Origin of the sequence: Streptomyces sp. NPDC093544 (assembly GCF_040683495.1) — a bacterium.
Classification (GTDB): domain Bacteria; phylum Actinomycetota; class Actinomycetes; order Streptomycetales; family Streptomycetaceae; genus Streptomyces.
This window is the reverse complement of record NZ_JBFBEA010000012.1, coordinates 1-57,671: the sequence shown is the minus strand read 5'-3', so window position 1 is coordinate 57,671 and position 57,671 is coordinate 1. Positions and strand designations below refer to the sequence as shown.

General features: G+C 70.1%; 48 protein-coding genes and 1 pseudogene (1 of these 49 running past the window's edge). 21 read left to right on the top strand and 28 right to left on the bottom strand.

The features are described 5' to 3' along the window. The 5 genes from AB0N66_RS19595 to AB0N66_RS19575 all read left to right on the top strand — a co-directional run. On the top strand, positions 1 to 2,117 hold the 3' portion of the coding sequence (locus tag AB0N66_RS19595; protein ID WP_365436231.1) for an AAA family ATPase. It extends 67 nt beyond the left edge of the window; only the last 2,117 of its 2,184 coding nucleotides appear in the window; its start codon lies beyond the left edge, outside the window; the stop codon is at positions 2,115 to 2,117. 199 nt (positions 2,118 to 2,316) lie between these two features. Next, positions 2,317 to 2,604, top strand: coding sequence for a hypothetical protein (locus AB0N66_RS19590; protein WP_365436228.1), 288 nt, complete (start codon positions 2,317 to 2,319; stop codon positions 2,602 to 2,604). A 40-nt stretch (positions 2,605 to 2,644) separates the two neighbouring features. Continuing rightward, the gene (locus AB0N66_RS19585; RefSeq protein WP_365436225.1) at positions 2,645 to 3,421 is read left to right on the top strand and encodes a hypothetical protein; all 777 of its coding nucleotides are present in this window, start codon (positions 2,645 to 2,647) and stop codon (positions 3,419 to 3,421) included. Beyond that, on the top strand, positions 3,411 to 3,713 hold the full coding sequence (locus tag AB0N66_RS19580; RefSeq protein WP_365436222.1) for a hypothetical protein: 303 nt from the start codon (positions 3,411 to 3,413) through the stop codon (positions 3,711 to 3,713). Before AB0N66_RS19585 ends, AB0N66_RS19580 begins: the two co-directional genes overlap by 11 nt. 166 nt (positions 3,714 to 3,879) lie before the next feature. Beyond that, entirely contained in the window at positions 3,880 to 4,869 is a 990-nt protein-coding gene (locus tag AB0N66_RS19575) for a methyltransferase domain-containing protein (RefSeq protein WP_365436219.1), read from the top strand. 39 nt (positions 4,870 to 4,908) lie between these two features. Here AB0N66_RS19575 and AB0N66_RS19570 read toward each other — a convergent pair whose 3' ends face one another. The 14 genes from AB0N66_RS19570 to AB0N66_RS19505 all read right to left on the bottom strand — a co-directional run bounded on the left by AB0N66_RS19570 (position 4,909) and on the right by AB0N66_RS19505 (position 24,120). Next, a complete protein-coding gene (locus tag AB0N66_RS19570; protein ID WP_365436216.1) occupies positions 4,909 to 6,228 on the bottom strand; it encodes an FHA domain-containing protein in 1,320 nt (439 codons plus the stop codon). Positions 6,229 to 6,302: 74 nt separating this feature from the next. Next, on the bottom strand, positions 6,303 to 7,649 hold the full coding sequence (locus AB0N66_RS19565) for a VWA domain-containing protein (protein WP_365436213.1): 1,347 nt from the start codon (positions 7,647 to 7,649) through the stop codon (positions 6,303 to 6,305). A 103-nt stretch (positions 7,650 to 7,752) separates the two neighbouring features. Beyond that, positions 7,753 to 9,105 carry a PP2C family serine/threonine-protein phosphatase gene (locus AB0N66_RS19560; protein WP_365436210.1) on the bottom strand — a complete coding sequence of 451 codons (1,353 nt, stop codon included), beginning with the start codon at positions 9,103 to 9,105 and terminating at the stop codon, positions 7,753 to 7,755. Further along, the gene (locus AB0N66_RS19555) at positions 9,106 to 11,595 is read right to left on the bottom strand and encodes a tetratricopeptide repeat protein (RefSeq protein ID WP_365436796.1); all 2,490 of its coding nucleotides are present in this window, start codon (positions 11,593 to 11,595) and stop codon (positions 9,106 to 9,108) included. Between the two features lie 71 nt (positions 11,596 to 11,666). Continuing rightward, positions 11,667 to 12,992, bottom strand: coding sequence for a hypothetical protein (locus AB0N66_RS19550; RefSeq protein ID WP_365436207.1), 1,326 nt, complete (start codon positions 12,990 to 12,992; stop codon positions 11,667 to 11,669). An 81-nt stretch (positions 12,993 to 13,073) separates the two neighbouring features. Then, a complete protein-coding gene (locus AB0N66_RS19545; protein WP_365436204.1) occupies positions 13,074 to 14,093 on the bottom strand; it encodes a glutamate ABC transporter substrate-binding protein in 1,020 nt (339 codons plus the stop codon). Between the two features lie 29 nt (positions 14,094 to 14,122). Next, a complete protein-coding gene (locus AB0N66_RS19540) occupies positions 14,123 to 15,553 on the bottom strand; it encodes a hypothetical protein (protein ID WP_365436201.1) in 1,431 nt (476 codons plus the stop codon). Between the two features lie 467 nt (positions 15,554 to 16,020). Next, positions 16,021 to 17,034 (bottom strand): BadF/BadG/BcrA/BcrD ATPase family protein, encoded by a 1,014-nt coding sequence (locus AB0N66_RS19535; RefSeq protein ID WP_365436198.1) that lies wholly within the window; start codon positions 17,032 to 17,034, stop codon positions 16,021 to 16,023. Further along, positions 17,031 to 18,296, bottom strand: a complete 1,266-nt coding sequence (locus AB0N66_RS19530) for a 6-phospho-beta-glucosidase (protein ID WP_365436195.1) — start codon at positions 18,294 to 18,296, stop codon at positions 17,031 to 17,033. The genes AB0N66_RS19535 and AB0N66_RS19530 overlap by 4 nt, the downstream gene beginning before the upstream one ends. A gap of 5 nt (positions 18,297 to 18,301) precedes the next feature. After that, positions 18,302 to 19,198, bottom strand: coding sequence for a carbohydrate ABC transporter permease (locus tag AB0N66_RS19525; RefSeq protein WP_365436192.1), 897 nt, complete (start codon positions 19,196 to 19,198; stop codon positions 18,302 to 18,304). A gap of 4 nt (positions 19,199 to 19,202) precedes the next feature. After that, the gene (locus AB0N66_RS19520; protein ID WP_365436189.1) at positions 19,203 to 20,147 is read right to left on the bottom strand and encodes a sugar ABC transporter permease; all 945 of its coding nucleotides are present in this window, start codon (positions 20,145 to 20,147) and stop codon (positions 19,203 to 19,205) included. Positions 20,148 to 20,154: 7 nt separating this feature from the next. Next, a complete protein-coding gene (locus tag AB0N66_RS19515) occupies positions 20,155 to 21,492 on the bottom strand; it encodes an ABC transporter substrate-binding protein (RefSeq protein ID WP_365436186.1) in 1,338 nt (445 codons plus the stop codon). A gap of 75 nt (positions 21,493 to 21,567) precedes the next feature. Further along, positions 21,568 to 22,779 (bottom strand): ROK family transcriptional regulator, encoded by a 1,212-nt coding sequence (locus tag AB0N66_RS19510; RefSeq protein ID WP_365436183.1) that lies wholly within the window; start codon positions 22,777 to 22,779, stop codon positions 21,568 to 21,570. Positions 22,780 to 23,031: 252 nt separating this feature from the next. After that, complete coding sequence (locus AB0N66_RS19505) at positions 23,032 to 24,120, bottom strand: mechanosensitive ion channel family protein (RefSeq protein WP_365436180.1); 1,089 nt, start codon at positions 24,118 to 24,120, stop codon at positions 23,032 to 23,034. A gap of 272 nt (positions 24,121 to 24,392) precedes the next feature. On the opposite strand from AB0N66_RS19505, the gene AB0N66_RS19500 reads away from it, so the two are divergent. Continuing rightward, complete coding sequence (locus tag AB0N66_RS19500; RefSeq protein WP_365436177.1) at positions 24,393 to 24,929, top strand: HNH endonuclease; 537 nt, start codon at positions 24,393 to 24,395, stop codon at positions 24,927 to 24,929. Positions 24,930 to 25,118: 189 nt separating this feature from the next. On the opposite strand, the gene AB0N66_RS19495 is transcribed toward AB0N66_RS19500, so the two are convergent. Genes AB0N66_RS19495 through AB0N66_RS19485 form a run of 3 tightly spaced genes read right to left on the bottom strand, consistent with a single transcriptional unit; the run spans position 25,119 to position 27,723 of the window. Further along, the gene (locus AB0N66_RS19495; protein ID WP_365436174.1) at positions 25,119 to 26,477 is read right to left on the bottom strand and encodes an FtsX-like permease family protein; all 1,359 of its coding nucleotides are present in this window, start codon (positions 26,475 to 26,477) and stop codon (positions 25,119 to 25,121) included. Then, the gene (locus AB0N66_RS19490; RefSeq protein ID WP_365436172.1) at positions 26,474 to 27,193 is read right to left on the bottom strand and encodes an ABC transporter ATP-binding protein; all 720 of its coding nucleotides are present in this window, start codon (positions 27,191 to 27,193) and stop codon (positions 26,474 to 26,476) included. Before AB0N66_RS19490 ends, AB0N66_RS19495 begins: the two co-directional genes overlap by 4 nt. Continuing rightward, positions 27,190 to 27,723, bottom strand: a complete 534-nt coding sequence (locus AB0N66_RS19485; protein WP_365436169.1) for a PadR family transcriptional regulator — start codon at positions 27,721 to 27,723, stop codon at positions 27,190 to 27,192. The genes AB0N66_RS19490 and AB0N66_RS19485 overlap by 4 nt, the downstream gene beginning before the upstream one ends. Positions 27,724 to 27,976: 253 nt before the next feature. Between AB0N66_RS19485 and AB0N66_RS19480 the strand changes: the two genes are divergently transcribed. From AB0N66_RS19480 to AB0N66_RS19470, 3 genes are read left to right on the top strand one after another with little or no spacing between them, the layout of a single operon-like run. Then, complete coding sequence (locus tag AB0N66_RS19480) at positions 27,977 to 28,234, top strand: hypothetical protein (protein WP_365436167.1); 258 nt, start codon at positions 27,977 to 27,979, stop codon at positions 28,232 to 28,234. Continuing rightward, on the top strand, positions 28,235 to 30,340 hold the full coding sequence (malQ, locus tag AB0N66_RS19475; RefSeq protein ID WP_365436165.1) for a 4-alpha-glucanotransferase: 2,106 nt from the start codon (positions 28,235 to 28,237) through the stop codon (positions 30,338 to 30,340). Positions 30,341 to 30,397: 57 nt separating this feature from the next. Beyond that, a complete protein-coding gene (locus AB0N66_RS19470; protein ID WP_365436163.1) occupies positions 30,398 to 30,643 on the top strand; it encodes a hypothetical protein in 246 nt (81 codons plus the stop codon). 151 nt (positions 30,644 to 30,794) lie between these two features. Here AB0N66_RS19470 and AB0N66_RS19465 read toward each other — a convergent pair whose 3' ends face one another. Then, positions 30,795 to 31,382 (bottom strand): TetR family transcriptional regulator, encoded by a 588-nt coding sequence (locus tag AB0N66_RS19465; protein ID WP_365436161.1) that lies wholly within the window; start codon positions 31,380 to 31,382, stop codon positions 30,795 to 30,797. Between the two features lie 113 nt (positions 31,383 to 31,495). On the opposite strand from AB0N66_RS19465, the gene AB0N66_RS19460 reads away from it, so the two are divergent. Then, entirely contained in the window at positions 31,496 to 33,025 is a 1,530-nt protein-coding gene (locus AB0N66_RS19460; RefSeq protein ID WP_365436159.1) for an FAD-dependent monooxygenase, read from the top strand. 223 nt (positions 33,026 to 33,248) lie between these two features. On the opposite strand, the gene AB0N66_RS19455 is transcribed toward AB0N66_RS19460, so the two are convergent. The 6 genes from AB0N66_RS19455 to AB0N66_RS19430 form a co-directional block, all read right to left on the bottom strand. Beyond that, positions 33,249 to 33,473, bottom strand: a complete 225-nt coding sequence (locus AB0N66_RS19455) for a ferredoxin (RefSeq protein ID WP_365436156.1) — start codon at positions 33,471 to 33,473, stop codon at positions 33,249 to 33,251. Further along, complete coding sequence (locus AB0N66_RS19450) at positions 33,470 to 35,704, bottom strand: MMPL family transporter (RefSeq protein ID WP_365436153.1); 2,235 nt, start codon at positions 35,702 to 35,704, stop codon at positions 33,470 to 33,472. Before AB0N66_RS19450 ends, AB0N66_RS19455 begins: the two co-directional genes overlap by 4 nt. A gap of 33 nt (positions 35,705 to 35,737) precedes the next feature. Next, entirely contained in the window at positions 35,738 to 36,634 is an 897-nt protein-coding gene (locus tag AB0N66_RS19445) for an SDR family NAD(P)-dependent oxidoreductase (RefSeq protein ID WP_365436151.1), read from the bottom strand. A gap of 49 nt (positions 36,635 to 36,683) precedes the next feature. Next, positions 36,684 to 37,667, bottom strand: coding sequence for an aldo/keto reductase (locus tag AB0N66_RS19440; RefSeq protein ID WP_365436148.1), 984 nt, complete (start codon positions 37,665 to 37,667; stop codon positions 36,684 to 36,686). A 135-nt stretch (positions 37,668 to 37,802) separates the two neighbouring features. After that, entirely contained in the window at positions 37,803 to 38,999 is a 1,197-nt protein-coding gene (locus tag AB0N66_RS19435) for an MFS transporter (RefSeq protein WP_365436145.1), read from the bottom strand. 24 nt (positions 39,000 to 39,023) lie between these two features. Continuing rightward, on the bottom strand, positions 39,024 to 40,274 hold the full coding sequence (locus AB0N66_RS19430) for a cytochrome P450 (protein WP_365436142.1): 1,251 nt from the start codon (positions 40,272 to 40,274) through the stop codon (positions 39,024 to 39,026). A 183-nt stretch (positions 40,275 to 40,457) separates the two neighbouring features. Here AB0N66_RS19430 and AB0N66_RS19425 point away from each other — a divergent pair. Beyond that, positions 40,458 to 40,730 (top strand): annotated as a pseudogene (locus AB0N66_RS19425) (helix-turn-helix transcriptional regulator); the annotation flags it as partial. A gap of 9 nt (positions 40,731 to 40,739) precedes the next feature. Continuing rightward, complete coding sequence (locus AB0N66_RS19420) at positions 40,740 to 41,387, top strand: hypothetical protein (protein WP_365436793.1); 648 nt, start codon at positions 40,740 to 40,742, stop codon at positions 41,385 to 41,387. 57 nt (positions 41,388 to 41,444) lie between these two features. Here the strand turns inward: AB0N66_RS19420 and AB0N66_RS19415 are convergent, their stop codons facing one another. Next, the gene (locus tag AB0N66_RS19415) at positions 41,445 to 42,308 is read right to left on the bottom strand and encodes an SDR family NAD(P)-dependent oxidoreductase (RefSeq protein ID WP_365436140.1); all 864 of its coding nucleotides are present in this window, start codon (positions 42,306 to 42,308) and stop codon (positions 41,445 to 41,447) included. A 259-nt stretch (positions 42,309 to 42,567) separates the two neighbouring features. On the opposite strand from AB0N66_RS19415, the gene AB0N66_RS19410 reads away from it, so the two are divergent. From AB0N66_RS19410 to AB0N66_RS19380, 7 genes are all read left to right on the top strand, one after another. Beyond that, complete coding sequence (locus AB0N66_RS19410; protein WP_365436137.1) at positions 42,568 to 43,533, top strand: phosphotriesterase-related protein; 966 nt, start codon at positions 42,568 to 42,570, stop codon at positions 43,531 to 43,533. Between the two features lie 20 nt (positions 43,534 to 43,553). Then, on the top strand, positions 43,554 to 43,913 hold the full coding sequence (locus tag AB0N66_RS19405) for a hypothetical protein (protein WP_365436134.1): 360 nt from the start codon (positions 43,554 to 43,556) through the stop codon (positions 43,911 to 43,913). Further along, positions 43,910 to 44,560, top strand: coding sequence for an HAD family phosphatase (locus AB0N66_RS19400; protein ID WP_365436131.1), 651 nt, complete (start codon positions 43,910 to 43,912; stop codon positions 44,558 to 44,560). Before AB0N66_RS19405 ends, AB0N66_RS19400 begins: the two co-directional genes overlap by 4 nt. Continuing rightward, the gene (locus AB0N66_RS19395) at positions 44,557 to 46,185 is read left to right on the top strand and encodes an FAD-dependent monooxygenase (protein ID WP_365436129.1); all 1,629 of its coding nucleotides are present in this window, start codon (positions 44,557 to 44,559) and stop codon (positions 46,183 to 46,185) included. Before AB0N66_RS19400 ends, AB0N66_RS19395 begins: the two co-directional genes overlap by 4 nt. Before the next feature lie 51 nt (positions 46,186 to 46,236). Beyond that, positions 46,237 to 47,244 carry an AfsA-related hotdog domain-containing protein gene (locus AB0N66_RS19390; protein ID WP_365436126.1) on the top strand — a complete coding sequence of 336 codons (1,008 nt, stop codon included), beginning with the start codon at positions 46,237 to 46,239 and terminating at the stop codon, positions 47,242 to 47,244. Then, positions 47,235 to 48,302, top strand: a complete 1,068-nt coding sequence (locus tag AB0N66_RS19385; protein ID WP_365436123.1) for an NAD-dependent epimerase/dehydratase family protein — start codon at positions 47,235 to 47,237, stop codon at positions 48,300 to 48,302. Before AB0N66_RS19390 ends, AB0N66_RS19385 begins: the two co-directional genes overlap by 10 nt. Before the next feature lie 102 nt (positions 48,303 to 48,404). Continuing rightward, positions 48,405 to 50,060 carry an FAD-binding protein gene (locus AB0N66_RS19380; RefSeq protein WP_365436120.1) on the top strand — a complete coding sequence of 552 codons (1,656 nt, stop codon included), beginning with the start codon at positions 48,405 to 48,407 and terminating at the stop codon, positions 50,058 to 50,060. Between the two features lie 6 nt (positions 50,061 to 50,066). Here the strand turns inward: AB0N66_RS19380 and AB0N66_RS19375 are convergent, their stop codons facing one another. Together AB0N66_RS19375 and AB0N66_RS19370 are read right to left on the bottom strand one after the other, a co-directional pair. Next, on the bottom strand, positions 50,067 to 51,221 hold the full coding sequence (locus AB0N66_RS19375; RefSeq protein ID WP_365436790.1) for a hypothetical protein: 1,155 nt from the start codon (positions 51,219 to 51,221) through the stop codon (positions 50,067 to 50,069). A gap of 92 nt (positions 51,222 to 51,313) precedes the next feature. After that, positions 51,314 to 52,516, bottom strand: coding sequence for a ThiF family adenylyltransferase (locus AB0N66_RS19370; RefSeq protein ID WP_365436787.1), 1,203 nt, complete (start codon positions 52,514 to 52,516; stop codon positions 51,314 to 51,316). Between the two features lie 448 nt (positions 52,517 to 52,964). Between AB0N66_RS19370 and AB0N66_RS19365 the strand changes: the two genes are divergently transcribed. Beyond that, positions 52,965 to 54,248 (top strand): M14 family zinc carboxypeptidase, encoded by a 1,284-nt coding sequence (locus tag AB0N66_RS19365; RefSeq protein WP_365436117.1) that lies wholly within the window; start codon positions 52,965 to 52,967, stop codon positions 54,246 to 54,248. 93 nt (positions 54,249 to 54,341) lie between these two features. On the opposite strand, the gene pepN is transcribed toward AB0N66_RS19365, so the two are convergent. Then, positions 54,342 to 56,915 (bottom strand): aminopeptidase N, encoded by a 2,574-nt coding sequence (pepN, locus tag AB0N66_RS19360; protein ID WP_365436114.1) that lies wholly within the window; start codon positions 56,913 to 56,915, stop codon positions 54,342 to 54,344. A 112-nt stretch (positions 56,916 to 57,027) separates the two neighbouring features. Between pepN and AB0N66_RS19355 the strand changes: the two genes are divergently transcribed. After that, positions 57,028 to 57,501: a DUF1203 domain-containing protein gene (locus AB0N66_RS19355; protein ID WP_365436111.1), complete on the top strand. Its 474-nt coding sequence runs from the start codon at positions 57,028 to 57,030 to the stop codon at positions 57,499 to 57,501. Positions 57,502 to 57,671: the final 170 nt, after the last annotated feature.

Sequence of the window (57,671 nt, the reverse complement as noted above, 5' to 3'; positions counted from 1 at the left end):
GGGCGGACGCGAGCCTGAACGGTCACCGGCCGAACGGCACCCCGGACGTCTTCTCGACACCCCGGCAGAACCAGGGCGGGGCGTTCGAGCGCGGCTGGATCGCAATGGCCGCCGCCGGGTACACCGGCATGACCCCGCTGCGGAAGTCGGACAAGCTCCCCGCCATGAAGGGGGTCACCGGGCGGCTCGGGGTACAGCTCCGGCCCGGGGAGTACGCGGGCAAGAAGTCGCTGGCCGAGTTCAAGCGGCACAACATCGGGTGGCGGCTGGAGGGCTACGTCGGTATCGACGTGGACCAGTACGGCAACAAACACGGGGCGGAGCAGATCGCGGCCCTGGAGGCGGAGCACGGACCACTGCCCGCCGGACCCAGCACCACGTCACGCGGGGACGGCCCCAGCCGCATCCGTCCCTTCCGGCTCCCGGACGGAGCCGACCCGAAGGAAGAGTTCCGGGACGGGCTCGGTCCGGACATCGACGTCATCCAGCGCCACCACAGGACCATCGTCGTGTGGCCGTCGGTGCACCCGAAGACGGGGGAGACGTACCGCTGGTACGACAAGCACGGCAACTTGATGCCGGAGGGACAGGTCCCGGCCCTGGACGACTTCCCCGTGCTGCCGGGGGCGTGGCTGGAGCTGCTGCGCAAGCCTCAACGGGAGCACCGCCCCGGCGCCGGGCTGAGGGTGAACGAGGCGATCGAGCGCTGGACTTCGGAGGCCGACCCCGACCTGATGGACCGTCTGCGGGAGAAGTTCACCACCCGGGACGGCAGCCGCCACGGCACCATGCTGGAGACCCTGGGGTGGGCTGCACGGATGGCCCAGAAGGGCAAGGTGAACATGGGGGCGAGCGTCGATGTCCTCGAAGACCTCTGGTATGAGGCATTCGACGTGCCGGGCTCGCGGGAGCCGAAGCCCGACGAGTTCAACGACCTGGTCGACAAGGCCGTGGGGGACGTCCCCCCGCCCGGAGCGGACGAGGATGCAGCCGAGGGCCAGGAGCAGGCGGACGAGGCCGCACGGAGCCGCCTGGACACCATGCGAGCCAAGCTCCTGGACCGCTCGGCCCTCAAGAAGCTCCCGCCGCCCGAGTACATGATCAAGGGCTGGCTCAACAAGCGGTCGTCGGCGCGGATGAACGGCGACCCCGGCTCGGGCAAGTCGCTACACCTGCTCGACATGGCCGGGTGTGTCGGCGCCGGGATCCCGTGGCACGGGTGCGAGACGAAACAGGGCCTGGTCGTCTACGTGATCGCCGAGGGCATCGAAGGCTTCACCAAGCGCGTGGCCGCATGGGAGAGGCAGTACGGCCGGGAGCTGGAGAACGTGATCTTCTACCCGGAGCCGGTCCAGATCCTGGAGAAGCTGTTCGGGGTGCTGGACGAGAGCGCGGAGTGGGGGGTCTTCCGGGAGCTGTGCAAGGAGCTGAACCCCTCTCTGGTCATCCTGGACACCCAGCGTCGGGTGACGCTCGCGGCTGAGGAGAACGGCAACAGTGACCTCCAGAAGGCGGTCGGCGCCCTGGACGCGCTGAAGCGCGACACCGGCTGCACGTGGCTGCTCGGTCACCACACCCCGAAGAACGGCAGTGGCGGGTCCGGGGGCGGGTCGATGTGGGGGTCGGTGGACACCGAGTGGGAGACGGCCAAGAAGGGGCGCGGGCTGGAGGCCCGGTTCCTGCTCACGGACACGAAGCAGAAGGACGGGGCCGACGGCATGAAGCTGGAGTTCCGGCTCGCCGTGCACGACGTCACAGCAGAGTTCCCCGGCATCGAGGGCGTCGACCCGTGGGCCGACCCGATCACGTCCGTGGCGCTGGTGCCGGACGAGCAGGAGGAGACCGACCGGTCGGCCGAGGTCGACCTGAGCCTTCCGGACGGGATCAACGCTCGGGAGAAGGTGCGCGTCCTCCTGCGCCGCACGTACGGGAACGGAGGTGTCTTCACAAGGGCCGAGGCCAAGGGACTCGTCGTCCGGGAGGCCAACGCCATGACCCCGGCGACGTTCTACAGCAAATGGACGGAGCTGCTGGAGGAGGACTTCATCAAGGCGGAGCTGTCCGAGAGCGGCCGGGAGCTGTCCCGCTTCAGGGTCGATACATCCTCCACCGGCTAGGGACGGACCCCGGATACACCCCCAAGGGTGTGTATCCGGGTGTATCCGCTTCCCGTGAATACAGACGGATACACCCCGGATACACCCCCTGACCTGCGAACGAATACAGACGAATACAACCGGATACAAGATCGAGAAGTGTATTCGCGGGTGTATCCGGACCAAGATCACGAATACACCTGAGAGGCCCCGAACGATCATGATCCACACCCCCAGCTCTGACGTCCTCACCGACGCCTGCGACGAGGCCCGGCGGAGGTTCGCCGCCCGGGTCCCTGAGCCCCGGCCGGAGGACTTCCCGTGCCGGTGGTGCCACGCTCCCGTCGGCCGTCCGTGCGTCATGCGCGTCTCCGGCCGTACGGGGCCTCACCGCCCCCGAGGCGACCGCTGGACCCGGGCGCACGATGCCTGGCACCTGGCCAGAGAACGGGCCTGCGACGACGCCGTGAACGTCCTGCACGACCTCGCCGACGTGCTTGCCTCATGAGCCCCATCCGTCCCACTGACCTGTTCACTGAGGAGTGATCATGGGAGCACCACCGCAGGCCCGCCGCCGCCGGGCCGCCACCGCCGAGCGTGACGAGAAGATCTTCCGGCTCAAGGTCCGTGGGCTGACAGAGCGGCAGATCGCCTCCGAGGTCGGCCTCAGCCAGTCCCGGGTCAACGCCATCATCGAGCAGCGCATCGCCGCCCACCTCGGCCCCGTGGTGGGCTCGATGGTCGCCGTTCGGGACGCAGAACTCTCTGACCTGTGGCTCAAGGCGCAGGCGCAATACGTCGCCGCCGACGACCCCGACACCAGGCTGAAGGCGATCAACACCCTCCGGGGGATCAACGAGTCACGCCGCCGTCTGCACGGGGCCGACGCCCCCGAGGCGATGACCGTCAGTCTGGAGCACCGCCTCAGCGAGGAGTCGGAGGAGGTGGTGGAGGCGATCCTGGCCGGGTTCGCGGCTGTCTCCCTGCCCGCTGACAGGCGGACGTACGGGCTGGAGGCCGCCGCAGCCCGGCTCAGAGCCCTGGAGGGCGGGCAGTTCACCCCTCCGGAGCCCCTGCCCCCGCTGGCCGTCGCTCCCACGCCGTACACCGAGGACGGAGTCATGTTCATCGACGGGCCCGACGGGCTGCGGTACCGCGTCGCGGCCGTGGAGCACCAGCCGCCGCCCACCGTGGCCCGGGCAGAGTTGATGCCGGGCACGTCCGCCGGGCGGCCTGCCGACGTGGACAGCGCGGATGAGGTGCTAGCTCAACTGCGGGATTTCGAGGATGAGTTCGGTTCCCTGGAGGACGACGATGAAGAGTGACCGGCGCCGGGAGATCAAGAGACGGCTGCGGGAGGTCAAGCGTGATCCGGCGTCGGCCGAGCCGGGTGAGGCGCAGCGCCTCACGGCCGAGTACCGGCGACTCCAGTCGGCCGACCGCGCCCCCGAGGCCGACGACCCCGAGCGCACCCTGTCCGACAGCCTGGTGACCGACGGCCTGTCCGAGGCGGACCGTGCCGCCGTGGAGACGTGGCCCCCGGAGCTGCGCGCCCGGCTCCACGACAGGGCCCTGACCCGGCAGATCCTGCCCTGGCGGGACGGCTACGGTTCGTAACCGGCTGCCGGACCCTTCCAAGCACCCACTCTGAGCTGGGGTTTCACCAGCTACAGGGAGTTGTTACAAACGACCCGTGCATTACCGAGGACTCAAGGCTTAGGACCGACTCCCGCCGCGGGACCCGGCGCTCGCCTCCCGGCTCCTCCGGCAGCACAGTGGACGTATGAGCGCGCACGCTCTCGACCAGGGAGACCAGGGACCCGACGACCTCGCCATGGCGGCGCGGGCGGCGCTGGTGCGTGAGATCGACAGAAGCGGGGCCTGGGACGCCGATCCGGTCTGGCGGGAGGCGTTCGAGGCGGTCCCGCGCCATCTCTTCGTGCCGTACTACTACGTCGGAGCCGTGGGCGGCTTCGAGCGCGTGTGGGGCGAGGATCCCGACCCGCGGAGCCGGGAGCGCTGGCTGCGTGGTGCGTACGCGGACGGCCCACTGGCCACCCGGGTGCGGGACGGTGAGCTGCTGTCGTCCAGCAGTCAGCCGTCGCTGATGGCGAAGATGCTGACCGAGCTGGAGGTGCGGGACGGGGACGCCGTTCTGGAGATCGGGGCCGGTACCGGGTACAACGCGGCTCTCCTCGCCCATCGCCTCGGCGACGCGCTGGTGACCACGGTCGACCTCGACCCGGAGATCACCGAGTCCGCGCGCCGCCACCTGGCCACCGCCGGTTACCACCCGACCGTCGTCACCGGTGACGGCGCCCGCGGAGTCCCCGAGCGCGCCCCCTTCGACCGGATCATCGCCACCTGCACGCTGACCACGGTCCCGCACGCCTGGCTGCCCCAGTGCACCCCCGGCGCCCGCATTCTCGCCCCGCTGGCCACGGGCCTGATCACGTTGCGGGTGCGGGACAGCGGGCACGCCGAGGGGCGTTTTCTGCACACGGCCGCCTACTTCGTGCCGTTGCGCGGCGGCAGTCGGCCCGAGCCGGAGCCGCCGCACCTGGGCGGGCTGCCGCCCCGGGCCAGGAGCGACGAGCTGTTCCGGTTCCTGCTGACCCTGACGGCGGGCAGCCTGGATCCGTACGAGGCGTACGCGCTGTGGGAACGTGCGGAGCGGCCTGTGCGTGAGCGGTACGGGGTCACGGTCAGCGGCGAGCGCGTGTGGGCGTGGCTGGACGACCCCGAGGGGCCGGACGCCTGGCCGCTGCCGTGACGCGCTTTGCCGGCCGTGCTGACGCCGGCCGTGCCGCTGTCAGCCTCGCCTGATGGTGATCGTCGTCCAGGCGCCCACGTGCACCCGGTCGCCGTCCTGGAGCGGTACCGGAACGAAGGGCTGGATGGGGTCCTCGCCGCCGTTGACCGTGGTCCCGTTCGTCGAGTTCTGGTCGACGACCGCCCAGCTGCCGTCCGGCTGCTGGACCAGGACCGCGTGCTGGTGCGAGACGCCCGGGTCCTCCGGGGGCACCGACAGGTCGATGTCGGGGGACTCGCCGGTGGAGTGCCGGCGGCGGCCGATCGTCAGCTGGTTGCCGGTGAGCGGGCGCTGCTGCTCCGGCGAGTACGCGGGCAGGTTCAGGCCCGCGGCCTCGGGGCCCGAGCGCTGCATCATCGCCATGAAGTACTCGCGGTCGGGGCCGATCGTCGCGGTCCAGGACAGCGGCTGCTGCTGTTGCTGGTAGGGCGGGCGGGTGCCGGGGCCGGGCGGTGCCTGGGTCGGGCCGGGCTGCGGGTAGCCGTAGCCGCCGCCCTGGGCCGGGGCGGGACCGTTCGGGCCGCCGGGGCCGGCCTGTGTGCCCGGTCCGCCGGGGCTGCCCGTCGACGGTGGGGAGATCACCCAGTCGTCGTCACCGCCGCCGAAGGGCGGGCCGGGGGGCCCGGGCTGGGTGGTCTGTGGGTACCCGGGCGCGGCCGGTTGCTGGGTGTAGGCCTGCCGGGCGTCCGGGGCGCCGGGCGTGGGCCCGGGGGGCGGCGGGACCGGACGTGACGGGTCGCCGAAGGGCGGGGGGCCGCCGCCGTACGGGGCGGGCGGACCCGACGGAATCGGTTCGGCGGGGCGGTTCACCTGCGAGGGCCGCGAGCCCTGGTACTCGTACGGGTCCTGACCGGGACCGGGACCGGCTCCGGTGGGCGGACCCTGCTGGAATCCCTGCTGGAACCTCTGTGCCGGATTCGGCCCGCCAGGGCCCCCGGGGCCTCCAGGCGGGCCTCCAGGCCCTCCAGGGCCGCCGGAACCGCCGGGAGCCCCGGGCAGGGGCGCCTGCGGGCGGGGCGCGGCAGGCGTGTACGAGGTCGCGGTGTTGGTGAGGAAGTTCCACCGGCACTGCTCGCAGAACGGCGCGGCGCCCTCACGGGGCGTACGGCACTGAGGGCAGAGCTCCGGAGCGGGGTCGGGCACGGCGGCGAGATGACCACGTCCGCCGGGGCCACCAGGGCCGGGCTGCGCCGGATAGCCGTAGCCGGCCGCGGGCGGCGGTGGCGGAGGGGGCGGGGGCACGGCACCGGCCATGCGGTGACCGCAGACCTCGCACCAGTCGTCGGAACCCGACTGGTGTCCGTTCGGGCAGGTCGGCATGTCGGCGCTTCCCCCTCTCCTTTTCCGGCCGGTGTGGCCGGGTTTGCTCCAGCTCCTGGGAGAGCCGGGCTCGCTTACTTCTTTACACGAACAGTCTTTGTGGACCGTGTCTCAAGGGTCATTTCGTCTGCTTCCTCGACCCTTGCCTTCAATCGCACAGTACCTGCAGCGGCATCGACCACGTCCACCACCTTCGCAAGCAGTTTCGCAGTATCGGCGTTGCCCGAAGCGCTCGCGAGCTGAACGGCACGTCCCAGCTTGGCCGTTGCTCCGTCGACATCTCCCACTTTGCGTGCGTCCAGGCCTTGTTGGATGACTTGTGCCAGTTCCGCCTGACCTGTGTAGTGCGCGACCTGTGGATTGATAGACGTGGAAGCCGCCATGTCGTCGGTCCACACGGCTCGTACGAGCCCCTGCGCGCCGAGGTTCTGCACGCTTCCGTCGCTCTGCGGGATCACCAGCGAGACCCGGGCCGCCAGCATCTCCTGGCCGATGCCGGCCGAGGGGACCTCCACGCACACGTGGTAGTCGCGGGACTCGTCGCCCCAAGAACCGGTCGGGTAGTCACCGGCTCGCGGGCCCGCCTCGGTGCGGCGGCCGGTCAGCTCCTCGACCGTCGGAGCGACCTGCTTGACGAACTTGATCTGCGTGCCTACGGGTGTCCACAGCCGCAGTGCGACGTCCGCGACCTCCTTGCCCATGGCCGTCTCCATCATGTACGTGAAGTCGGCGGCGAGGGCGGCCGGGTCGGCGACGATGTCCGAGGTGCCGAGCAGCGCCGAGGCTATGCCGGTGACCTCCTTGACCTCCCAGTCGGTACCGACACCGCGCGCGTCACAGGTGAAACGCCCGGCGCAGGAGTCGAGGGCGGCTTTGAGGTCCTGTGGCGACTCGTGTTCGTTGCGGCCGTCGGTGAGCAGGATGCCGTGGCGGATCGAGACGTCCGCCGAGGACAGCAGGCGGTCGGCGAGGCGCAGCCAGGTGCCGATCGCCGTACCGCCGCCGGCGGTCAGCTTGCGCAGCGCCTGCTTGGCCTGCTCGCGGGTCGCCGCGTCGGCGACCGCGAGCCGGCCGCCGCCCGGATAGACCTCCTTGGCGACGTGCGTGCCGCCGATCACCGCGAAGTGCACGCCGTCGCGCACGGTGTCGATCGCGGCGCCCGTCGCGTCCCGGGCATTGCGCATCTTGGTCGGCGGGTAGTCCATCGAGCCCGAACAGTCGACCATGATCGCCACGGCCGCGTCCGGGCCCTGCCCGGCGGTGTACAGGTGGGGCGCGGCGACCGCGCTTCCGATGGTGCCGCCGCCCGTCGAGCTCACCGTGACGATCGCGCTGACCTCGCGGGCGCCGTCGGGCAGGTATTCGTTCTGGTAGACGTCGACCGAGAACTGCGGCACGTTCGACTTCGAGAAATTGGCCATGCCTTCTTTGTCCCCCTCAAGGCCCCCGTAGTACGTACTACGGGGGTGATGACTGTGTTCGGACCGGTCCCCTCCGGTCCGAGGCCGCTCCCCGTTCGCGGCCTCAGGCCGATCCTGCCCCCTGCGCGGGGGCCGGGAACGGCAGGACCGCCACTGTTACGTTGTCGTGGCCCCCGCCGTCCAGGGCGTGGCCGACCAGGACCTGCGCGCTGTGCAGCGGACGCTCGGCGGCGTCGAGGGGTACGACCTCGGACAGGTGCTCGGCCGCCTCCGCGTAGTTCCACAGCCCGTCGGTGCACACCACCACTACACCTGGCCGGTCCGGCTTGAAGGAAGCGGTGTGCGGCTCCAGTTCGTACGCGTCCGCGCCGAGCCAGCCCGTGATGGCGTGGGCGCGCTCGTCGGCGTACGCCTCCGCCTCGTTCATCAGGCCCGCGGCGACCATCTGCGCGGCCCACGAGTCGTCCTCGGTGAGCCGGGCCGGGGGCGAGGCGCGGTCGACGGGGACCCAGTAGGCGCGGCTGTCGCCGACCCAGCCGATGATCAGCAGGGTGGGGGTGACGATGGCGCCGACGAGGGTGCAGGCGGGCGCGTTCACGTGCGGGGCGTGCTCGTCGTGCGAAGCGGGCGTGTCCGCGAGGGAGTTGACGGCCTCCGAGGCGGCGATGATCGCCTCGTGCATGGCCTGCTGCGGGTGCGTACCGAGCGGCAGGGCTGCCAGAAGCGCTTCGTTGGCCGCCCGGGACGCGGCGAGCGAGGCCTCGTCGGGGCGGGTCGCCGAGGAGACGCCGTCGCAGACGATCGCCACGACGGCGGGCGAGCCGTCGGGCAGCGCGGTCGAGGAGATCGCGAAGGCGTCCTCGTTGCGGTGGTGGCGCAGGCCCCGGTCACTGACCGCGGAGACCGCGCTCAACTCCTGCTCCATGTGGTCGCGTTCGCGTGGCTGTGCGTGTCCGCAGTTCTCGCAGTAGCCGTCGCTGTCGACACTGCCCGAGCGGCAGGCGACGCACAGCCTGGTGCCGCCCGCGGGGGGTGTCGCGAGGTCGGCGGTGCGCGGGTCGGCGAGGGGTACGGAGGGGGATTCGGCCGGCGGAGCCAAGGGGTACTCGTCAGGCTCCCGTGGCCTGTCGAACCGTACGCCCGCGGACTCGCCTGTCGGGTGCGGGAGTTCGGAGCCGCCGGAGTCGGTCCCCTGGATGTCCGCCGCCCGGTGCACCGGCGCCGGTGTGTTGGAGCTGTCCACCTCCGGCGCGATGGGCCAGTCCACGGACGGGACGGCCGAAGGAGGGTGTGGCGAGGTGCCGTTCATGGTGATCGTCGGCTCGTCCTGCGGCGGTGTGGGCACCGCTGACAGGTCGTACCCGCACGCACCGCAGAAGCGGTCACCCGTTTCCAGCGGCTCCTCGCAACTGGGGCACCGCGAAAGGGCCGTCGGCTGGGGCATCTGGGACATCAATCACACCCACGTCCGGGGGCGGTAACGGTTTGCACGTTCCACCAGATCGATCCTCTCCTCGCCGCCCTGAGCGAGGCGGGCCAGCGTGCGGTACGAGCGCTCCAGACCGAAGCGGAGGCCGCGCTCGTCCAGCTCGCTGCCGAGCAGCGCACGTCCGCCGCCGGAGGCCGGAGCGGACACCTGGCTACCGGAGAGTACCCAGTCCAGGGCGCAGCCCAGTACTTCTGTGGACAACTGCTCGCGTCGCACCGCGTCGAGACCGTATCCGTCCAGCGCCTCGACCTGCCCCGCGGCCGCCGTCAGGTCGTCGAGGATCGGCGCTGCGGGCGCCTCCTCGGCGAGTCGCTGCCGCAGCCGTGCCCGTACGGCCGCGACCCGTGCCGCCGTGTAGTGGATCGACGACTCCGGTACGGATTCCAGTGTGTGTACGGCGCCACGGCGGTCGCCCGAGGCGAGCTGCACGCGGGCCAGGCCGAACGCCGAACTCACATAGCTGGGGTCGGTCGTCCACACCAGGCGGTAGTACTCGGCCGCGTTGTCCAGCTGCCCGAGCACCTCCGCGCACACGCCGAGGGCCAGCTTGGGCGCCGGCTCGCCGGGGAACGCGTCGTAGATCGCGTCGAAGGACAGCGCCGCGGTCTCCTGCTCGCCGTTCGCGAGCGCCGCGACACCCCGGTACCAGACCACCCGCCAGTCGTCCGGGTGGTCCGCCTCCAGGGCCTCGAGTGCCGTGGCGGCGGCGGTCAGTTCGCCCATTTCCAGGCGGGCCCGCAGCTCGCGCAGGCGCAGCTCCAGGGAGCCGGTGGGCGCCGCGTGCAGTGCGGTGATCAGCTCCGCGGGCGCTGAGGCCATCAGTCCGGCGAGGAAACCGGCGTTGGGGTCCCCCGGGTCGACCCGGGGGACGGGCAGCGCGAGTGCGGTGGCGGCGGCCGGGACGGGCTTGACCAGATTGCCGGAGGTGGCAAGGGCCGTGGCGGCACCCGAAGTGATGGCGAGGCCGACGCCGTTGGCGGCGGGCAGCGCTCGCTGCCGGCGCCCCACCGGCACGACCCGCGCTCCAAGACGCGACACGTCACCGTCCAGCTTTCCGAACAACTCCGTGTCCGTGACCTTGAGCTCGGGCCCGAACAAGGTGGAGAGCGAGGGACGGGCGCGGCCGGTCTGGACGGAGACGACCTCGCGCAGCACGCCGGTCAGCTGTTCGGCCATCTCCTGCGCGGAGGCGAACCGGCGGGCCGGGTCGGGGTCGGTGGCCCGCACCAGGAGCCGGTAGAACGACTCGTACTGGCGGAAGACCTCGATGTTGTCCGGGTCGGGCAGGGAGTCCACGAACACGTTCGTGTAGCCCTGGAAGTCGAAGGTCATCACGGCCAGCGTGCGGGCCACCGTGTAAAGGTCGGAGGCGACCGACGGGCCGACCTCGGCCACCTCCGGCGCCTGGTAGCCCACCGTGCCGTAGATGGCCGACTCGTCGTCGTCCATCCTGCGCACCGCGCCCATGTCGATCAGCTTGAGCTGGTCCTCGGTCTGGATCGCGTTGTCGACCTTGAAGTCGCAGTACAGCAGGTTGCGGCTGTGCAGATGGCCGAGCGCCTCAAGCGCCTCGATGCCGTACGCGCACGCCTGCTCCACCGGCAGCGGGTCCCGCTTCCCGGCCGCCGTACGACGGTCGTTGGCGATCTCCTTCAGCGACTTGCCGCCGACGTACTCCATGACGATGTAGCCGTCGAGCGAGCCGGTGCGCTGGTCGAGGTGTTCGACGAAGTTGTAGATCCGCACGATGTTGGCGTGCTCGATCTCCGCGAGGAAGCGGCGCTCGGAGATCGCGGCCGCCATCGCGTCCTGGTCGCCCGTGTCGAGCAGGCCCTTGAGGACCACCCAGCGGTCGGACACCGCACGGTCGACGGCCAGATACACCCAGCCGAGCCCGCCGTGCGCCAGACAGCCCACGACCTCGTACTGGCCGTGCACGATGTCGCCCGTGCTCAGCTTCGGCACGAACGAGTACGGGTTGCCGCACTTGGTGCAGAAGCCCTCCGTTCGCCCGGCCACCTCACCGCGCGAACGCCCCACCGGCGCACCGCAGTCGGAGCGCGAGCAGAACCGCTTGCGCTCGGGCACCTCCGGGTTGTCCTGGACCATTCCGCGCGGGTCGGGCCGCGGCACGCCCGGTACCTCGACCAGGCCGACTCCGAGCCGGCCGCGCCCGGTGGAACCGGCGGCCGAACCGGAGCTGCGGACCGACACCGAGCGGCTCGCCGAGGTGCCGGACAGCGAGCGCGAGAGGCGCCCGGAGACCGAGCGCCGCGACTGCGAGGAGCGCGACGACGTACGCGAACTCGCCCGTGAACTGCGGCTGTTGGAACTGGCCGAGCCCCGCGAGCTCCTGCCGCCCGCCGTGATCCCGGTCGGCGGCGAACCCACCATGCCGCCCGCGGACACGACCGGCGCCAGACCGCAGGTGTCGCAGTACAGCTCACCGCCGCCCATGTCCTCGTACGACCCCGAGCAACCGGGCCGCTGGCACTTCTGCCGCTCACCCACAGGCTCAGACTGCTGACTCACGATTCCCCCCTCCGGTCCTGCGGCCCGTTGCCCGGCTCGGGCACCCGCGGGCTGAACAGGTCGGCCGCCGCGTGCTGGTAGCGCAGTACGGCGTCCTCAGCGACGCGCAGGTCGCAGGGCGCGCTCCACAGCATGCGGCGCGCCGCGTCGTAGCGCTCGATGAGGAACGGGTCCTCCGCGAGCCCGTGCCGGGCGACCTTCGCCTTGTAAGCGTCGAGGCGGCCGCGCAGCTCCGCGCGGACCGCCAGTGGCTGGGTGACCGCGGTCAACGACTCGCGGGCGCGCAGCAGTTCGTCCTCCGCCTTCTCCTCCAGCGCCTCCAGGAGCGGCGAGAGACGGTGCCACTGGGCGTGCCTGCGGTACTCCGCGGCCGTCTGCAACTGCTCCTGGAGCACGGTCGGCGGGCCGCTGACCGCGGGCACCTCGGACGCGGCGATCTTCGCGAGCACCTCACCGCGGGCGCTTCTGGCCTCGGCGAGGGTGCGGTCCGCGCGGCTGAGTACGTCCCGCAGCTTCACCAGGCGCGCCTCGGCGTCCTGCCGGACCGTGAGCACGGCGTCGATCTCCCGGCGCACGTCCTCCAGGGAGCGCGCCTCACGGTCGTACGTCGTCGTGTCCGGGCGTCCGCCGCCGGGCGCCGAACTCCCTTGCGTGGGAAGCCAGAAGGCCAGCGGGTCGGACACCACACGCTCGCGCAGCGTGGTGAGCGTTCGGGTGATCCGCTCCAGGTCGTCGCCCGAAGGGTGCTCACCGGGGCGTACGCCGACGGAGTGGGCGAGCCGGCGGGTGCGCTGGAGCTCCGCGGCCAGTAAATCGATCCGGGCGGGCAGCGCGGACCAGACCGCGTCCGAGGCGATGACCATGTCGAGCGAGGACGCGTACAGCTCGTTCATCCGCTCCACCAGCGCGACCAGCGAGAACCGCTCGCTGAGCTTGCCGGAGCCGGCGAGCGTCGGCGCGTTCGCCGTGGCCGTGGCGGAACCGGCGACCGTGATACTCGCGCCGCGCAGCAGCTCGGTCAGCTCCACCAGGTCCTCACGGCTGGACCAGCGTCTGCGGGAGCGGATCTCGCGGGCGGAACGCAACACGTCCGAGTAGGCGTCGAAATACGCCCACACCAAGGTGATCGACGCGTCGGCGGCCGACCAGCGTTCCTTGGTCGTACCGGTCAGCTCGGCGCCTTCGAGGAGTCTGCGGCCCGCGTGGTCCTGCAGGGCGAGGAGCGAGGACTCGATGGCCTCGTGCTCCGCGCCGAGCCGCGCCAGCGCACGGTCCACCTCGTCCCGGTCCATCACCGGCTCGGGGGGTCCCGTGACGCCCATCGATCACCTCTCGCTTTCGGTCGGTTCGGCTACTTGTACCGCTACCCGTACTGCCGTTGCTGCTGTACCGCTACTTGACCGCTACTTGTATTTCGGGGCGGGCGGATCCGAGGACGGGGAGTCCGCCCCGAGCGTCGGGGAGAGCCATTTGTCGTACGCCGTCCGCCAGCCGCTCTGGCGGTAGTTCGCCAGGACCTGGTTGACCCGGCGTACCAGATCGTCGGAGCCCTTCTTCATCGCCACGCCGTAGTACTCGGTGGTGAAGGCCTTGCCCTTGAGCTCGACCGTGGGGTCCTGCGCGGCCTGGCTCGCGGCCAGCGCGCCGTCCGTCACCACGGCGTCGACCTCGCCGAGCTGGAGCCTTACCAGGCAGTCGAGTTGGTTGGGAACCGTCGTCGAGATGTCGGCGGTGGAGACGAGCTTGCCCGCCTTCTTGTCGGCGTCCAGCTTCTCGTACGCCGTGGAGCCCGTCGCCGTGCAGATCTTCTGGTTCGCCAGCGACTTGTCGTACCCCGTGATGGTCGAGTCGATGGGGGCCAGGACCTGCTGGCCGGTTTCGAAGTAGGGCGCGGAGAAGGCGACATCCTCAAGCCGGGAGCAGGTGATCGTCATGGTGCGGACCACCATGTCGACCTCGCCGCTCTGGATGGCGGGGATGCGCTGGTTGGTGGGAATGGCGCGGAACTGCACGGCGGCCGGATCGCCCAGAATGTCACCGGCGATCGCGTGCACGAGGTCGATGTCGAAGCCTTCGAGGTCGCTGCCGCTCTCCGTGTTGTTCGGGTCGCGGTAGCCCCAGCGGAAGCTGTTCTGGTCGACTCCGACGATCAACCGCGGGTCCTTGCGGTTCTTGATGGCCTCGATCGTCGCGCCGCTCACGCCGGACGGCGTCAGGCTCTGGTCCTGCGGATCGGTGCACTCGTCGGCCTTCATCTGCTTGCCCTGGCCCACGCCTTGGCCGCCGATGCCGGTGCTGCCGTCACCGCGCGCGCTGCTCAGCGGCAACAACAGGGCGAACACCGCGGTGAGTGCGCAGGCGACGGCCATCGCACCCACGCCGCCCCAGCCCTTCAGGCTTGCCTTCAGACGTCGTGCGCTCATTGCCGCTGCCCCTCTCACCGCTCCTCCTCTCACCGGTACTCCGAAAGCCTGCGTCCGATGCCCAGCACCGCGCCCGCCGCGGCCAGCACCGCGAGGATCGCCGCACCCATCGGCAGACCGGTCATCGCGTCCAGGCCGTTGCCCGCCGACTGCTTGAACTCGTTCTCCTCGTGCGCCAGTGCCAGCTTCAGATTCGTGTCGACGCCGTCGAAGCACTCGCCCGTCGGCTTGTCGCTCTTGGAACCGATCACCTTGTCCAGCGCCGCCTGGTAGTTGCCGTTGTCGTCGGCCTCGCGGGCGTCCAGGTGGCGGAGCTTCCATTCCTTCATATTGCTGGTCGCCGCCGCTACGGGCTGCTCGCCCGTCTTGTCGTCCGCGAGGGCGGAGGCGGCGGCCAGCTTCTTGGTGAGGTCGTCCATCTCCTGCTGGAAGTCGTAGTCGAAGGCGTCCACGACCGTGCCGTCCTTCAACTCCTTGGTCTCCGCGCCCCGGCTGACCAGCGTCAGGTTCTCGTTGCCCCGCGCGTTCAGCGAGGCGAGCCGGGCGTCGTTCAGCACGTTCAGGGAGCGGACGCCGTGGTCGTAGGACTCGTTGAGTCCCGCCCGGGCCACGCTGTGCCCGACGACGAGCCAGAGCAGTACGACCGCGGAGGCGGCGGTGGCGGCGGCCATGCCCTGGTTCAACACCCGGTTCGTACGCCGGTAGTTGCGCCGTTGGGCCCAGGCGAGCCCGCCGAGCGCGAGCAGGCCGAGGCTGATCGCGGCCCACGGGTAGGGCGTGGCGTCGGCGTAGTCGGCCTCCAGGCGCTGGTTCTCCTTGGTGTAGAGATCCTTGGCCGCCGGGAGCATCTCGTCCTGCATCGTCGCGTTCGCGTACCGGAGGTAGGCGCCGCCCAGCGGGAAGCCCTGCCGGTTGTTGGCGCGGGCCCGCTCGATCAGGCCCTTGTACTCCGGCAGCAGTTTGTTGAGCTTGGCGATGGTGTCGGCCGAGGGGGAGCCCGGCTCCGAGTTCGACGCGGCCGTGACCAGCTTCTCAGCGGCCGTCTGGATGTCCGCCTCGTACCGGGTGCGGGACGCCTCGGTCTCCTGGCCACCCGCCAGGAAGCCGCTGGACGCCGCGGTGTTGGCGTCCGCGAGCGAGCGGTAGATGTCCGCCGCGCTGGCGCTCAGCGGCTGGCTGCTGTTCAGCACGTCGTCCGCGGCGGCCGAACGGTCCGTCATCTGCCAGGCGGTGACCGCGCCGAACGCGACGACCAGCAGGGCGAGTACGGCGCCGATGATCCGTAGACGGCCCGGTTCCGTCGTCGCCGCGGAGCGCAGGGCGTCCACGCCTTCCGCCCAGGCCGTGCGGCGTGGGGGAGCGGGTGGGGGCGTGTGCGCGGGCGTGTAGGGGGCGTTGGGCGTCGTGGGGCCGGCCGGCTGTGGTGCCGGAGGGCCGGATTGCGGTGGTAGGACCGGCATCGTGGGTGCGGCCGGGCGTGCCGGTGGGACCGGTGGCCCGGGTTGTCTCGGTGGCCCCGGTGGTGCTGCGCTGCCGTTCGGCGGGTGTGTCACTTGACCTCCCCCATGGTCATCCGTCGGGCACCTCTGTCCTGTGTGCGAGGAGCACGGACGAGGTGCACGGCCGCAAGTATCGTCGCAGGGACTGTCATCCGCACAGATCTTGACTCGATCTTGTTCGGATCACAGCGCAGCGCGAAGCTCCCCGCAACGCCCCCCTTCCCCTGAACACGCGCGCGGTATGTGTTCGGTTCCCGTTCGGGGTGGGTGGGGGCGAGGATGAGTTTTTTCGCCCCCTCCGCCCCTGCCCATTCCCGTCACTTGGGGGCTCCGCCCCCAAACCCCCGCTCCTCAAACGCCGGAGGGGCTAACCCCCGCGGAGCTCTCAGGAACGGGACGGGCAGGGGCGGCGGGGGCGAAGAAACCCCTCAGGCTCCCTCGTAGAACGCCCGCACGCGTGTGTGTGCCTCGGCCGGGGCCTGTACATGGTCCAGGCCCAGGAGGGCCGCGCCGAGGACCGGGCGGACCGTGACCACCTGGGGGACCGCCTTGGGGGCGCGGTCGGCCAGCAGGTCCCTTATGCGGGTGTCGAGTTGGGGGTGGCGGGCGGCGAGGATGCTGCCGCCGAGGAGGACCGGGGTGGGTTCCTCCAGGAGGGACAGGCGGGTCAGGGCGACCGTGGCCATGGCGACCACCTCTTCCGCGAGGCGGTCGATGATGGAGCGGGCGACCGGGTCGCCGTCGACCGCCGTGGCGAACAGGACCGGCGTCAGCTCATGGCGCCGCTCGTCCCCGAGATGTCCCAGATGGAGCGCCTCGATGAGGGCGTACATGGAGGGAAGCCCGAAGTGTGCGGGGAGGGTACGCGCGAGCGCGGTGGGACCGCCACGTCCGTCCTCGGCACGCGCCGCGTGCCACAGGGCCTCCTCGGCGAGCCCCCCACCACCGCCCCAGTCCCCGGAGATACGCCCGATCGCGGGGAAGCGGGCGGTGAGCCCGTCGGGCCGCATGCCGACGCAGTTGATACCCGCCCCGCACACCACCGCGACCCCGCGCGGCTCGGCGATCCCGGCCCGCAGGATCGCGAAGGTGTCGTTGCGCACCTCCACACTCGCCCCCCACGCGCGCGCGTGCAGCGCGGCCGCCAACCGCTCCTCCTCGACGGGGAGATCGGCGTTGGCGAGGCAGGCGGAGACATGGGCGACCGAGGTGACGCCCGCCTCGGCGAAGGCCCGGCCGACGGTCTCGGCCAGCGAGTTCACCGCCGTCTCCACGCCGACGACCGGCGGCCGGAAACCCCCGCCGCGGGCCGTCCCGGCCACCCGTCCGTCCGCGGCCAGCACGGCGGCGTCGGTCTTGCTGTTCCCCGCGTCGATGGCCAGGACCAGGGCCGCGGAGTCGGACCCGGCGGCCGTCCCGGCGCCGGATCCTGATGAGGTCATGCCCACGCGAGGTGCTCCCGGTTGTGCGCGATCAGTTGGTCGGTGAGGGCGTCGGCGTACGCGTGCTGGCCGATGAGGGGGTGGGCGAGGAGGGCGCGGAACACACGATCCCGGCCGCCGCGCAGGGCCGCTTCCAGGGCCAGGTCCTCGTACGCCGTGACGTTCGCCATCAGGCCCGCGTAGAGCGGGTCCACGGGCGGCACCGGCAGCGGTGTCGCTCCCTGGTGGCCGACCGCGGCCTGCACCTCGATCACGGCGTCGTCCGGCAGGAAGGGGAGCGTTCCGTTGTTGTACGTGTTCACCACCTGGTAGGGGCTGCCGCCGTCGCCCAGCAGCCCGGCCGCGAGGTCCACGGCGGCCTCCGAGTAGTAGGCGCCGCCGCGCTTGGCTAGCAGCTCCGGCTTCTCGTCCAGTGTCGGGTCGCCGTACATCTTCAGCAACTGCCGTTCCATCTCGGCCACTTCGGACGCCCGCGAGGGACTTTTCCGCAGTTCTCGTACGACCTCGTCGTGCGCGTAGTAGTAGCGCAGGTAGTACGACGGGACGACGCCGAGGCGGTCGACGACGGTGCGTGGCAGGTGCAGGTCGTCGGCGATGGTGTCGCCGTGTTCGGCGAGGAGCTTGGGGAGGACGTTTTCTCCCTCGGGGCCGCCCAGGCGCACACCGGTTTCCCAGCTGAGGTGGTTGAGCCCCACATGGTCCAGGTGCACCTCGGCGGGTGTGACCCCGAGCAGTGCGGCGAACTTCCGCTGGAAGCCGATCGCCACATTGCACAGTCCCACGGTCTTGTGGCCGGCCTGGAGCAGGGCACGGGTCACGATCCCGACCGGGTTCGTGAAGTCGATGATCCAGGCGTCCGGGTTCGTGCGGCGGACGCGTTCGGCGATGTCGAGGACCACGGGCACGGTGCGCAGCGCCTTGGCGAGGCCGCCCGCGCCCGTCGTCTCCTGCCCGACGCAGCCGCACTCCAGCGGCCAGGTCTCGTCCTCGTTGCGTGCCGCCTGCCCGCCGACGCGCAGTTGCAGCAGTACGGCGTCGGCGCCCTCGACACCCGCGTCCAGGTCGGCGGTCGTGACGATCTTGCCGGGGTGCCCCTGCCGCGCGAAGATCCGCCGGGCCAACCCGCCCACCAGCTCCAGGCGTTCCGCTGCCGGGTCGACGAGCACCAGCTCCTCGATGGGCAGGGTGTCCCTCAACCGGGCGAAGCCGTCGATGAGTTCGGGGGTGTAGGTCGACCCTCCCCCGACCACGGTGAGTTTCATACGTGTCAACCCTTCACTCCGGTGAGCGTGACACCCTCGACGAACGCCTTCTGCGCGAAGAAGAACACGAGGATCACGGGGGCCATGACCAGCACGGTCGCGGCCATGGTGAGGTTCCAGTCGGTGTGGTGCGCGCCCTTGAACGACTCCAGACCATAGGAAAGCGTCCAGGCGCCGGGGTTCTCCGAGGCGTAGATCTGGGGCCCGAAGTAGTCGTTCCACGCATAGAAGAACTGGAAGAGGGCGACCGCGGCAATACCCGGTTTGGCCATCGGTATGACGACCTTAAGGAGCACCCGCAGGTCTCCGCAGCCGTCGACCTTCGCCGCGTCCAGGTACTCGTTCGGGATCGTCATCAGGAACTGGCGCATCAGGAAGATCGAGAACGCGTCTCCGAACGCCATCGGGATGATCAGCGGCCACAGGGTGCCGGAGAGGTCCAGCTGCTTCGCCCAGAACAGATACATCGGGATGATGACGACCTGCGGCGGCAGCATCATCATCGAGATGACCAGCATCAGCGACAGATTCCGGCCACGGAAGCGGAACTTGGCGAGCGCGTAGGCGACCGGGATCGAGGAGACCACCGTCAGGACGGTGCCGGCACCGGCGTACAGAAGTGTGTTCTTCCACCAGGTCAGGAAACCCGGGGTGTCGAAGACCTTCTTGTAGTTGCCCCATTCCCAGGTGTGCGGGATCAGATCGCGGCTGAGTGCCTGGGTGTCGCTCATCAGCGAGGTCAGGAAGACGAACACGAAGGGGAGGACGAAGAAGAGGGCGACCGCGACGCCGAGGGCGTGCACGGCGACCCACTCCAACAGGGCCCGGCGGCGGGCGGTGCGCTCGGCGGGCGAGACGGGAGCCTTCAACTCTGCTGGTTTGTCGAGTACTTGAGTGGTCATGGTGTCATTCACCTGCCTGGATGAGACCGCCCCGGCGCCGCATCAGGAACGCGGTGAACACCATGGACAGGGCGAACAGCACCAGCGCGACCACACAGGCGGAGCCGTAGTCGAAGCGCTGGAAGCCGAGGTTGTAGACGAGTTGGGGGAGGGTGAGCGTCGACTTGTCGGGATAGCCGGGCACGAACTGCGTTCCGGCGCCCTGGATGACGCCCGAGGCGACCTTCCCGGCGATCAGCGGCTGTGTGTAGTACTGCATGGTCTGGATCACGCCGGTGACCACCGCGAACATCACGATCGGCGAGATGTTCGGCAGCGTCACGTACCGGAACCGCTGCCATGCCGACGTGCCGTCCAACTCGGCCGCCTCGTACTGCTCTTTGGGTACGTCGAGCAGTGCGGCCATGAAGATGACCATCAGGTCGCCGACGCCCCACAGGGCCAGCATGGTCAGGGCGGGCTTCGACCACGCCGGGTCGTTGAACCAGCCGGGCGCCGGGATCCCGATGTTCTCCAGGATCGAGTTGACCGGTCCCGTACCGGGGTTGAGGAGGAAGGCGAAGGCCATCGTGGCGGCGACGGGCGGGGCGAGGTAGGGCAGGTAGAAGAGGGTCCGGAAGACACCCGTGGCCGTCTTGATCTTCGTGATCAGCAGGCCGACGCCGAGCCCGAAGAGGACCCGAAGGCTGACCATGACGACGACCAGCCACAGGGTGTTTCTCAACGCGGGCCAGAACAGCGGGTAGTTCTGGAAGACGTAGACCCAGTTCTTCGTTCCGACCCACGTCGGCGGCTTGAAGCCGTCGTAGTGCATGAACGAGAAATAGACCGTCGAGAGCAGCGGATACGCGAAGAAGACCGCGAAACCGATCAGCCAGGGCGACATGAAGGCGGCCGTCTTCAGCGCCGCCCGGCGGCGCTTGGCGCGCAGTGTGTACGTGGCGCTCATGACGCTGCTACTTCGCCTGCGCGATGTCCGTGTCGATCTGCGCGGCGGCCTTCTTCAGGCCCGCCTTCAGATCGGATTCCTTGCCGCTCTCGTAGTCGTATCCGAACTCCTGGATCGTCACGAGATACGAACCGCCGTTGAGCGACGCGGGAGTTGTCGTCGAGTTCGGGTTCGCGGCGATGTCCAGGAAGGTCTTGAAACGCGGGTCGTACTTCAGGTCGGGCGACTTGAGGGCGGCGAGCGTCGAGGGCACGTTGTGGATGGCGTTGGCGAATCCGACCACGGCGGCGGTGTCGGTGGTCATGTACTTCACCAACTCCCAGGCCGCGTTCTGCTTCTTGCTGGTGGCGGCGATTCCCGCGATGGTGCCGGTGATGTAGCCCTTGCCGTACTGGTCCGCCTGGTCGTCGGGGACGGGCAGCGGCGCGACGCCGATCTCGAAGCCGGGCTTGGCCTCCTCGGCCATGCCGAGCCGCCACTCGCCGTCCAGCTGCATGGCGACCTGGCCGGTCTGGAAGGGATGCTTGGGGCCCCACTCGTCACCGAGCTTGGAGCGGTACTTCTCCAGCTTCTGATAGCCGCCGAGTTCGTCGACGAGCTTCTTCTGGAGCGTGAACCCGGCCTCGAAAGCAGGGTCCTTGGCGACGTTCGACTTGCCGGACGAGTCGAAGTACGTCGGCGAGAACTGCCCGAAGTAGTGCTCGGTCGTCGACTCCCAGCCGTGGTAGTTCGGCATGAAGCCGAGCTGGGAGTAGCTGTCGCCCTTGGAGATGGTCAACTTCTTGGCGTCGGCCTCGAATTCGGACCAGGTCTTCGGGGGACTGGTGATGCCCGCCTTCTCGAAGGCGGTCTTGTTGTAGTAGAGCCCGTACGCGTCACCGAGCAGCGGCACGGTGCAGCGATTGCCCTCGAACTGGGTGTACTCGTTCATGGCCTTCGGGAAGGTCTTCTCCGGGTCGATGCCCGCCTTCTCGAAGAAGGGGTTGAGATCGACGAAGGCGTCCGACGAGCAGAACTTGCCCACGTTGTTGGTGGTGAACGACGAGACGACATCGGGGGCCTTGTCCCCACCCGCGCGCAGCGCCTGGTTGACCTTGTCGTCCGTCATGTTGCCGACGATCTTCACGTGGATGTTGGGGTGCGCCTTCTCGAAGCCCGCGACCAGGGACTTCACGGCCGCGACCTCGGCCGGCGCGCTCCAGGCGTGCCAGAAGTTGATCGTCGTGTCCTTGGACGCGTCGTCGTTCGCGCCGGATTCGGTCTGGCCGGTACAGGCGGAGGTGAGGAGGGCTATGGAGGCGGTGGCGGCGAGCGCGACGGCCACCTGTCGGGACATTCCGGGCATGGCGGGGTCTCCCTAGGGCAGGGTGAAGGTGTTCGCGGAAGGGGTTTGTGGGTTCAGCGGAAGGGATCTACGGGTTCAGCGGGAGGTGTCGAACACCTCGTCGCGGGTGGCCGCCAGGGCGCTCTCCAACGCGCCGCGCAGCACTGGGTGTTCGTGTACGTCGCCGATCACGAGGCGCGGCCGGGACGCGGCCAGCTCCTCCAACTCGGCCTGGACCAGGGCGCGCAGCGGTTCGCCGCCCGCGGTGAGCGAGGTGCCGCTGAGCACGACGAGCTCGGGGTCGAGCACGGAGACGAGCGAGGCCAGACCGGTGGCGAGCCCGGTCGCGTACGTCTGAAGGAGCTGCCGGTAGGGGCCGGCGTCGTGGGAGGCGGCCTGCTGGACGAGGGCGGCGGCGACCTCGGCGTGCGGACCGCTGGGTACGGGCTGGATGTCCAGCTCGCGGGCCAGCTTGGGGATGGCCTGCGAACCGGCCAGTTCCTGGTAGCCACCGCTGTTGGCCTTGGTGACCTGTCGTACGAGCGGCGCCCCCGGCACCGGCAGGAACCCGACCTCGCCCGCGCCGCCGGTCCAGCCGCGGTGCAGCCGCCCGCCGAGCACGAGCGCGGCACCGAGTCCCTCTTCGTTCCACAGGAGTACGAAGTCCTCGTGTCCGCGCGCCGCACCGAGCCGCTGCTCGGCGATGGCGACGAGGTTGACGTCGTTCTCGTACTCGACGGGCATCGGCAGCGCGGCCGCCAGCTCGTCGAGGATGCCGGCGGAGTGCCAGCCGGGCAGGTGCGAGGCGTACCGCAGCCGCCCGGTGTTCGGGTCGAAGGCGCCGGGCGTCCCGATGACGAGCCGGCGGACGTCGTCCCTGGCGAGCCCCGCCGCCTTCACCGCACCGTCGAGGGCGTCGGTGACCTGGCGTACGACGGACTGGGCGGGGCGCCTGCCGGGCGTGGGCAGTTCGTACTCGCCCACCGTCCGCCCGGTCACGTCGGCGACGGCGGCGAGGATGCGCTCGGGAGTGACGTCCAGGCCCGCCGCGTAGGCCGCGCCCGGATTGACCACGTACAGCTGGGCGCTGGGGCCGGGGCGGCCCTCGATGGTCCCGGTGGCGAGCACGAGTCCGGCCGCCTCCAGACGCGCCAGGAGCTGGGAGGCGGTCGGCTTCGAGAGGCCGGTGAGCTTGCCGATCCTCGTCCGCGACAGCGGGCCGTGCGCGAGCAGCAGGTCCAGGGCGGCGCGGTCGTTCATGGCGCGCAGAACGCTCGGGGTGCCCGGCGTGCCGGCGGATCCTGCCATGTGTGCGCCACCTGCCTTGTCGCCGCTCACCTTCTCAGCGTGGCCGCCGGGAAGTCCACCGGAAGATCATTGTTAGGAATGTTTCCTATTGGTGGGAGGAAACTAAGCCGGAGCAGATGGGGGCGTCAATAGCGACCGCGGGTGGCAACGAAGTCGTTACCTGCGCGAAGAGCCCCACGCAGATCTGCGTGGGGCTTGCTTGGGGTGGCTGTGGCTACGGTTACGGCTGCGGCAGCCGGTCGCTCGCTCCGGTTACTTCGACACGTTCGGCGGCGCCAGCGGCGAAGCCGCCTGGGACTGCGGGGACGTGGCGGAAGCGTAGGCGGACGGGGCTGCCATGCCTGCTGTTGGGTCGTCGGGCTCGTCCTCCGGCTGGGCCGGGGGGCCGCCGACCATGCGGATGTCGGCGGCGTCGAAGGCGCGCTTGATGCGCCAGCGCAGCTCGCGTTCGACGCTCAGGGCCTTGCCGGGCATCGTCTTCGCCGAGACGCGGACGACCATCGAGTCGAGGAGGACGTTGTCGAGGCCGAGGACCTCGATCGGGCCCCAGAGGCGCTCGCTCCACGGCTCTTCCTTGCTCATGGCCTCGCCGACCTCGTTCAGGACGGCCTGGACGCGGTCCAGGTCCTCCGAGGGGCGGACCATGACGTCGACGCCGGCCGTGGCCCAGCCCTGGGAGAGGTTGCCGATGCGCTTGACCTCGCCGTTGCGGACGTACCAGATCTCGCCGTTGTCGCCGCGGAGCTTCGTCACGCGGAGGCCGACCTCGATGACCTCGCCGGAGGCGACGCCCGCGTCGATCGTGTCCCCGACGCCGTACTGGTCCTCCAGGATCATGAAGACGCCGGAGAGGAAGTCCGTGACGAGATTGCGGGCGCCGAAACCGATCGCCACGCCCGCGACACCCGCCGAGGCGAGCAGCGGCGCCAGGTTGATCTCGAACGTGCCGAGGACCATCAGCGAGGCCGTGCCCATGATCACGAAGGACGCGACCGAGCGGAGCACCGAGCCGATGGCCTGGGAGCGCTGGCGGCGGCGTTCGTTGTTCACCAGGAGGCCGCCGAGCGCGGTGCCGTCCACCGCCTGGGCGGTGGAGTTCATGTGCTCTATCAGCTTGCTGATCGCCCGCCGTACCGCCACTCTCAGCACGGCCGCGATCACCACGATCAGCAGGACCCGCAGTCCGATGCTGAGCCATGTCGACCAGTTCTGCTCGACCCAGCTCGCGGCGTTGGTCGCGCTTTCCTGGGCGTCCTGAAGTGTTGCTGCCGCTGGGTCCGTCGTCGACGGGGTGGGGGAGGGCGACGGCGTAACGGCGGCGAGTAGGACGTGCAAGGACACAGCAGGTACCTCCAGGCGTAGCTGTCCGCCCGCGGCAGGGACATATGAGGGGCACCGATCGGGCAGAACCACCACACTAACGGGGCATTGTGTGTCGATCGTTGCCATGTTCGGGGGAGAGGCCTTGCCCACCGGGGGATGGAGGGGGTGTGGTCGAAAACACTCCCAGCCCGTTACCGGCACATGGTGGCGCTTCCACCAGGCGTTCGGGGACACTGGCCACAGATCGTCCCGGCGCGAGCCACGCGCCGCCGGCGTAATAGGAGGCATCCGTGCCGCACGTCCTGGTCCTCAACGCGTCGTACGAGCCGCTCGGCGTCGTACCGCTCCGCCGCGCGCTCGTCCTCGTCCTGGAGAACAAGGCTGTCTCCCTCGAGGAATCCGGCGCCTTTATGCATAGCGCGACCGTTACTGTCCCCGCACCCAGCGTGGTCCGGCTGAAGAGGTTCGTACGGGTCCCTTATCGGGGGCCCGTTCCACTTACCCGTCGCGCGCTCTTCGCCCGCGACGGTGGCCGGTGCATGTACTGCGGTGGCGTCGCAACCAGCGTCGACCACGTCATCCCGCGCTCTCGCGGAGGTCAGCACGCCTGGGAGAACGTGGTGGCGTCCTGCCGCCGCTGCAACCACACCAAGGCCGACCGTCACCTGGTCGAGATCGGCTGGCGCCTGCGCCATAAACCCGCCCCGCCGACGGGGCTCGCTTGGCGCATCATCGGAACCGGACACAGGGACCCGCGTTGGCTGCCTTACCTGCAGCCGTACGGCGCGGAGGATGCGATGGCCCGGATCGACGGCATTTCCGCCTGAGATCCGGGCCTTCGTCTTGCCGTCGTACGGCACCCGTGGTGCGGCGCGTCTGTCTGTACGGCGTCACTGGCGCGGTACGTCATACGGCACCCTTTCGCCCCGTTCCGGCTCCCCAGGAGGACCCCTGTGCCTCCCGGGGAGCCGGTGGCCGTATCCGCACATGTCCGTATTCCAGAGATGTGCGAAATGTCACGTGTAGCGCAGTTCCGCCGGGTGTACCGAGCGGCGCAGCAGCGGCAGTGACGTGGCGGCGGCGAGCAGGCAGGCGGCGTACACGGCCACGGGGACCAGCAGGGGCAGCAGCGGCACCGGTCCGCCGTCGGCGGCGACCGCCGCGTACCAGGTGCTGATCACCATGCCCCCGGCGCCGGCCAGCGCTACCGCGGGGGCCAGTGGCAGGGCCGTCTCCAGAAGCAGCGCCCTGCCCAGTACGGCGTACGGCACCCCGGCGGCGGCCTGCGCGGCCAGCCCGCGGCGCCGGGTGGCCAGTGACTCGGCGGTGCCGACGGCGAGGCCGGAGAGGGTGATCGCGAGGGCGACGAGGATGGCGGCGCCGGTGAGGTCGACCCCGGTGGTGTAGAAGGACAGGTCCGCGCCCAGAGAGTCGGGATCACGTCCGTTCAGTTCGTCGAGCAGCACCTGCCGGATGCCGATGAAAGCGGTCCCCACGACGGTCACCAGCAGGACCGCCGCGTGGGTGCGGGCGGCCGCCCACGGGTCGTCGCGCAGGCGCTCGGCGGCGATGAGTGTCGCCGGGTTTCCCGTGCGGGCCGCGAGCAGCCGTCCGGTGCGGCGAGCGGCGGCGCCGCTGAGCCAGACGGCGCCCGTGCCGGTCGCGAGAATCACGCCGAAGACCCCCAGAGGGACCGAGTTGAAGGACGCGTTGGGCATGTCCACGTACAGGTTGACGAGGCCGACCGCGCCTGTTGCCAACACGAACAGCACTCCTATGAGGAACCCGGCCCCTGGCCCCCGCCCCGAGCGCGGCCGCACCCGGCGTACCCAGCCGAGCGGCGACGCCACCACGCGGCGCAGCGCGAGCACGCCGACCAGCGAGCCCAGCACCGGCGTACCCAGCGCGACCAGCGCGATCCCCGCCCAGGCCAGGGCGGTGGGGCTGCCCCACAGTCGCAGCAGGGACAGGATGGAGACGACCGTGGCGACCGCCGAGCCGACCAGGCAGGCCAGCCCCGTCTCCAGCGCGGCGATCCGCCGTACCTGCCGCGGAGTCGCTCCGGCGAGGCGCAGGGCGGCCAGGCGCCGGTCTCGGTGTACGGCACCGATCCGGGCGCACTGCCCGAGGAAGCCGAGCACCGGGACCAGCAGGAGGAGCAGCGTGAGGACCACACCGGAGCGCTCGCCGGGCTGGTCGAGCAGGCCGTTCCCGACGGGCACGTTGTACCGGCCCTGGAGCGAGGAGAGCGTGACAGCCGCCAACGCGAACCCCGTCGCGAGCAGGGCCCCGATCGCCGTGAGCGTCACACGCCACCACTCACGGCGATCGGACCCCCGCGTGAGCAGCCAGGCCAGCCGCAGTTCGGCCTTCATCGGGGCCCCTCCACCGAGTCGGACGCCTCGACCTCGGAGCCGACGGCCCCGTCGCCGACCACAACCCCGTCCCGCAGCGAGACCTCCCGGTCCGCGTACGCCGCCACCTGCGCGTCGTGCGTGATCAGCAGGACCGCCGTACCGGACTCGCGGGCCGTGTGGATCAGCGCGGTCATCACCTGCTCCCCGGCGAGGGAGTCCAGCGCGCCGGTCGGCTCGTCCGCGAAGACGACCTTCGGGCCGGTTACGAGGGCCCGCGCGAGCGACACCCGCTGGGCCTGCCCGCCGCTCATCTCTCCGGGCCGCAGAGCCTCCTGCCCGCGTACGCCGAACCGCTCCAGCCACTCGCCCGCCCGCTCCTGGGCCGCCGTACGCGCGGTACCCGCGAGCAGCAGCGGCAGCGCCACGTTGTCGAGGGCGGTCAGCTCGGGGATCAACTGCCCGAACTGGAACACCACCCCGAAGTCGGTACGCCGCAGCTCGCTGAGCCGTTTTTCGGGGAAGCGGTCGAGGCGCTCACCGCCGTAGTCCACCGTGCCCTCGTCCGGGCGGACGATGCCGGCCAGGCAGTGCAACAAGGTGGACTTGCCGCTGCCACTGGCACCGGTGACGGCCAGGATCTCGCCCGCGCGCAGGTCCACCGAGGCACCGCGCAGCGCCGGGGTGGAACCGTGCGACTTGAACAGGCTCCTGGCCGCCAGGAGTGGATTGCTCATGCTGCATCGACCTCCGCGGTCAAAGTGGTGAGCCGGGCTGCCGTCGTCGTCATCCAACGGAGGTCGGCGTCAAGGTGGTTGAGGGCGTAGTCGGCCGAGAGGACGGTCGCGAGATCGGAGCCCGGCGCGCTCTTCACCGCGGTGAGCTCGCGCATCCGCGCCATGTGTGCGGCGCGCTGTGCTCCCAGATAGCCGGCCGGGTCCGCCGAGGCGAGGATCGTGACGACGACCTTCGCGAAGATCTCGTTCGTCACGAAGGGCGCGGGAGGCGTGATCTCCTTTGCCCACTGCGCCAGTTCACGTGATCCGTCACCGGTGGAGCGGTACAGCGTCCGCTCCGGGCCGCCGTCCGAGCCGGTGCCGTCGACCTCGGCGAGACCGTCCCGGACCAGCCGCTGCAAGGTCGTGTAGACCTGCCCGTAGGCCAACGGGCGTGCCTGCGGGAAGCGTTCGTCGTGGCGTCGCTTGAGGTCGTACCCATGGCTTGGACCTCCGGCGAGCAGCCCCAACAGGATGTGGCGGGTACTCATGGCCCCCATTATGTACTCAGTATATGTAGCGAGTGAATAGCTGGAGAGCGGAGATTCCGGTGAGCTACGGCGCTGTGAGTGGCCGAGATGTCGCGTTTGCATCAATCTGGAGTGGTTTCTGGGGAACGGAACGTGACCACTACCACGTTGTTCGTCCGTGTACGTCTGCCGTCGCGCCCTCTGGGTAGGGCTGCGGTGAACCCGCACAGAGCCCGGGAGGTCCTGGGCCGCCGTACGACGACAAGGAGCCCTCGTGGCCGCTTCGGCACACCTTCTGCTCTCGGCCCTCTCCAAACGCGGGGCGGAGCCGTCCGCCGATCTTCGGGGTCCCTACCTGCGTGAGGACCCGCATCTGTGTGTCTTCAGCGCGGAGGGCACCTGCGCCGAGACGCCGCTGACCAGCGAACCCCCGCTCCCCGACGCCGAGCCGCTGACCAGCGAGCCGCCGCTGGCCGACGCGGCGCACCTGACGAGCGAGCCCACCTCCACCGGCGCCGCGTCGGGGATCTAGATGGCACGACCTGAGGACCCGCTCCCGACGCCCCTGTCCCGGCTCGCCGGACTTCATGGCGTCGCCGCCTTCTACAGCCCGTCCCCGGACCGTACGGTCGCGGCCTCGGACACCGCGGTCGTCGCGGCCCTTGCGGCGCTCGGCGTCGACGCGAGCACGCCGGAGGCCATCGCCGCCGCCCTCGCGTCCCAGGAGGCCCAGGTGCGGGACCGGCTGCTGCCGCCGACCGTGGTGTGCTGGGGCGGCCGAGTACCGGAGGAACTGGCCGGGCTGCCGGACGGCACGCGCGTCCGCATCGACACCGAACAGGGCGAGACCCGCGCGTCCGCCGAACAACTCCCGCTCGGCGTCCACGCGTTGCACGCCACCGCCCCCGACGGCCGCACCGCCGACGTCCACCTCGTGGTGGCCCCCGCCCGACTCCCCGCGCCGCCCGGACGCACGTACGGACTCCTTGTCCAGCTCTACTCGCTCCTCTCCCGCCGCTCCTGGGGCATGGGCGACCTGGGCGACCTCGCCGAGCTCACCGCCTGGGCGGGCCGCGCACTCGGCGCCGGATTCGTGCAGGTCAACCCGTTGCACGCGGCCGTACCCGGCGCCCCCACCGACCCCTCCCCGTACCGGCCATCCTCCCGCCGCTTTCCGGACCCGGTCCATCTGCGGGTCGAGGACATCCCGGAGTTCGCCTACGTCGACGACCGCGACCAGATCCGTACGCTGCTGGAACGCGCCGACCGACTCCGTGAATCCGTGCTGCACAAGGGCGCGTTGATCGACCGCGACGCCGTGTGGGAGCTCAAGCGCGAGGCGCTGGAACTGGTGCGCGAGGTGCCGCTCGGGCCCGGGCGACGGGCCGCGTACGTCGACTTCCTCGCCGAGGAGGGCGAGGCGCTGGAGGACCACGCCACCTGGTACGCGCTCGCCGAGGTGTACGGCTCCCGGTGGCAGCAGTGGCCCGCCGACCTGCGCGACCCGCGCTCGCCCGAAACCGCCCGCGCCCGCGGCGAGTTGATGGACCGCGTCGACTTCTACAGCCGCCTCGCCTGGCTCACCGACGCCCAACTCGCCACCGCCCAGCGGTCGGCACGCGACGCGGGCATGGCCGTCGGACTCGTCCACGACCTCGCCGTCGGGGTGCATCCGGACGGGGCCGACGCCTGGGCCCAGCAGGACTACTTCGCGGCGGGCATGTCGGTCGGCGCACCCCCGGACGCCTTCAACGCGCGCGGCCAGGACTGGGGCCTGCCGCCCTGGAGACCGGACCGCCTGGCCGAGTCCGGCTACGCCCCCTACCGCCGCCTCCTGCGCGCCCTCCTCCGCTACGCGGGCGCCCTGCGTATCGATCACGTCATGGGCCTGTTCCGGCTCTGGTGGGTCCCGCAGGGGCAGCCGCCCACGGAGGGGACGTACGTCCGCTACGACGCCGAGGCGATGCTCGCGATACTGACCCTGGAGGCCTCACGCGCCGGGACGCTGGTGATCGGCGAGGACCTCGGCACCGTCGAACCGGGGGTCCGCGAGACGCTGCACGAGCGCGGGGTGCTCGGCACGTCCGTGCTGTGGTTCGAACGGGACTGGGGCGGCGACGGGCTGCCGCTTCCCCCCGAACGCTGGCGCGCCGACTGCCTGGCCACCGCGACCACCCACGATCTCCCGTCCACCGCCGCCAGACTCACCGGCGAACACGTCGAACTCCGCGACCGGCTCGGCCTGTTGATGGGCACCTTGGAGGAGGAACGGGCCGCCGCGGCCGCCGATACGGCGGAGTGGCTGGCGCTGCTGGCCCGGCTCGGGCTGCTCCAGGGCGCGACCGGTGGGCTCTCCATGGTGTCGGAGGAGGCCGAGATCCAGGCCGTCCACCGGTTCCTGCTGCGTACCCCGGCCCGCATGATCGGCGTCTGGCTCCCGGACACGGTCGGCGACCGCCGCCCGCAGAACCTGCCGGGCACGTGGGACCAGTACCCCAACTGGCGGCTGCCCATCGCCGACGCGGAGGGGCGGCCGGTGACGCTGGAGGAGTTGGCCGCCTCGCCCCGGTTGCATGCGTTGATCGATGTGCTGCGGGGCCGAGCGGGAGATGCCGGGCACGCGGGCGGGAGTCGCTGAGACCTCGTACGGCACCCCGGGCGCGCGGCTCACCGGGGCGTTCGCTACGTTGGCACCGTGGACAAGAAGAACGCCCTGCGCGCCGGCGCCCTGGCTGCCGGTACGACGCTGATGATGCTGCTCATGACGTCTCCCGCGCTCGCGCTGACCCGCGACGACGGTGACGACCCCGGCACGGGCCTGAGCGTGATCGACACGCTGGGGCTCTTCGTCGCCGCTCCGCTCCTGCTGTTCGCGGTCATCGCCGGCCTGGTGATGGTTCTCGACAAGTCCGACAAGAACTTGGGCCAGAAGCGGAGCTAGAAGCAGGGCTGGACGCGGGGCTGGTCGCGGCCCGCTTTCTGCCGTCTCTGTCTCCATCTTCGTTTCCGTCGAGGGAGTTCGTGCACCCGTTGGGGTCCGCGGACTCCCTCGACGTGTTTCCCGGGCCCGGTGGCGGGCCCACCGATGCTCGCTACGGGTTCGGCGCCGTCAGATACCGCTGCACCGTCGGTCCCAGCCACACCACGATCTCCTCGCGGGACAGCGCGACGGTCGGCGGGAACCGCAGGACGTAACGGGTGAGCGCCAGTCCGAGCAGCTGTGAGGCGCAGAGCGCGGCCCGGGTCGGCGCCTGCTCGGGATCGGGGCAGGCGCGCAGGGCGATTGGCGCGATCTGGTCCCTGAAGACGCCCTGCATCCGCTCGGCCCCGGCCTCATTGGTGACGCCGACGCGGAGCATCGCGGTGAACACCTCGTTCCGCTCCCAGAGGTCGAGGAAGTGGCCGACCAGGACGCGGCCCACGTCGTGCGGATCCATTTCCTGCGGATCCGGCAGCCGCAGATCGACGTCGAGGACGGCGGCGAACAGCCCCTCCTTCGAGCCGTAGTAGCGCATCACCATGGACGGATCGATCCGCGCCTCCTTGGCGATGGCGCGGATCGTGGCGCGCTCGTAGCCGTCGGCCGCGAAGCGCTCGCGGGCGGCGGCGAGGATCGCGGTGCGGGTGGCGTCGGAGCGGCGGGGGGAGCCTGCGCTCGCGGGGGGTTCTTTTACGGCCATGCCAACAACCGTAGGCCAACAGCTGTTGACAGTCCAGTGAGGCCGCCTTATGTTTGCAAACGAGCGTTGGCCAACAAGTGTTGACCAGCAAGCGTTGGCATCAGGAGGTCGCCATGAACGGCAAGACCCGCTCCACCGAGTCTGCGGAATCTGCTGAGTTCGCTGAGCCCAGCGCCGTCATCGTCGTCGGCTCCGGTCCCACCGGCCTTCTGCTGGCCGGTGACCTCGCCACCGCCCACGTCCCCGTCACCCTCGTCGAGAAGCGCCCGCAGAAGATCAGCAACCTCTCCCGCGCCTTCGTTCTGCACGCCCGCACCCTGGAGCAGCTCGACGTCCGCGGCCTCGCCGACGGCCTGGAGTCCAAGGGGCAGACCCTCGACCGTATCCGGCTCTTCGGGCGGCTCAACGTCGCGCTCGACACCCTTCCGTCCCGTTTCAAGCACCTCCTCGTCATCCCGCAGTACGAGGTGGAGAAGGCGTTGCGGCGGCGGGCGGAGGAGGCCGGGGTGCGGTTCGTGTACGAGACCGAGGTGACCGGGCTGAGCCAGGACGCGGACGGGGTGAACCTCGAAGTCCGGGGCGCCGACGGGGAGCCGGCGGAGCTGCGGGCCGCGTACGTCGTGGGTACGGACGGGATTCGCAGTGCCGTCCGTGACGCGATCGGGCTGCCGTTCCCCGGTAAGTCGGTCATCCGGTCCGTCATCCTCGCGGACGTACGGCTCGACGAGCAGCCGGAGAACGTCCTGACCGCAGACGCCAACGGTGACGCCTTCGCCTTCATCGCACCCTTCGGCGACGGCTACCACCGCGTGATCGGCTGGCGTCGCGGACTCGACGTCCCCGACAGCGAGCCGGTCGAGCTCGAAGAGCTCAGGGAGATCGTCCGGCTCGCCCTCGGCCGCGACTACGGCATGCGCGACGCCCGCTGGATGTCCCGTTTCCACAGTGACGAGCGCCAGGCCCCGGCGTACCGGGTGGGCCGCGTGTTCCTCGCCGGCGACGCCGCCCACGTGCACACCCCGGCCGGTGGTCAGGGCATGAACACCGGCCTTCAGGACGCGGCGAACCTGAGCTGGAAACTCGCGTCGGTCATCAACGGCCATGCGGACAACGGCCTGTTGGACACCTACCAGGCCGAGCGCCACCCCGTCGGCAAGGCGGTGCTGCGCAGCAGCGGCGGCATCGTGCGGCTCGCGATGGCCAAGTACCCCTGGACGCTGGCGTTCCGTGCCGTCATCACCACGTTTCTGAACCACGTCGGCCCCGCCGGCCGCAAGGCCGCGGGCCAGATCACGGGCATCGGGTACCGGTACGAGGCGCCGCGCGGCTCACACTCCCTCGTCGGCACGCGCGTACCGGACGTCGCTCTGGAGAGCGGCCGTCTCTACGAGGCCCTGCACGGCGGCAGGTTCGTCCTCGTCGTGCCGGGGGCGACCGCGCCGTCGTACGAGGTCGGGGAGTACGAGGGCCGCAAGGACCGCCTCGCCGTGGAGAGTTGGGCGAGTGGTCGGCGTACGACCTTGCTGGTGCGGCCCGATGGGTATGTGGCCTGGGCCGCGGAGTCGCCGGACGCGGACACCGTCGAGGCGGCGCTCACCGCGGCGCTGGGCCGCCAGGTCCTGGCTGGTCGGGCCCGTCAGTAACTGGCGCGGCAGGCAGGGCGGGGCTGGATCGGTTACGTCCGGCCGCTGAGACTCTCCGCCGTTTCCAGAACGCCGAGCTCGCCCATACCGCCTGGTCGACGCCGTCCACTGAGCTCCGGCGGGCGCTTGCCTCCGACACAAGTACCGGAAGAGACCCGCGAAAACACCTGTCCCGGCCCTGGTGAACAGGGCCGGGACAGGGGGGTTCGCGCCGCTGCGGGGGTCAGGGCGCGAAGATCTCACCACCGTCGGTGGTCCGCAATGCGATGGCGGCCGCGGGGCAGTTCTCCGCCGCCTCCATCAGGTCGTCGGAGGCATCCACGGTGCCCTTGGGCCCCACCGCCCGGCCGGCCGTGTCCAGCGCGAAGACATGGGGCGCGGAGCCGGCGCACAGTCCGGAGCCGACACACACCGCCGACTCCACCTGCACGGTCCAACGGTCGCTCATACCGACTCACTCACCTTGGCCGACTCCGGTTCACGCTGTTCGCCCTCGCTGATGCCGAAGCGACCGTGCACACGGCGCAACGGGCCCGGCGCCCACCAGTTGGCGCGGCCGAGCAGCTGCATCACCGAGGGGACGAGGATGCCGCGGACCACGATCGCGTCCATCAGAACGGCGAGGGCGAGTCCGAGTCCGAGCATCTTGACGTTGGTGATCTGCGAGGTGCCGATGGCGATCAGCACGACGGACAGCACGGCCGCCGCCGCTGACACGACGCCACCGCTGCGCTGCAGGCCGAAGACGATCGCCTTGGTGGTGTTGCCCGTTCTGTCGTACTCCTCCTTGATCCGGGAGAGCACGAACACCTCGTAGTCCATGGACAGTCCGAAGGCCACACAGAACATCAGTACCGGCAGGGTGGCCGGGATGAAGCCGGTGACCGTGAAGTCCAGTGCGCCGCTGAAATGACCGTCCTGGAACACCCAGACCAGGGCGCCGAAGGTGGCGCTGAGGCTGAGGGTGTTGAGCACCACGGCCTTGATGGGGACGACGACACTGCCGGTCATCAGGAAGAGCAGCACCATGGTGACCCCGACCATCGCCGCCAGGGCGTAGGGCAGCCGGTCGGCGAGGGTGTCCTGGGTGTCGACCAGCTCCGCCGCGCCGCCCGCCACACTCACCGGGAAGGGGCTGTCCACGTCCCGGATCTCCCTCACCAGGTGCTGGCTCTCCGACGAGACGTCCTCGAGCGAGGGGATCACGTCGAGATAGGTGGCCGAGCCGTTCGCGGTGGTGAAACGCTCCTGGGCGGGACCGGCGGCCTGGGTCTGCTGCCCCTTCTCGTAGACGCCGGCCGCGGAGTCGACCCGGACCACGCCGTCGAGCTTCGACAAGGTCGCCGCGTAGCTGCCGATGGCGTCCGGCTCGGCGGCCGCGCCTGTGGTGACGACGTTGAGCACGCCGGTCGGACGGGAGTCGAACTGGTCCCGGATCACCTGGTGGACCTGGTGTGTCTCGGCGCTGCTGGGGAGCTGGCGGTCGTCGATATTGCCGAACGTGACGCCGAGGAACGGCAGTCCGAGGGCGATCAGCAGCGCCGAGGCCGTGACCGCGAAGACCACCGGGCGCTTGACGACGGCCTCACCGATCCGGCGCCACCGGCGGCCGGAAGCCTCCGCGGCCGGTGCGCTCCCGCCGCGGCGCGAGAAGAGCTTGGCGAGGTCGAGCGAGTCGATCCGCCGGCCCAGTAGGAACAGCATCGCGGGAAGCACCAGCAGGGCGGCCGTTGCGGCGATCAGGACCACCGAGATGCCGCCGTAGGCGAAGGACCGCAAGTAGTACATCGGGAAGAGGAGCATCGCGGAGAGCGCGACGGCCACGGTGAGCGCGGAGAACGCGACGGTACGGCCCGCCGTCGCCAACGTGGTGCGGATGGCGTCCGCGGGTCGGGCGCCGCCGTGCAGTTCCTCGCGGTAGCGGCGCACGATGAACAGCCCGTAGTCCACGGCGAGTCCGAGTCCGAGGGCCGTGGTCAGATTCAGTGCGAAGACCGATACGTCGGCGAAGCCGGTGATGACCCGCAGCGACAGGTTGGTACCGATGATGGCGATCAGGCCGATGACGACCGGGAGCAGGGCGGCGACCGCGCTGCGGAAGACCAGCACCAGAATGAGGAGGGTCAGCGGCAGGGCGATGAGTTCCGCCCTGGCCAGGTCCTTCTTGCTCTGCTCCTCCACCTCGGCACGGATCTGGGCGGCGCCGCCGATGGTGACGTCCAGCGCACCGGAGGAACCACGGAACTCCGGGGCGAGCGCCTCAAGGGTTTTGTCGGCCTGGGTGTCGGTGCCCGCGATATGGGCGACGATCAGGCCGTAGGTGCCGTCAGCGCTGCGCAGGGCGGGTGCCTTGCTCGGCCAGTACGAGTTGACGCCCTTGATCGAGTCCGTGGCCGCCAGCCGGTCGGTGAGCCGCTTGCCCTCGGCGGTCGCGGCTGCCGAGTCCACTCCTCCCTCGGCCTTGACGAGCAGCGCGAGGTTGGGGCGCCCGGCGGAGAAATCCCGGTCCAGGAGCTCGGCGGCCTGCGACGACTCCGCTCCGGGGTCGGTCGTGCCGCCGCTTTGCAGCCGGTCGGCCACCCCGCCGCCGAGCACCACGGCGGCAGCGGCGAAGAGCAGCGCCAATATCAGGATGAGGCGTGGGCGTGCGGTGGTCAGCCGGGCCAGACGCTCAAACATTACGGTCCCCTCTGGGTGATTGATGGGTGCGTCTCAGGCACGGTGTGCGGGCTCACGCCGTCCGATGGCGAAGCTGCCCTTGCTCAGGCCCAGGGTGCGCAGCAGCAGTCCGTCGCGGCGTCGGTCGGACAGGATCCGCAGGAACGAAAGTGCCCGGGCGTCCTGGCCGATGAGATACCTGGTGGCCGGGCGGCGGGCCGTGATCGCCTTGAACACGACGGCAGCGGCCTTGTCGATCGCGGTGGCCTTCTGCTTCGCGGAGGCGGCCTGGGCGTCCTTGAGGGCCTGGGCGTAGCGGCGCTGTGCCTCGGGGCTCCCGGCCCAGCCGTCCTCGGCCGCGGACTTGTCGGCCTTGTTGAAGATCTCCGTCTCCAGCTGACCGGGCTCCACGAGACTCACCTGCACACCCTGGAACCGCAGTTCCATGCGCAGGGCATCGTTGAGCGAGGCGAGCGCTGCCTTGGAGGCGGCGACCGGTCCGAAGAACGGCACAGCGGTACGAGCGGTGACCGCGCCGATGTTGACGACCCGGCCGCCGGCGCTGACCAGCGCGGGCAGGAACGCTTGCGTCACAGCGATCTGTCCGAAGACATTGATCTCGAACTGCCTGCGCAGGGCGTGCAGTTGTACGAGCTCCACCGGGCCCTGCACGATGATCCCGGCATTGTTGACCAGGGCGTCAAGGCCGCGGCCGTCGAGCGTGGGAGCGAGGCTGTCGACGGCGGCGGCGATGGATGCCGGGTCGGCGACGTCGAGCACCACGGGCGTTACGGAGCCGAGTCCCACGGGCAGCCGGGAGATCGCCTCCTGGGTGCGTACAGCGGCGATCACATGCCAGCCCGCTGTCGTGAGTTTCTTGATGGTCGCGGCGCCGAGGCCGCCGGAAGCGCCGGTGACCAAGGCGATGGGGGCGGAAGAGGTGGGGCTCACGGGGCTGTCTCCGTCTCGTACTGGGGTGGCGGTGGGGGGAGCTTGGACTTCACTCCTCCTCCACCAGATGCATGAGCCCGGCCGGGAACCGCAGCCCCGCGAAAGCGCCGGGCGGGGCGATGGTCTCGATGCGGGCCAGGTCCTCGGCGGTGAGTTCCAGGCTGAGTGCCGTCGCGTTCTCCTCGAAGTCGCGCCGGGTCTGGCTGCCGGGTATGGGGACGACGTCCTGGGCGACGAGCCAGGCCAGCGCGAGCTGCGCGGTGCTGCACCCCTTGCTCAGGGCGAGTTCGCCGAGCCTGGCGACGATGGCGCCGTTGACGGCGAGATTGTCCGGCTCGAACCGCGGCAGGAATCGCCGCAGATCGTCAGGCGCCAGATCCTCGTCGCTGATGATCTGTCCGCCGAGCAGTCCTCGGCTGAGCGGCGCCCACGCGACGAAGCCGATGCCCAGTTCCCGGCAGGTCGGCAGAATCTTGTCCTCGACCCCTCGGCTGGCCAGGGAGTACTCGGTCTGGAGCACGGAGACGGAGTGGACGGCGTGCGCACGGCGAATGGTCTGCGCGCCCGCCTCGGACAGACCGATGAAGCGGGCCTTGCCCGCCGCCACGATCTCCGACAGCGCGCCGATCGAGTCCTCGACCGGCACCCTGGGGTCGATGCGGTGCAGGTAGTACAGGTCGACGTGGTCGGTACCCAGCCGCTTGAGGCTGGCGTCGACGGCTTTGCGGATATGGGCCGGCGAACCATCGAGCTCGACCCCGGTGCTGGTCCTGATCATGCCGCACTTGGTGGCGAGGGTCACCAGGTCACGTCGGCCGCCGGCGAGGGCCTTGCCGACGATCTCCTCGGAGACGCCGTTGCCGTACATGTCGGCCGTATCGAGGAAGTCCACGCCCAGGTCGATCGCCCGGTGGATCGTGGCGATCGACTCCGCGTCGTCGCGGTCGCCGTAGAACTCGGCCATACCCATGCAGCCGAGTCCCATCGCGGAGACCGCGAAGCCGGCCGCCAGCTCAACGCGGGGTACACCCATAATTCGACTCCGATTTCCTGAAAGGGATTTTCGATTTCCCGGAAATGACTTTACGGACCTAACTGGAATGGGCGCAATGGTGGTAAAACCAATAGCATCGGAAGCACCCCCGGAGCGCCCGTGGAACGCTGCAGGTCAGCGGCTGCGCAGGTGGAATGCCCAGGCCAGGACAGCTGCCCCGGAAAGTCCCGCGCCGAGTGCGCACACCGCGGGCCACCCCGAAGCGGAATAGACCACGGCGGCCGCAGTGGCCCCGCATGCGCCACCGAGAAAATAGGCCGTCATGTATACGGAGGTGACTCGTCCGCGAATCTCGGGAGCGAGGCCGTATATCTCGCTCTGATTGGTGATGTGCGCGCCCTGCACCATGAAGTCCAGGACGAAGGTCGCGAGTACGAGCATCGCGAGGTGGTGTGTGCCGCCCCAGGCCGGCAGGAAGGAGAGCGAGGCTCCGGCGAGCATGATTCCGGTGGGCCACGGACCCAGCCCACGGCTCGCCGCCCGGCCGGCGAGCACGGCAGCTGCCACGCCGCCGATGCCGACCAGGCTGAGCAGCCCCACCGCCCCGGAACCGTACTCGTACGGTTCCTCGGCGAGCAGGAAGGGCAGGGGTGTCCAGAACGCGGTGAACGCGGCGAACGTCAGCGCGCCGTACAGCGAGCGGTGCCGCAGGACGGCGTGCGAGCGCAGCAGCTTCGGCAGCGAGCGCAGCAGCTCCCCGTAACGCAGACCGGTCGGCCGGGACGCCACGGCCCTACGCGGCAGCCGCCTGCGCAGGACCTGGACGAGGACCGCCGACACGGCTGCCGAGCCGAAGTACACCGGCCGCCACCCGGCCTGCTCCCCGATCACCCCGGACAGGAAGCGGATCAGCAGGGAGCCGATCAGCACGCCGCTCATCACCGCGGCGACCACCCGCCCGCGCGAGGACTCCTCGGCCAGCGACGCCGCGAACGGCACCATGACCATGACCACCACGGACGACATCCCGACCAGCGCGGCCGCCGCGCACAGCACCGCGAGACCGGGGGCGGCGCCGGCCAGCAGCAGCGCCCCGCTCTCCGCGGTGAGGAGCACCAGCATCAGCCGCCGCTGGTCGACCATGTCGCCGAGCGGTACGACGAGTACGAGGCCGAGGGCGTACGCCGCCTGGGTCGTCACCACGACCATGCTCGCCGCGACGTGCGAGACACCGAGCCCGGCGGAGAGGGCGTCGAGAAGCGGTAGGGCGAGATAGAGATTGCCGACGGTCAGGCCGCAAGCGATCGCGAGCAGCGGAACCAGACCGCGCACTGCCGCTGTCCGTCCGGGTGCCGGTCCGGTGGGTTCCACGGAGGAGACCATGGGGCGCCGCCGTCAGTCGACACTGATAGGCAGGGACTCCACGCCACGCAGGGTCAGCCGCGGCCGGAATTCGATGTCCGCGCCGTCCGCCACCCGGAGTCGGGGGAACCTGGTGAGCAGCGTGCTGAACGCGATCTGCGCCTCCAGGCGTGCCAGCGAGGCGCCGAGGCAGTAGTGGATGCCCGAGCTGAACGACAGCACGGGGGCGTCGTTGCGGGTGACGTCGAACCGTGCCGGGTCCGGGTAGCGTCGGGGATCGCGGTGTGCGGCGCCGACGAGGGCCACCACCGAGGAGCCGTCGGGGATTTCCACCCCGCCGATCCGCACCGGGCCGTCGGTGACGCGGTTGCCGAGTTGGGTGGGGCTGTCGTAGCGGAGCATCTCCTCGACCGCGCCGGGGACCAGAGTGGGGTCGTCGCGCAGCTTGGCCATCTGGTCGGGGTGGCGGAGCAGGGCGAGCATGCCGTTGCCCAGAAGGTTGGTCGTCGTCTCGAAACCCGCGCCGAAGAGCAGGTTGCACATGCCGATCAGCTCGCCCTGGCTCAGCTTGTCCTGGCCGTCCTTGGCGGCGATGAGCGCGGAGAGCAGATCCTCGCCCGGACTCCTGCGGCGGCTCTCGACCAGACCGGCGAAGTAGTCGTCGGTGAACTGGGCGCCCTCGTCGCAGGCGGCCAGGGCCTCGGGGGTGAGCCCGAGTTCGTAGATGTCCTGGAAGGCGCGCATCGGGCCCTGGAGCGAGGGGAGATCCTCGTCGGGAAGACCCAGCATGCGGCCGGTGGCCATCGCCGGCAGCGGGAAGGCGAAATCCTTCATGTAGTCGAACCCGCCCGCGGCGTCGAGCTTGTCCGCGAGGTTGTCCACCATCTGGGCGATCTGCGGCCGCATTGCCTGGACCGCCCGGTTGGTGAAGGCGAACCCCGCGAGCTTGCGCAACCGAGTGTGGTCCGGGGGGTTGGCCCACAGCATGATGTTGGGCAGCCGGCGGAGCGCCGCGTGGCTCTCCCACTCGTCCTTGCCCACCCAGGGGGCGAAGACGCGGTACGGATCCTTGAGTGCGTGCTGCTCGCGGAGGAGGGTGTTCACATCGTCGTAGCCGGTGACCATCCAGTGTCCGAGCGCGGTGTGGTGCACCGGCGTGAGCTCCTGGATACGCTCGTAGCGGGGGTACGGATCCCGCAGACCTTCCGGGGTGAGGAACAGCTCTGCCAGCAGGCCGTCCACCTCGTCCGACACCGAGACCTCAGGTGCGATATCTGCTTCCACTTGCTTGCCTTCCGTGGTCTGCCCAGCGAATAACTGGATTGGGCTTCGGGTGCTCCTGCGTCGCTGCTGATGGATATCGTGGTCCATGATTCGGCTTCACTTGACGTTGGGAAAGGGTGCGGTAAACACTAGTAGCGCTAGCACCACTCATCCGCTACGCGGAAATAGCTGCGGGGGGCACTGATGAGTTCTTCGAAAAGCGAGCTCAGTCGTAAGGAGCTCGGTGACTTCATTCGGTCGCGTCGCCGAAAGGCAGATCCATTGGAAGCAGGAATTCCGAACCTGGGTCCAGCGGTCGGTCGGCGGCGCATTCAGGGGCTGCGCAGGGAGGAAGTGGCGCAGCTCTCCGGGGTCAGCCTCACCTGGTACACATGGCTGGAACAAGGAAGAAACATTAATGTCTCGCGACAGGTTCTCAACGGAATTGCTCGTGCTCTTGCCCTGGATCCGGCGGAGCGCGCTCACTTGTTCGTTCTTGCCGGAGAGGCGCCGCAGACCTCGAGTTCGCTGCGCGTCGAAGACGGCGTCGACGCCGGACTCCAGGGTTTCATCGACTTACTCAGTCCCAACCCGGCGCGAGTGATCAACCGGTGCTTCGACGTCGTCGCCTGGAACCGGGCGGAGGACGCGCTGCTGGGGCCCGCGCTGGGCGGCGGGCTGGGGCGGATCCCCCGGGCCCGGCGGAATCTGCTCTACATGGTGTTCATCGAGCCCCTCGCGCGCGAGATGCTCCCCGACTGGGAGCGCGAAGCGCGCTGGCTGACGGGGCTGCTGCGCGCCGAATCGGCCCATGAGCTGGGCAGTCCGCGCTTCATCGAGGTGGTGAACACCCTCGAGAGGTCCAGCCCGGAGTTCCGCGAGTGGTGGACCTCGCACGACGTGCAGAAGTTCACTCCCTCGACCCGCCGTTTCAACCACCCCGCGGTGGGCGTGCTCTCGCTCAACTACGTACGGCTGGCGGTCGAGGGGGACGAGGGGCGCAGCATCATCGCGCACTTCGCTCTTCCCGGATCGTCCGAGGAGGAACTGCTCGGAAGGCTGCTGGCCGCGGCCCCGGATGATGTCGCGGCCTCGGTTGCCGCCGACCCGGAGCCGGAGGGGTCCGAGGCCTGAGACGCCGGCTCGGCCCGAGGCCGGATGGTGGACGTCCGGCCGGGACCCGGCCGGACGTCAGAGGGTGAGCAGCTCGGGCGGTACGGTGCCGGGGCGGTCCGCCACGCCGGACTGCCCCAGCGCCACTTGCCACAGCTTGCGGCGGCCTGCCAGATCGTGGGCGAAGCCGTTGGGCTCGATGGCCTGCTGTTCGTTGAAGTAGGAGCCGCTGGTCCCCTCGAAAGCCTGGTCGGCGGCGAGTCGGACGATGTTGGCCGAACCGTAGCGGGTGCGATGCGGTGCGAAGACGAAAGTGCTGCGCACCATTTTGGTCGAGCACATGCCCGGGTGCAGGCTGTTGGCGCGCACCTGGGCGCCGGCCAGCCGTAGGGCGTACTCGTTGGTGAACGCGGTCAGGGCCAACTTGGACTGCGCGTACGCGGCCATCCGGTCCCAGTCGCGTTCGAGTTGGAGATCGTCCCAGTGGATCTTGCCCCAGCCCTGGGCGACCGAGGAGACGTTCACCACGCGTGCGGGCGCGGAGGACGTCAGCAGGGGAGTCAGCCGCAAGGTCAGGGCGAAGGCCGCGAGAAAGTTCACCTGCCACTCCAACTGGAGGCCGTCCGCGCTGACCCTGCGGGTGCGGGCGCTGCGATTGGGGGTGGCCACGCCCGCGTTGTTGACCAGGACGTCCAGCCGTCCCTGCGTGTTCAGTACTTCGTCGGCGAGCCCGTGCACCTCGTCCAGCCGTGAGAGGTCGGCGGTGACCGAGCTGCCGCCGCCCGACGCCTTGCGTACGTCATCAAGGGCGGCGGCCACCTTCCGGGGATCGCGCCCGTGCACCACGACGTGCCAGCCCTGTTCGGCGAGCAGCTTCGCGACCCCTCGGCCGAGGCCGTCGGTGCTCCCGGTCACCAGCGCGACCCTTTCCGTGTCTGCCACTGCGGCCCTTCCTTAAAAGATCGCCATGCGAGCACTTAGATTCAGTGAGAACGCTTTTACTCCCCGATTATCCCGCCCTCGCGGGGCGGCTACAAGGTCACCGGCTGCACTATTGGTAACACCACCCCCAAGGCGTCCGAAAAAGGTTGACAAGGCGAGGGGCGATCATGCAACCGTAGGGTTCAACAGCCGAAATCAAACGTGATCAGAAAGCCGGGGGCAGCAAATGGGGGACGCTCATTCTTTGCATCCAGTGATAGTGGAAACCGTGGCGGGCGGAATTCCGGTTGATCAGCTCGGTGTGACCTTGATGCATGAGCACGTATTTGTGCTCAGCACCGAAATTCAGAAGAATAACCCACAGCTGTGGGACGAAGAAAAGCAAATCGACAACGCTGTCGCAAAGCTGACAGCCGCTGCCGAGCGGGGCGTCAGGACGATTGTCGATCTGACCGTTCTCGGACAGGGGCGCTATCTTCCGCGGATCAAGAAAGTGGCCGCGCGGGTACCCCTCAACATCGTTGTGGCGACCGGCGTCTACACCTACAACGACGAGCCGATGTACTTCGCCTTCCGCGGTCCGGGCCGGGTCTTCGAGGGCCCCGACCCGATGACCGAGCTCTTCGTCCGTGACATCACCGAAGGCATCGGTGACACCGGGGTCAGGGCCGCTGTGCTCAAGGTCGCCACCGAGACCGAGGACCTGCCCGAAGGGGTCGAGCGGGTGCTGCGGGCCACGGCCCAGGCCCACCGCGAGACCGGCGCGCCGATCCAGACCCACAGCAACGCCCTGGTGCGCAACGGCTTGTTGCAGCAGAAGGTGTTCGCGGAGGAAGGCGTCGACCTGACCCGGGTCGTCATCGGCCACTCCGGTGACACCGATGACATCGGCTACCTGCGCGAACTGCTCGAGGCCGGCTCGTACCTGGGCATGGACCGGTTCGGCATGGAGTTCATCGCCTCTCTGGAGCAGCGTGTGGAGACCGTGGCCGAGCTGGTCCGGCTGGGGTACACCGATCAGCTGGTGCTCTCCCACGACTGTCCGTGCTTCCTGGACTACCTCACCGAAGAGCAGCGCGAACTGGTTGCGCCGTCCTGGGACTACACCCACATCCACAACGATGTGCTCCCGGCGCTGAACAAGGCCGGAGTCGACAACGAGCGGATCCACACCATGCTCGTCGACAATCCGCGGCGCATCTTTTCCGGTAACGCTCCCTACTGACTGCTCAGGAGCCCCGTTCCATGTCGGAGCACACAGAGAACGCAGCCCTGCCCGCAGGCCCTTGGGAGGAACTCCTGACGCCGCTGTGTCTGGACACCCCCCTGGTGAAGGCCTGGGTCGAAAAGGTCCCGCCGGGCGGCAGCCGCCCGCTGCACACCCACCGCAAGCCGTGGACGACCGTGGTGCTCCATGGCGCCAAGGTCCGCTCCGTGGGCGCGGACGGCAAGGTGATCCGGGAGGGAGAACTCCCGGACGGCATCGTGCTGTACAACCCCGCGGACCAGCCGCTGTGCCACCAGATGTTCAACACCGGCGACACCGAACTCGTGATGATCGGTATCCAGCTCGAATTCGCCCCGCCCGCCCAGGAGTCGTCGTGACGATCAGGATCGTTGTCGTCGACTACGGGGGCGTACTCACCAATCCCCTCGTGGAGACCTTCACCGAGTTCGCGACGCTGGTCGGCCTGGGTGTCGAGGAGCTCTTCGGCGCCTTCGCGGCCGCCACTCAGCGGTACGGACAGACCCCGATGGCCGATCTGGAGACCGGTGCCATCACCGAGCACCAGATGGTGCTGCGGATCCTCGCCGAACTGCCCAGGGGTCACGGCGGCGCGCTGGACGGCCGGCCCTTCGGCGAACTGTGGTTCCGCGGCCGCCGCCCCAACGAACCGTTCGTCTCCTTCCTTCGCACGCTGAAGGGCGAGGGATACGAGCTCGCCATGCTCACCAACAACGTCCGCGAATGGGAGCCGCGCTGGCGCGCCCAGCTTCCCGTGGACGAGCTGTTCCGCCTGGTCGTGGACTCGCACAAGGAAGGCGTACGCAAGCCCTCCCCGGAGATCTACCAGATCCTGCTGTCCCGGCTCGGCGCCGAGCCGGCGGAATGCCTGTTCGTCGACGACACCGAGGAGAACGTCGAGGCGGCCCGTGCCCTCGGCATCCCCTCGGTGCTCTTCACCGACACCGACTCAGGCGTTCACGAGATACGCCTCGCCCTCAAGTCCGATGGAGGTACCGCACGATGACGCCGGACATCCTGATCGTCGGCGCCGGACCGACCGGCCTGACCACCGCCTGCACTCTGCTCGGCCTCGGTGTGCCCTGCCGCGTCGTGGACAAGCGCGAGGGACCGGGCGAGGCCCCCAAGGCGCTGATCCTGTGGAGCGGCGCACTGGAGTGCCTGCACCGGATCGGAGTCGCCGAGGAGCTGGCGGCAAAAGCGCTGCCGCTTGCCGGAGCCGCGTACTTCTCACGTAAGAAGCGCATCGGCGGCATGCGGTTCGGAGGAATCGAGGGCACCGCCTTCCCCAACCCGCTGTGCGCACCGCAGCCGCTCACCGAGAACGCGCTCTACGCCCGGCTGTTGGAGCTCGGCGGCTCCGTGGAGTGGGAGACCGAGGCGATCGGCGTCACCAACGGTGACGACTCCGCACGGGTGGCCCTGCGGCTCCCGAGCGGATCGGTGGAGCGGGTCAAGCACTCCTGGGTGGTGGCGGCGGACGGCACACACAGCAAGGTGCGCGACAGTGTCGGAATCGCCGTCGAGGGCCACACCTACGACCGGGTGTTCCTGCTCGGCGACGGCTATGTGGACGGCCCCGCCCCGAAGGACGAGGCGCAGTACCACATCACTCCCGAGGGCGTACTGGTGCTTGTACCGCTGCCGGGCGGCGGACACCGGGTCTTCTTCGACATCCCCGCCGACGGGGAGACCGAGCCGCCCTCGGACGCACAGCTTCAGTTCCTCCTCGACGAGCGTGGCCCCGGCGACCTGCGGCTGCGCGCCACCTGGTGGTCCAACCGCTTCCAGGTGCACGCCAAGGTCGCTCCGCGATTCCGCGAGGGCCGGGTGTTCCTCGCCGGCGACGCGGCCCACGCGCACAGCCCTGCCGGCGGCCAGGGCCTCAACACCGGCGTCCAGGACGGCTATGCCCTGGGCTGGAAACTCGCGGCGGTGCGGCGCGGTGTCGACCCCGCTCTCCTCGACAGCTACGAGGCCGAGCGCCGGCCCGCGTCCGTGCAGGCGGTGAAGAACGCGGACCAGCAGACCCGTATGTGGCTGCTGCGCAACCCGATGGCCAGGGCCATGCGCGACGCGACCATGCAGTCCATGTCCCGGCGGGGTCTGATGGAGAAGCAGTTGCTGCCGCAGCTCGCCCAGCTGGACCTGGACCACTCCGGGAGCCCGGCCGTCGCCGACCTGCCCGGCTCGGGCGCCGTACCCCGCGCGATCCGGCTCGGCCGGCGAATGCCCGACACCCCCTTCACATCGGCGCACGGTGCGAAGACGGACTCGTTGCACGGGTACCTCAGCGCGGGACGCCACACCCTGCTCGCGTACGGGGACCGTTCGGCCGGTGAGATCGCCGCCCGGGCGCTGTCCGCGCTGCGCAGTCGCGACGTACGGGATGCCGTCGACGTGCTCTGGATCCGGCCCGCCGACGAGCCGGCGGAAGCCGGGGACGACGCTGCCGAAGCCTGGTGCGACACCGCGCGCGCCGAAGGGCCCGGTTTCGGTCCGGCCCAGGCGGCGCCCTGGCTCGTATACATCCGTCCCGATGGCACCGTCGGCGCGCGGTCCGGTATCGCCGGAGTCATGGAGCTGTTGGAGCGCCTGCCGTCCAGGCCCGGCGCGCGCCTCGCCTCGTGATCCGTCCCCGTCCCGTAACCGACGTGAGCACCGTGAAGGGATAGAACCGCTATGTCCATACCTGAGGCAACTCCGGCCGAAGTGACGTCGACCGAGGACTCGACGGCCCTGGTGGCCGAAGCTCTGCGCTACGACTCGACGGTGTCCCGCTTCCTTGTCCACCGCACGTCCGTCGCCGAGGTGTTCGTGACCGATTCCGCCGCGGTCGGCGACGACACCTTCCTGGTCGCCGCGCAGCTCCCGCGCGGTCACCTCATCGGCGAGAACGCCCCGCTCTACGACTTCACCCTGCTCGTGGAGGTCGTGCGCCAGGCCGGAGTCCTCGTCGCCCACCGTCACCTGGACATCGATCTGGGCTCGGCGTTCATCTTCCGCAGCCTCAACCTGCACACGGTCGGCCTGGCCAACTTGATGATCGGCTCGAATCCGGCCGAGGTGCTGGTGAAGATGCGGGTCGACGCCCGGCGCAACAGGGCGGGCCGCATCCAGGGCTTCACCTTCTCCGGAGACGTGTCGCTGGACGGCGAGGTCGCCATGGCCGGTGACGGCACCCTGCTGATCCTCTCCCAGCGGGCGTACCGCACGATGCGGACCGCCCGTCCGACGGAACCGGACCCCTCGCTGCCGCGATTCACCCCGGCGGCGCCCGCCACGGTCGGCCGGCAGGAGGCCCGCAATGTCGTCATCACCGACCCTGTACTGACCATGCCGGGGAAGGTGTTCGCACTGATCGCGATGGACCCCAGCCACCCGCACATGTTTGATCACCCGCTGGATCATGTGCCCGGACATCTGCAGATGGAGGCGGCCAGGCAGCTCGCCATCTCCTCGGTCGCCCGGCTCCACGGAGTCTCCCCGGCGACGCTCACCGTCGCCTCGATCGCCACCGAGTTCACCGCCTTCGCCGAGCTGGACCAGGTGACCGAACTGCGGGCCTCGGTGGAAGGCTTCCGCCGCCATGACGAACTGCCCACGCTCACCGTGCCGGTGGCCGTCGACGTCCTCCAGGGCGGCACGGTGACCACGGCGATACGCCTGGACGTGGTGCAGTGGACCTGAGCTCCGACCGGCCGCAGCGCGTCCTGGTCACCGGCGCGACCGGTCTGCTCGGGAGCAACACGGTCAGGAGGCTGCTCGACCTCGGCGGTGAAGTGACCGCCGTGGTCCGTGACCGGGAGCGGGCCCGCACCCTGCTCCCGGAGCACGAGCGGCTGGTCCTGTGGCAGGGAGACGTGCTCGACATGGCTGCTCTGGAGCCGGCGCTGAGGGGGCACGACGCGGTGATCCACACCGCGGCGTACTTCCGCGAGTACTACGCGCCGGGCGGCCGGGACGACGACCTGCTCACCGCGACCAATGTCGACGCGGTGCGGCGGCTGTTGCGCGCGGCCTCGGAAGCGGGCGTCCCCACGGTGGTGCATACCAGCTCCATCGGTACCCTCGCCGCTCGGTCCGACGGGCGGCCCTCCGACGAGCACACGGCGGAGGGCCGCACGACCCGGCAGAACGGCTACTACGCGAGCAAACTGCGGTCCGAGGAAGTGGTCCGCTCCCTGCCCGTCGGGTACGGGGTGCGGGTTCCGATCGTCCTGCCCGGCTGGATGTGGGGTCCCGGCGACGCGGGCCCCACCTCCGCGGGACGGCTGTTCCTGGCCGTGGCCTCGGGCACGCTCGCCGCCGCGCCACGGGCCGGCAACCATGTGGTCGACGCCCGCGATGTCGCCGACGCGTGCGTGCGCGCGGCCGTGGCGGGCGGGCACGCGCGCAGGTACATCGTCGCGGGGAGCTGGGTGCCGCTGCCCGAGGTGTGCCGGCTCGCCGCCCGTGCCATGGGGGTCCGGCCGCCGCGCGAGATCCCCGCCCGGCTGGCGTTGGCCGTCGCCACGGTGTCCGAGATAGCGGCCCGGCTCACCGGCCGTACCCCGGCGGCGACCCGGGAAGGAGTGCGGGCCCTGCTGGAGGGCGACCGGAGGCTGGTGTCATCCGGCCGGGCTGTCCACGAACTCGGCGTCACCTTCCGGCCCCTGTCCCGCACGCTGCATGACCAGGCGACCTGGCATCGCGAGCACGGTCTCGCCCCGGTCGGCGACACGACCGGGACGACGTCCGAATCCTGAGTCGGCACCTCGGCTCTTTTCAGGTTCATTCGGTTTCTACGGGTCTATTTCGGCCGCACATCAGAGTGATCCATCTCATTTGAGTACGGGGGAGAGACAGTCATGCCCAAGGTCAGTAGACGGAATCTGATCACCGGGGCCGCGGCGGTCGCGGCCGGAGCCGTCGCCGTACCGACCCTGCCGCCGCCCACGGCCGTCGCCCAGCCGCTCGCCGACACCGGTACGGCGGTCTGCGATCCGGCCGCCGCAGCCGTGGTCGTCCGGCCCGCGGACGCGAGATATGCCGAGCTGTCCACCGGGGTCAACAAGCGATGGACGGCCTCGCCCGAATCCATCCGCCTGGTCGGCTCGACCGATCACGTGGTGCGCGTGGTCCAGGAGGCGGTACGGGCCGGCAAACGGGTCTCGGTACGAAGCGGCGGTCATTGCTACGCCGACTTCGTCAGCAACGCCGACATCGACATCATCATCGACACCGCCGGCCTGAAGCAGATCTCCTACGACGCCGAGCGCCGGGCCTTCTGCGTGGGGGCCGGAGCCCAACTCGGCCAGATCTACGAGGCCTTGTACAAGGGCTGGGGCACCACCATTCCCGGCGGCGCCTGTCTGACGGTCGGCATCGGCGGCCATGCCAGCGGCGGCGGCTTTGGCCTGCTGACCCGTAAGTACGGCCTGGTGGCCGACCATATCGAGGCCGTCGAGATGGTCGTCGTCGACAGCGCGGGCACCGCCCGCAGCGTGATCGTCTCACGCGGTTCCACCGGCGCCGCAGCCGATCTGTGGTGGGCCACCACCGGTGGGGGCGGCGGCAGTTTCGGTGTCATCACCCGGTACTGGTTCCGTTCCGCGGGAGCCACCGGCACCGACCCCGCCCGTCAGCTCCCCGCTCCACCCAAGGACGTGCTCGTCGCACTGACGAACGTGCCCTGGAGTGCGGTCGACCGGCCGGCCCTCACCCGGCTGGTCACCAACTTCGGTGACTGGCACGTGCGGAACGGCTCCGTCGACTCCCCCTTTGTCTCTCTCTCCGGCTACCTCCTCATGCGGCAGGGCACCGGCCCCGGTGCCGGCGTCGGGCTGTTCACCCAGGTCGACGGGACGGACCCGCGGGCCGAACAGCTCCTCGCGGATTACGGTGCGGCCGTCACCCGGGACACCGGCATATCACCGTCCTTTCCGTTCCGGCGAGTTGGCTGGCTGGCCTCCACCAAACTGGTCGGAACCGCCAGTCCGCCGCTGCTCTACGACCACACACTGCGCAGCTCGGTCAAGACCGCATACCTGCGCAAGAGTTTCACCGAGGATCAGATCGGGGCCATACACCGGAACATGACCCGCACCGACTACGCGAATGTCAACGCCGCCATTTCGCTGAACGGTGGCGGCGGACAGCACAACGCCGTGCCGCCCGCCGCCACCGCCTCCTCCCATCGCGCCACCGCGTTCTTCGCCCTCTACGAGAGCTTCTGGACCGAACAGAGCGAGGATCCGCTGCATCTCGGATGGCAGCGCGATATCTATGGCGAGACCTTTGCGAATACCGGGGGCTATCCGGTGCCCAATGATCTGACCGACGGCTGCTATATCAACAATCCCGACCCCGACATCATGGATCCCGCCTACAACAAGTCCCAAGTGCCGTGGCACACGCTGTACTTCAAGGACAACTACGCACGCCTTCAGCGGGCGAAGGCGCAGTGGGACCCGACCGACTTCTTCCGTCACTCGCAGTCGATCAGGCTCCCTGGACAGCCGTAGACCCGGTCACCGGCGGGATTTTCCCCGGCCGGCCCTTCGGCCGCGCCACCAGGTGCGGGCCCAGAGCAGGTGGATTCCGCCGAGGGTGACGACGACGGTTGTGGCGTCCAGGAGTTCGGCGGTGGTGTGGCCGGGGCCCAGGCGGGCCGTCGCGCGGGCGAAGAGCGTGATGTCCGCGGGCAGGGTGACGGTGGCGAGGAACGCGAGACACAGCGTGGTGCCCACGACGATCACCACGCTGTACGCACGGACGGATCGCCTTTCGTGGGCGGGGAGTTCGCGGCTGGGATCGCGGCCGGTCGTACGACGGAACAGGCGCCGGGCCGCGTACCTCGCGTACGCCAGCCCGTCCCCGTACAGATCGCGGCAGCGCGTCACATCCTGGAGGACGAAGTACAGGTCCGTGCGCATGAAGACCATGAGCTGGAAGGGGAGCGGGAGCAGGGCGAGGAGGGTGAGGGCGGCGAGGACGCGTCGCGGTGTGCCGTGCGTGGCGCCCGCGGCGAGGGCGGCCAGTGCGGAGACCGTCAGATTGGTCGCGATCCCGGCGAGATACGCGGTCAACCGGTGGCGGCGCGGGGCGAGTTCGATTCCGCTGATGTCCGTCTGCATGACCAGGAACTGGAGCCGGGTGCCGAGGCGCATCCGGCCGGCCACGCCGGTGGCCCGGGCCGCGACGAGATGGGCGCACTCGTGGAGCAGCAACAGGGTCCAGCCCGCTCCGGCGCCCAGTGCGATCACCGCGCTGCCGTGCGGGCTCCAGAGGAGAGTGTGGTAACTGAGGGGCACGGGCGGGCGGCTGAGCAGGGCGGCCGCGATCAGCAGGCCGAGCAGTACGGGGAGGACGGGACTCAGCACCCAGCGCACATGCCGGGGCCGTATCCAGCAGAACGTCGGCTTCGGCGGCGCGGGCTGCGGTACCTCGCGTCCGTCCAGCTCGGCGACGAACCCGAGGGCGAGCAGTGCCGCCACGAAATCCGGTACGTCGATGTCGTCGCCGGTCGCCTCCCGCAACCGTTCCCCCACCTCGGCGGAGCTCAGCCCCTGCCCGAGCAGGTCCAGCGCCTGCTTCCCGACCTCGGGCAGCGCGACGAACTCGCCCGTCGCCATTCGGCCCACGATCCATTCCGCGCCGTCGGGGCGGGAGGCGAGGTCGTGCAGGCGTACGCGGGTGGTGGCGCCCGGGGAGTCTGGGGACGGTGGGCGTTCCGCCGTATCGGTGGGTGCGGGGCGCTCCGGCCCGGCCCCGGCGGTCACTCGCGCTCCTCGGTCCGCTGTTCCTCGGTCTTCCGCTCCCCGCACGCCGGGCAGTCCAGGAGCCGCGGGGTTCTCTGGAGCACCGGATCGCCGGGGAGCATCAGGTTGATTCCGAAGCGGACGCCGGGATCCAGGGCCGGGACGCCGGTCAGCAGGGCGAGGGCCGCGTGGGCGAGGAGGCCGCCGGAAAGACCGGCGGTGACCGCGGTCGCCGGGTTCCAGGGCATTCGGGGGGACGCGATCTCCGGGTCCTCTCCGGGAGCGAGACGCAGGTCGCGCCGGGCGGCCTCACCGGCCCGCAGACACTCCCAGCAGGCGCCCCGGCCGGGCACGTACACGCCCGCGGTCACCAGGGGACCGCGATACCCCGCGTCGACCCAGGGGAGACCCGCGGCCAGACAGACCCGGTTCGCCCAGCGCCGGATGTCGTCGGGGTGGTCGGCGGCGAGGACGAGGAGGTCGTAGGCAGGGGGACCGGGATCCCTGTCCAAGTCGGCTGCTCCCTCGGCGACTTGGCGCCCACCACGCACAAGCTCCGCCAGGTCCGCCGGCCTCCGCACCTCCCGCCGCTCTCCGGTGACCACCACATCCGAGTTCAGCGCCCGCAGCGTGGCCACCGCCGCTGCCACCTTCGGGCGGCCGATGTCGGACTCGCGGAAGAGCGGCTGGCGGTTCAGGTTGGACAGTTCCACCGAGTCGGGGTCCACGCAGTGGAGGTGGCCGACCCCGGAGGCGACGAGGCTCTGCGCGGCGTAGCCTCCCGTGCCGCCGACGCCGATCAGCAGTACGCGGGCCTCGCGCAGCCGGAGCTGGGCGTCCCACGGGCTGGTCCGGGGGCCCAGGTCCATCCAGCGCAGCAGGGGCACGCCTCGGCTGTAGCGGACCTGCTCCCGCTCGGGCACCGGCACGGGTGCGCCCGCGTCGTCCACGAAACCGGCGGCGAGCAGGTCCGCCATCGCCTGACGGGCGTCCTCGCCGGGGAGGCCGGGGTGCGCCCGCAGCACCTCGTCGACCACTGCGGAGGGTCCGCGGGTGCCGTCCATCGCCTCGACCAGGGTCCAGACCCAGCCCTGCGGATCGGCGATCTCGGCGCCTATACCGTGGATGACGCTGCCGATACGGACGTTGCCGTCGACGGTCCGGTAGGCCCGGTGCTCGGGCTTGATCCGGGGCCGGCTGAGCGTCTCGACCGTCGGCATCGTCACCGTGACCCCATCCCTTTACAGGAGCGTGTTCCCTTTACGGGAGCATGCCTTGACACTCTGGTCCCCCGAGTCGAGTCTTGACAAGACGCCATCAGTGATCGCGTCCTGACGCTCAACACCCTTATGTGGGAGAGGAGTTGGCGTGCCTACCAAGATCGTTATCCGTCCGTTGGACAAGAAGGAAACCACGGGCGACAGCAGTGGCGGCAACGGCGGCTGACCGGCCGCGAACAGCTCACCGCGTGCCTGTCCGCTGCCAGGAGCAACGGCCCGTTCCTGGAGCACGGCCTGCTCCAGGCGCAGGCTGTGCTCCAGGCGCAACGGCTTGCTCCAGGCGTAATGAGAGGAGTCCGCATGGCTGCCAAGATCGTGATTCGCCCGTTGGACAAGAAGGAAACCACTGGGGACAGTAACTCCCAGGGCGCTTGATCGGAGGACCAGCGTGCGGACACCGCTCCACCCGGCCGTCCATCCCGCCGGCTACCCGGCAGTCGACGACCTGGAGCGGCAGGCCCGCACGCTGGTCGCCGCGGCGCCCGAGGTGCTGCGGCTGCGCTCCGTCGGGGAGAGCCGTGCCGGGCGTCCGCTGTGGCTGCTGTCCGCCGGGCGCGGCGACCGGCAGATCCTCACCGTCGCCGGTGCGCACGCCAACGAACCCGTGGGCGGGGCCTCCGCGCTCCGCCTCGCCCGGCTGTTCGCGCGCCGGCCGGAGGAGCTCGAACGCCTCGGCTGCACCTGGCACTTCCTGCTCTGCCTCGACCCGGACGGGGCGCACCTGGCACACGGCTGGACACCGGAGGTACCGGAACCATCCCTGATGGAGTGTCACCGGTACTTCTACCGGCCCGCGTTCGCCAGCCAGCCCGAGTCGCTGCCCGCGCCGGGCGAGGGACGGGAGCCGCTCCCCGAGTCGCGGGCGCTGGTGAGGCTGCTCGACGAGCTGCGGCCGGTGGCCCAGTTCACGCTGCACGGCATCGAAGTCGGAGGCGCCTTCCTGATGTTGACGCGGGAGGTGCCCGGCGTCGCCCGCGCCTTTCGGGAGACGGCGACGCGGCTGCGTATCCCCCTCGACCGCCACCCCGTCGACGGCCCCGACTGGCAACTGGACCCGCCAGGTGTCCTGTTGCTGCCCGGTGACCGCAGCGAGCGGGAACGCGACCCGAGCGGCTTCGTCGCCGAGAGCACCTGGCTGTACCCCCGTCGCTACGGCACCCTGACCGCCCTCATCGAGGCACCCGCCTGGTGCTCGCCCGCGGTGAGCGACGCGCGGCCCGCCACTGCCCCGGACCGGGAGATCGCGCGGGTGAGCGAGGTGCTGGCCGGGCAGACCCGGGAGCTCACGGCCGTGCTCGGTGAGCGGGCGGTGGCGGCCGACGTACCCGAGGGTCTGGTGCCCCTGCACGACGCCGCGCGCGAACTCATCGACGTGGCACCATCGCTCGTCGACACCTGGGCCGCGGAGGAACACAGCACGCACCAGGGCCACTTCGCGGCCATCGGCATCTCCGCACGGCGTATCCCGCTGCGCGCGGCGGCCATGATGTGCCGGGCCCTGGCCCGCACCGCCCCCGAGACCTCCGACGCGCTCGCGAACCTGGTGCGCGAGTGGTGCCGGCAACTGGAGAAGTCGTACGACCTCCGGTGGGTTCCGGTCTCCGCACAGACCGGACTGCACGTCCGGACGATGATCGACACGGCCCGGCTGGTGTGCGCGACGGGCGGGTGACCGCCCCCCGAAAAGAGCGCCCTATGAAAAGAGGGGGAGCACCCGGCACAACACCGGGCGCCCCCCTTCACGTACAACCGACTACGACTACGACTACGACGCCGCGGCGTCCGCAGCCTGTGCCCGCAGCGCCCGCTCGACACCCGAGCGGGACTCCGAGATCAGCCGCCGCAGGGCCGCGCTGGGCTCGGCGGAGGCCAGCCACGCGTCCGTCTTGGCGATGGTCTCCTCGGAGACCTGGATCGACGGGTAGAGGCCGACCGCGATCTGCTGGGCGATCTCGTGCGAGCGGGCCTCCCAGATGTCCTTGACCACGGCGAAGAACTTGTCCGTGTACGGGGCGAGCAGCTCACGCTGACCGGTCTGCACGAAGCCGCCGATCACCGCTTCCTGCACGGCGTTCGGGAGCTTGTCGGACTCGACGACCTGGGCCCAGGCCTCCGCCTTCGCCTCCTGGGTGGGACGCGCGGCACGGGCGGTGGCCGCGTGCCGCTCACCCGCCGCCGTCTTGTCCCGCTCGTACTCGGCGGTGATCTCCGCCTCGTCGTAGCGTCCGACCGCCGCGAGGCAGCCCACGAACGCCCAGCGCAGCTCGGTGTCGACGGCGAGGCCTTCGATGCTCTCGCGGTCTTCGAGGAGCCCCTCCAGGAGGTCCAGCTGCTCCGGCGTACGGGCGGTCGCCGCGAAGGCGCGAGCCCAGGCCAGCTGGTGGTCGCTGCCGGCCTCGGCCGCCCGCAGATGGGCCAGCGTCGCGTCCGTCCAGCGGGTCAGCAGGGCCTCGCGGGCGATCGGGTCGGCGTACAGCTCGATCGCCAGCTTCACCTGGCGGTGCAGCGACTGCACGACACCGATGTCGGACTCCTTGCCGATGCCCGACAGGACGAGGGACAGGTAGTCGCGGGTCGCGAGCTCCGCGTCACGCGTCATGTCCCAGGCCGAGGCCCAGCACAGGGCGCGCGGCAGGGAGGACTCGAAGTCGCCCAGGTGCTCGGTGACGAAGGCGAGGGAGCCCTCGTCGAGGCGGACCTTGGCGTACGACAGGTCGTCGTCGTTGAGCAGGAAGACGTCCGGGCGGCGCTTGCCGATCAGCTCCGGTACGGCCGTCAGGTCGCCGTCGACGTCCAGCTCGACGCGCTCGTCGCGCAGCAGCTTGCCGCTGTTCACGTCCAGGCTGTAGAGGCCGATGGCGATGCGGTGCGGGCGGAGCGTCGGCTCGCCCTTGGCACCGGTGGGCAGGGCCGGGGCCTCCTGGCGGATCGCGAACGACGTGATGACACCGTTCGCGTCCGTCTCGATCTCCGGACGCAGGATGTTGATGCCCGCGGTCTGCAGCCACTTCTGCGACCAGGTCTTCAGATCACGCCCGCTGGTCTCCTCCAGCTTGCCCAGCAGGTCGCTGAGCCGCGTGTTGCCGTACGCGTGCGCCTTGAAGTACGCCTGCACACCGCTGAAGAACTCGTCCTCGCCGACGTACGCGACGAGCTGCTTCAGCACGCTCGCGCCCTTGGCGTAGGTGATCCCGTCGAAGTTGACGAGCACGTCGTCCAGGTCGCGGATCTCCGCCATGATCGGGTGCGTCGACGGGAGCTGGTCCTGCCGGTACGCCCACGTCTTCATGGAGTTGGCGAAGGTGGTCCAGGACTGCGGCCAGCGTGAGCCCGGGGCGTACGCCTGGCAGGCGATGGAGGTGTAGGTGGCGAACGACTCGTTCAGCCACAGGTCGTTCCACCACTCCATGGTCACGAGGTCGCCGAACCACATGTGCGCCAGCTCGTGCAGGATCGTCTCCGCACGCACCTCGTACGCGGCGTCGGTCACCTTGGACCGGAACACGTACTGGTCCCGGATCGTCACCGCGCCCGCGTTCTCCATCGCGCCCGCGTTGAACTCCGGCACAAAGAGCTGGTCGTACTTCTTGAACGGGTACGCGTAGGCGAACTTCTCCTGGAACCAGTCGAAGCCCTGCCGGGTGACCTCGAAGATCGCGTCCGAGTCGAGGAACTCGGCGAGCGAGGGACGGCAGTAGATACCGAGCGGAACGGACTGCCCGTCCTTCTCGTACACGCTGTGGACGCTGTGGTACGGGCCCACGATCAGGGCCGTGATGTACGTCGAGATCCGCGGCGTCGGCTCGAAGACCCAGATGTCGTCCTTGGGCTCGGGCGTCGGCGAGTTGGAAATGACGGTCCAGCCGGAGGGCGCCTTCACGGTGAACTGGAAGGTGGCCTTCAGGTCGGGCTGCTCGAACGACGCGAAGACACGGCGGGCGTCCGGGACCTCGAACTGGGTGTAGAGGTAGGCCTGTTGGTCGACGGGGTCGACGAACCGGTGCAGCCCCTCGCCGGTGTTGGTGTAGGCGCAGTCCGCGACCACGCGGAGCACATTGCGCCCCGCCAGCAGACCCGCGAGCGCGATCCGCGAGTCCTTGAAGACCGCGGCCACGTCCAGCGGGTCGCCGTTCAGGGTGATCTCGTGGACCGCGGGGGCCACGAGGTCGATGAAGGACTCGGCGCTGCCTTCGGTGACGTCGAATCGCACCGTGGTCACGGACCGGTAGGTGCCGCCCTCCTGCGCGCCCGAGAGGTCGAGATCGATCTCGTACGAGTCAACGGTGAGCAGCTGCGCCCGCTGCTGCGCCTCTTCGCGGGTCAGGTTTGTGCCAGGCACGCGGTCATCTCCTCGTTATGGGTGGGTTGCGCCATCCTTCCACGGGAGCCGCGCGGAACGCGATGTCCGTTTCCCGCCGGAGAACCGGGCGGACGCGCGTGACGCTGGAGCCATGACGACCTATACCGCACAACCCATCGCCCCCGTGATCCTCAAGGAGCTGCGCCTCGCCGACGACGCGGGACGCGGGATGAATGCCGTGACCGACGAGGAAGGCGGGGCTCCGCTGCGCTGCTGTCTGCGCCGTAGCGAGCCGGGGGAGCTGATCGCCCTGGTCTCGTACGCCCCGCTGCGCCGCTGGGCCGCGGAAACCGGCGCCGACCCGGGCGCGTACGACGAGCAGGGGCCGGTCTTCATCCACGCGCAGGAGTGCCCGGAACCGGTCGCGGCGGGCTACCCCTTCGACAACGATCACCGCACGGTCCGCCGCTACTCCGCCGAGGGGAACATCCTGGGCGGACAGCTGGTCGACGCCCCCGATGACGCGGCCTTCCGGAACGCGTTCGACGACCCGGCTGTGGCGCTGGTGCATGTGCGGGCGGTGGAGTACGGGTGCTTCCTGTACGAGGTGCGCAGGGGGGAGTGATTTCGCCCCCTCCGCCCCTGCCCGTCCTGTACCTGGGGGCTGCCGGGGAGATTCAGCCCCTCCGGCGTTTGAGGAGCGGGGGCCCAGGGGGCAGAGCCCCCTGGGGACGGGAATGGGCAGGGGCGGAGGGGGCGAAAAAACCCACCCCCGCCCCCCGCACCACATCGGAA

Bases quoted from the DNA above. Each gene is read 5' to 3' on its own strand.
- AB0N66_RS19590 (WP_365436228.1), top strand. From the start codon at position 2,317: ATGATCCACACCCCCAGCTCTGACGTCCTCACCGACGCCTGCGACGAG.
- AB0N66_RS19585 (WP_365436225.1), top strand. From the start codon at position 2,645: ATGGGAGCACCACCGCAGGCCCGCCGCCGCCGGGCCGCCACCGCCGAG.
- AB0N66_RS19580 (WP_365436222.1), top strand. From the start codon at position 3,411: ATGAAGAGTGACCGGCGCCGGGAGATCAAGAGACGGCTGCGGGAGGTC.
- AB0N66_RS19575 (WP_365436219.1), top strand. From the start codon at position 3,880: ATGAGCGCGCACGCTCTCGACCAGGGAGACCAGGGACCCGACGACCTC.
- AB0N66_RS19570 (WP_365436216.1), bottom strand. From the start codon at position 6,228: ATGCCGACCTGCCCGAACGGACACCAGTCGGGTTCCGACGACTGGTGC.
- AB0N66_RS19565 (WP_365436213.1), bottom strand. From the start codon at position 7,649: ATGGCCAATTTCTCGAAGTCGAACGTGCCGCAGTTCTCGGTCGACGTC.
- AB0N66_RS19555 (WP_365436796.1), bottom strand. From the start codon at position 11,595: ATGGGCGGCGGTGAGCTGTACTGCGACACCTGCGGTCTGGCGCCGGTC.
- AB0N66_RS19550 (WP_365436207.1), bottom strand. From the start codon at position 12,992: ATGGGCGTCACGGGACCCCCCGAGCCGGTGATGGACCGGGACGAGGTG.
- AB0N66_RS19545 (WP_365436204.1), bottom strand. From the start codon at position 14,093: ATGAGCGCACGACGTCTGAAGGCAAGCCTGAAGGGCTGGGGCGGCGTG.
- AB0N66_RS19540 (WP_365436201.1), bottom strand. From the start codon at position 15,553: ATGCCGGTCCTACCACCGCAATCCGGCCCTCCGGCACCACAGCCGGCC.
- AB0N66_RS19535 (WP_365436198.1), bottom strand. From the start codon at position 17,034: ATGACCTCATCAGGATCCGGCGCCGGGACGGCCGCCGGGTCCGACTCC.
- AB0N66_RS19530 (WP_365436195.1), bottom strand. From the start codon at position 18,296: ATGAAACTCACCGTGGTCGGGGGAGGGTCGACCTACACCCCCGAACTC.
- AB0N66_RS19525 (WP_365436192.1), bottom strand. From the start codon at position 19,198: ATGACCACTCAAGTACTCGACAAACCAGCAGAGTTGAAGGCTCCCGTC.
- AB0N66_RS19520 (WP_365436189.1), bottom strand. From the start codon at position 20,147: ATGAGCGCCACGTACACACTGCGCGCCAAGCGCCGCCGGGCGGCGCTG.
- AB0N66_RS19515 (WP_365436186.1), bottom strand. From the start codon at position 21,492: ATGCCCGGAATGTCCCGACAGGTGGCCGTCGCGCTCGCCGCCACCGCC.
- AB0N66_RS19510 (WP_365436183.1), bottom strand. From the start codon at position 22,779: ATGGCAGGATCCGCCGGCACGCCGGGCACCCCGAGCGTTCTGCGCGCC.
- AB0N66_RS19495 (WP_365436174.1), bottom strand. From the start codon at position 26,477: ATGAAGGCCGAACTGCGGCTGGCCTGGCTGCTCACGCGGGGGTCCGAT.
- AB0N66_RS19490 (WP_365436172.1), bottom strand. From the start codon at position 27,193: ATGAGCAATCCACTCCTGGCGGCCAGGAGCCTGTTCAAGTCGCACGGT.
- AB0N66_RS19485 (WP_365436169.1), bottom strand. From the start codon at position 27,723: ATGAGTACCCGCCACATCCTGTTGGGGCTGCTCGCCGGAGGTCCAAGC.
- malQ (WP_365436165.1), top strand. From the start codon at position 28,235: ATGGCACGACCTGAGGACCCGCTCCCGACGCCCCTGTCCCGGCTCGCC.
- AB0N66_RS19465 (WP_365436161.1), bottom strand. From the start codon at position 31,382: ATGGCCGTAAAAGAACCCCCCGCGAGCGCAGGCTCCCCCCGCCGCTCC.
- AB0N66_RS19460 (WP_365436159.1), top strand. From the start codon at position 31,496: ATGAACGGCAAGACCCGCTCCACCGAGTCTGCGGAATCTGCTGAGTTC.
- AB0N66_RS19455 (WP_365436156.1), bottom strand. From the start codon at position 33,473: ATGAGCGACCGTTGGACCGTGCAGGTGGAGTCGGCGGTGTGTGTCGGC.
- AB0N66_RS19450 (WP_365436153.1), bottom strand. From the start codon at position 35,704: ATGTTTGAGCGTCTGGCCCGGCTGACCACCGCACGCCCACGCCTCATC.
- AB0N66_RS19440 (WP_365436148.1), bottom strand. From the start codon at position 37,667: ATGGGTGTACCCCGCGTTGAGCTGGCGGCCGGCTTCGCGGTCTCCGCG.
- AB0N66_RS19405 (WP_365436134.1), top strand. From the start codon at position 43,554: ATGTCGGAGCACACAGAGAACGCAGCCCTGCCCGCAGGCCCTTGGGAG.
- AB0N66_RS19395 (WP_365436129.1), top strand. From the start codon at position 44,557: ATGACGCCGGACATCCTGATCGTCGGCGCCGGACCGACCGGCCTGACC.
- AB0N66_RS19390 (WP_365436126.1), top strand. From the start codon at position 46,237: ATGTCCATACCTGAGGCAACTCCGGCCGAAGTGACGTCGACCGAGGAC.
- AB0N66_RS19380 (WP_365436120.1), top strand. From the start codon at position 48,405: ATGCCCAAGGTCAGTAGACGGAATCTGATCACCGGGGCCGCGGCGGTC.
- AB0N66_RS19370 (WP_365436787.1), bottom strand. From the start codon at position 52,516: ATGCCGACGGTCGAGACGCTCAGCCGGCCCCGGATCAAGCCCGAGCAC.
- AB0N66_RS19355 (WP_365436111.1), top strand. From the start codon at position 57,028: ATGACGACCTATACCGCACAACCCATCGCCCCCGTGATCCTCAAGGAG.